The 55,801-nt window shown below is 68.0% G+C and carries 51 protein-coding genes, 1 tRNA gene and 1 pseudogene (2 of these 53 only partly in view); 26 read left to right on the top strand and 27 right to left on the bottom strand.

Going from position 1 to position 55,801, the window contains the following annotated elements:
• The 4 genes from D1610_RS00800 to D1610_RS00785 form a co-directional block, all read right to left on the bottom strand.
• Positions 1-906, bottom strand: the 5' portion of a protein-coding gene (locus tag D1610_RS00800) for a cation efflux transmembrane domain-containing protein (RefSeq protein WP_118862242.1). It extends 120 nt beyond the left edge of the window; only the first 906 of its 1,026 coding nucleotides appear in the window; it begins with the start codon at positions 904-906; its stop codon lies beyond the left edge, outside the window.
• Positions 903-1,334, bottom strand: coding sequence for a membrane-bound lytic murein transglycosylase MltF (locus tag D1610_RS00795; RefSeq protein WP_222926901.1), 432 nt, complete (start codon positions 1,332-1,334; stop codon positions 903-905). Before D1610_RS00795 ends, D1610_RS00800 begins: the two co-directional genes overlap by 4 nt.
• A gap of 43 nt (positions 1,335-1,377) precedes the next feature.
• Complete coding sequence (locus tag D1610_RS00790; RefSeq protein WP_118862240.1) at positions 1,378-2,040, bottom strand: MBL fold metallo-hydrolase; 663 nt, start codon at positions 2,038-2,040, stop codon at positions 1,378-1,380.
• A 250-nt stretch (positions 2,041-2,290) separates the two neighbouring features.
• Positions 2,291-4,249 (bottom strand): S9 family peptidase, encoded by a 1,959-nt coding sequence (locus tag D1610_RS00785; RefSeq protein ID WP_118862907.1) that lies wholly within the window; start codon positions 4,247-4,249, stop codon positions 2,291-2,293.
• 262 nt (positions 4,250-4,511) lie between these two features.
• Here D1610_RS00785 and pabB point away from each other — a divergent pair, with 262 nt between their 5' ends.
• The 4 genes from pabB (at position 4,512) to msrA (ending at position 8,457) form a co-directional block, all read left to right on the top strand.
• Positions 4,512-6,272, top strand: coding sequence for an aminodeoxychorismate synthase component I (gene pabB, locus D1610_RS00780; protein WP_118862239.1), 1,761 nt, complete (start codon positions 4,512-4,514; stop codon positions 6,270-6,272).
• A 34-nt stretch (positions 6,273-6,306) separates the two neighbouring features.
• On the top strand, positions 6,307-7,506 hold the full coding sequence (locus D1610_RS00775) for a pyridoxal phosphate-dependent aminotransferase (RefSeq protein WP_118862238.1): 1,200 nt from the start codon (positions 6,307-6,309) through the stop codon (positions 7,504-7,506).
• A 93-nt stretch (positions 7,507-7,599) separates the two neighbouring features.
• Entirely contained in the window at positions 7,600-7,725 is a 126-nt protein-coding gene (locus D1610_RS17490) for a hypothetical protein (protein WP_281268935.1), read from the top strand.
• Between the two features lie 63 nt (positions 7,726-7,788).
• Positions 7,789-8,457 carry a peptide-methionine (S)-S-oxide reductase MsrA gene (msrA, locus tag D1610_RS00770; RefSeq protein ID WP_182466649.1) on the top strand — a complete coding sequence of 223 codons (669 nt, stop codon included), beginning with the start codon at positions 7,789-7,791 and terminating at the stop codon, positions 8,455-8,457.
• Positions 8,458-8,605: 148 nt separating this feature from the next.
• Here the strand turns inward: msrA and pdeM are convergent, their stop codons facing one another.
• From pdeM to D1610_RS00735, 7 genes are read right to left on the bottom strand one after another with little or no spacing between them, the layout of a single operon-like run.
• Complete coding sequence (gene pdeM, locus D1610_RS00765) at positions 8,606-9,268, bottom strand: ligase-associated DNA damage response endonuclease PdeM (RefSeq protein WP_118862237.1); 663 nt, start codon at positions 9,266-9,268, stop codon at positions 8,606-8,608.
• Positions 9,269-9,298: 30 nt separating this feature from the next.
• Positions 9,299-9,769, bottom strand: a complete 471-nt coding sequence (locus D1610_RS00760) for an MgtC/SapB family protein (protein WP_245941896.1) — start codon at positions 9,767-9,769, stop codon at positions 9,299-9,301.
• Positions 9,766-10,989: a dipeptidase gene (locus D1610_RS00755; protein WP_118862236.1), complete on the bottom strand. Its 1,224-nt coding sequence runs from the start codon at positions 10,987-10,989 to the stop codon at positions 9,766-9,768. The genes D1610_RS00760 and D1610_RS00755 overlap by 4 nt, the downstream gene beginning before the upstream one ends.
• Before the next feature lie 36 nt (positions 10,990-11,025).
• Complete coding sequence (locus D1610_RS00750; RefSeq protein WP_118862235.1) at positions 11,026-11,949, bottom strand: aspartyl protease family protein; 924 nt, start codon at positions 11,947-11,949, stop codon at positions 11,026-11,028.
• A 45-nt stretch (positions 11,950-11,994) separates the two neighbouring features.
• Complete coding sequence (locus D1610_RS00745) at positions 11,995-14,382, bottom strand: ligase-associated DNA damage response DEXH box helicase (protein WP_281268943.1); 2,388 nt, start codon at positions 14,380-14,382, stop codon at positions 11,995-11,997.
• A 14-nt stretch (positions 14,383-14,396) separates the two neighbouring features.
• Positions 14,397-15,323: a helix-turn-helix domain-containing protein gene (locus tag D1610_RS00740; RefSeq protein ID WP_118862234.1), complete on the bottom strand. Its 927-nt coding sequence runs from the start codon at positions 15,321-15,323 to the stop codon at positions 14,397-14,399.
• Between the two features lie 49 nt (positions 15,324-15,372).
• Positions 15,373-15,558 (bottom strand): hypothetical protein, encoded by a 186-nt coding sequence (locus tag D1610_RS00735; RefSeq protein WP_147414241.1) that lies wholly within the window; start codon positions 15,556-15,558, stop codon positions 15,373-15,375.
• A gap of 94 nt (positions 15,559-15,652) precedes the next feature.
• Between D1610_RS00735 and D1610_RS00730 the strand changes: the two genes are divergently transcribed.
• From D1610_RS00730 to D1610_RS00715, 4 genes are all read left to right on the top strand, one after another.
• Positions 15,653-16,654 carry a ligase-associated DNA damage response exonuclease gene (locus D1610_RS00730; protein ID WP_118862903.1) on the top strand — a complete coding sequence of 334 codons (1,002 nt, stop codon included), beginning with the start codon at positions 15,653-15,655 and terminating at the stop codon, positions 16,652-16,654.
• 231 nt (positions 16,655-16,885) lie between these two features.
• A complete protein-coding gene (locus D1610_RS00725) occupies positions 16,886-17,980 on the top strand; it encodes an aldose epimerase family protein (RefSeq protein ID WP_118862232.1) in 1,095 nt (364 codons plus the stop codon).
• On the top strand, positions 17,977-19,164 hold the full coding sequence (locus D1610_RS00720; protein WP_118862902.1) for an alginate lyase family protein: 1,188 nt from the start codon (positions 17,977-17,979) through the stop codon (positions 19,162-19,164). Before D1610_RS00725 ends, D1610_RS00720 begins: the two co-directional genes overlap by 4 nt.
• A gap of 184 nt (positions 19,165-19,348) precedes the next feature.
• Positions 19,349-20,053 (top strand): glutathione S-transferase N-terminal domain-containing protein, encoded by a 705-nt coding sequence (locus tag D1610_RS00715; RefSeq protein ID WP_118862231.1) that lies wholly within the window; start codon positions 19,349-19,351, stop codon positions 20,051-20,053.
• A gap of 181 nt (positions 20,054-20,234) precedes the next feature.
• Here the strand turns inward: D1610_RS00715 and D1610_RS00710 are convergent, their stop codons facing one another.
• Complete coding sequence (locus D1610_RS00710; protein ID WP_118862230.1) at positions 20,235-21,104, bottom strand: 3-hydroxyacyl-CoA dehydrogenase NAD-binding domain-containing protein; 870 nt, start codon at positions 21,102-21,104, stop codon at positions 20,235-20,237.
• A gap of 60 nt (positions 21,105-21,164) precedes the next feature.
• Here D1610_RS00710 and D1610_RS00705 point away from each other — a divergent pair, with 60 nt between their 5' ends.
• Positions 21,165-22,283 carry a DUF1176 domain-containing protein gene (locus D1610_RS00705; RefSeq protein WP_118862229.1) on the top strand — a complete coding sequence of 373 codons (1,119 nt, stop codon included), beginning with the start codon at positions 21,165-21,167 and terminating at the stop codon, positions 22,281-22,283.
• On the opposite strand, the gene egtD is transcribed toward D1610_RS00705, so the two are convergent.
• The 5 genes from egtD to gluQRS form a co-directional block, all read right to left on the bottom strand.
• Entirely contained in the window at positions 22,280-23,254 is a 975-nt protein-coding gene (gene egtD / locus D1610_RS00700) for an L-histidine N(alpha)-methyltransferase (RefSeq protein ID WP_118862228.1), read from the bottom strand. The genes D1610_RS00705 and egtD overlap by 4 nt on opposite strands.
• Positions 23,254-24,516 (bottom strand): ergothioneine biosynthesis protein EgtB, encoded by a 1,263-nt coding sequence (gene egtB / locus D1610_RS00695; RefSeq protein ID WP_118862901.1) that lies wholly within the window; start codon positions 24,514-24,516, stop codon positions 23,254-23,256. Before egtB ends, egtD begins: the two co-directional genes overlap by 1 nt.
• 57 nt (positions 24,517-24,573) lie before the next feature.
• Positions 24,574-25,143 (bottom strand): cob(I)yrinic acid a,c-diamide adenosyltransferase, encoded by a 570-nt coding sequence (locus tag D1610_RS00690; protein ID WP_118862227.1) that lies wholly within the window; start codon positions 25,141-25,143, stop codon positions 24,574-24,576.
• A 1-nt stretch (position 25,144) separates the two neighbouring features.
• Positions 25,145-25,372, bottom strand: coding sequence for a twin transmembrane helix small protein (locus D1610_RS00685; protein WP_118862900.1), 228 nt, complete (start codon positions 25,370-25,372; stop codon positions 25,145-25,147).
• A gap of 101 nt (positions 25,373-25,473) precedes the next feature.
• A complete protein-coding gene (gluQRS, locus tag D1610_RS00680) occupies positions 25,474-26,346 on the bottom strand; it encodes a tRNA glutamyl-Q(34) synthetase GluQRS (RefSeq protein WP_118862226.1) in 873 nt (290 codons plus the stop codon).
• Between the two features lie 97 nt (positions 26,347-26,443).
• On the opposite strand from gluQRS, the gene D1610_RS00675 reads away from it, so the two are divergent.
• From D1610_RS00675 to D1610_RS00670, 3 genes and pseudogenes are all read left to right on the top strand, one after another.
• Positions 26,444-27,010: an HNH endonuclease gene (locus tag D1610_RS00675; protein WP_118862225.1), complete on the top strand. Its 567-nt coding sequence runs from the start codon at positions 26,444-26,446 to the stop codon at positions 27,008-27,010.
• Between the two features lie 20 nt (positions 27,011-27,030).
• Positions 27,031-27,258, top strand: a pseudogene (locus tag D1610_RS17575) (VOC family protein).
• Between the two features lie 186 nt (positions 27,259-27,444).
• Positions 27,445-30,336, top strand: a complete 2,892-nt coding sequence (locus D1610_RS00670) for a TonB-dependent receptor (protein WP_118862224.1) — start codon at positions 27,445-27,447, stop codon at positions 30,334-30,336.
• A 57-nt stretch (positions 30,337-30,393) separates the two neighbouring features.
• On the opposite strand, the gene D1610_RS00665 is transcribed toward D1610_RS00670, so the two are convergent.
• The 3 genes from D1610_RS00665 to D1610_RS00655 are packed head-to-tail and all read right to left on the bottom strand — an operon-like array spanning position 30,394 to position 33,520.
• The gene (locus D1610_RS00665) at positions 30,394-31,017 is read right to left on the bottom strand and encodes a 2-dehydro-3-deoxy-6-phosphogalactonate aldolase (protein ID WP_118862223.1); all 624 of its coding nucleotides are present in this window, start codon (positions 31,015-31,017) and stop codon (positions 30,394-30,396) included.
• Positions 31,014-31,898: a 2-dehydro-3-deoxygalactonokinase gene (locus D1610_RS00660; protein WP_118862222.1), complete on the bottom strand. Its 885-nt coding sequence runs from the start codon at positions 31,896-31,898 to the stop codon at positions 31,014-31,016. Before D1610_RS00660 ends, D1610_RS00665 begins: the two co-directional genes overlap by 4 nt.
• A complete protein-coding gene (locus D1610_RS00655) occupies positions 31,889-33,520 on the bottom strand; it encodes a sodium/sugar symporter (protein ID WP_118862221.1) in 1,632 nt (543 codons plus the stop codon). Before D1610_RS00655 ends, D1610_RS00660 begins: the two co-directional genes overlap by 10 nt.
• Before the next feature lie 173 nt (positions 33,521-33,693).
• On the opposite strand from D1610_RS00655, the gene D1610_RS00650 reads away from it, so the two are divergent.
• Positions 33,694-34,389 carry a FadR/GntR family transcriptional regulator gene (locus D1610_RS00650; RefSeq protein WP_342768299.1) on the top strand — a complete coding sequence of 232 codons (696 nt, stop codon included), beginning with the start codon at positions 33,694-33,696 and terminating at the stop codon, positions 34,387-34,389.
• On the opposite strand, the gene D1610_RS00645 is transcribed toward D1610_RS00650, so the two are convergent.
• The 4 genes from D1610_RS00645 to D1610_RS00630 are packed head-to-tail and all read right to left on the bottom strand — an operon-like array spanning position 34,379 to position 39,505.
• On the bottom strand, positions 34,379-35,323 hold the full coding sequence (locus D1610_RS00645; protein ID WP_118862219.1) for a family 43 glycosylhydrolase: 945 nt from the start codon (positions 35,321-35,323) through the stop codon (positions 34,379-34,381). The two genes, D1610_RS00650 and D1610_RS00645, sit on opposite strands and share 11 nt — an antisense overlap.
• Before the next feature lie 2 nt (positions 35,324-35,325).
• The gene (locus tag D1610_RS00640; protein ID WP_118862218.1) at positions 35,326-36,486 is read right to left on the bottom strand and encodes an endo-1,4-beta-xylanase; all 1,161 of its coding nucleotides are present in this window, start codon (positions 36,484-36,486) and stop codon (positions 35,326-35,328) included.
• A gap of 34 nt (positions 36,487-36,520) precedes the next feature.
• Positions 36,521-37,672, bottom strand: a complete 1,152-nt coding sequence (locus D1610_RS00635) for an aldose epimerase family protein (RefSeq protein WP_222926900.1) — start codon at positions 37,670-37,672, stop codon at positions 36,521-36,523.
• A gap of 21 nt (positions 37,673-37,693) precedes the next feature.
• Entirely contained in the window at positions 37,694-39,505 is a 1,812-nt protein-coding gene (locus tag D1610_RS00630) for an IlvD/Edd family dehydratase (RefSeq protein ID WP_118862217.1), read from the bottom strand.
• A 123-nt stretch (positions 39,506-39,628) separates the two neighbouring features.
• Here D1610_RS00630 and D1610_RS00625 point away from each other — a divergent pair, with 123 nt between their 5' ends.
• From D1610_RS00625 to D1610_RS00615, 3 genes are all read left to right on the top strand, one after another.
• Entirely contained in the window at positions 39,629-40,567 is a 939-nt protein-coding gene (locus D1610_RS00625) for a Gfo/Idh/MocA family protein (RefSeq protein WP_118862216.1), read from the top strand.
• Positions 40,568-40,630: 63 nt separating this feature from the next.
• Complete coding sequence (locus D1610_RS00620; RefSeq protein WP_118862215.1) at positions 40,631-41,986, top strand: MFS transporter; 1,356 nt, start codon at positions 40,631-40,633, stop codon at positions 41,984-41,986.
• Positions 41,983-42,873: a DUF4886 domain-containing protein gene (locus D1610_RS00615; RefSeq protein ID WP_245941895.1), complete on the top strand. Its 891-nt coding sequence runs from the start codon at positions 41,983-41,985 to the stop codon at positions 42,871-42,873. The genes D1610_RS00620 and D1610_RS00615 overlap by 4 nt, the downstream gene beginning before the upstream one ends.
• Positions 42,874-42,882: 9 nt before the next feature.
• Here D1610_RS00615 and D1610_RS00610 read toward each other — a convergent pair.
• Positions 42,883-42,957, bottom strand: a tRNA-Thr gene (locus D1610_RS00610).
• A 27-nt stretch (positions 42,958-42,984) separates the two neighbouring features.
• Here D1610_RS00610 and D1610_RS00605 point away from each other — a divergent pair.
• Positions 42,985-43,176 carry a hypothetical protein gene (locus D1610_RS00605; RefSeq protein WP_118862213.1) on the top strand — a complete coding sequence of 64 codons (192 nt, stop codon included), beginning with the start codon at positions 42,985-42,987 and terminating at the stop codon, positions 43,174-43,176.
• Positions 43,177-43,322: 146 nt separating this feature from the next.
• On the opposite strand, the gene D1610_RS00600 is transcribed toward D1610_RS00605, so the two are convergent.
• Positions 43,323-45,125 (bottom strand): aminopeptidase P family protein, encoded by a 1,803-nt coding sequence (locus D1610_RS00600; RefSeq protein ID WP_118862212.1) that lies wholly within the window; start codon positions 45,123-45,125, stop codon positions 43,323-43,325.
• An 85-nt stretch (positions 45,126-45,210) separates the two neighbouring features.
• Here D1610_RS00600 and D1610_RS00595 point away from each other — a divergent pair, with 85 nt between their 5' ends.
• The 3 genes from D1610_RS00595 (at position 45,211) to D1610_RS00585 (ending at position 48,470) form a co-directional block, all read left to right on the top strand.
• A complete protein-coding gene (locus D1610_RS00595) occupies positions 45,211-47,268 on the top strand; it encodes a S9 family peptidase (RefSeq protein WP_118862211.1) in 2,058 nt (685 codons plus the stop codon).
• A gap of 109 nt (positions 47,269-47,377) precedes the next feature.
• On the top strand, positions 47,378-47,770 hold the full coding sequence (locus tag D1610_RS00590; RefSeq protein ID WP_118862210.1) for an acyl-CoA thioesterase: 393 nt from the start codon (positions 47,378-47,380) through the stop codon (positions 47,768-47,770).
• 43 nt (positions 47,771-47,813) lie between these two features.
• Positions 47,814-48,470 carry a peptidylprolyl isomerase gene (locus D1610_RS00585; protein ID WP_118862209.1) on the top strand — a complete coding sequence of 219 codons (657 nt, stop codon included), beginning with the start codon at positions 47,814-47,816 and terminating at the stop codon, positions 48,468-48,470.
• Between the two features lie 149 nt (positions 48,471-48,619).
• Here D1610_RS00585 and ppc read toward each other — a convergent pair whose 3' ends face one another.
• Entirely contained in the window at positions 48,620-51,298 is a 2,679-nt protein-coding gene (gene ppc / locus D1610_RS00580; RefSeq protein WP_118862208.1) for a phosphoenolpyruvate carboxylase, read from the bottom strand.
• A 319-nt stretch (positions 51,299-51,617) separates the two neighbouring features.
• Here ppc and D1610_RS00575 point away from each other — a divergent pair, with 319 nt between their 5' ends.
• From D1610_RS00575 to D1610_RS00550, 6 genes are all read left to right on the top strand, one after another.
• Positions 51,618-52,730 (top strand): GNAT family N-acetyltransferase, encoded by a 1,113-nt coding sequence (locus D1610_RS00575; protein ID WP_147414240.1) that lies wholly within the window; start codon positions 51,618-51,620, stop codon positions 52,728-52,730.
• Positions 52,723-53,574 (top strand): cupin-like domain-containing protein, encoded by an 852-nt coding sequence (locus tag D1610_RS00570; protein WP_118862206.1) that lies wholly within the window; start codon positions 52,723-52,725, stop codon positions 53,572-53,574. The genes D1610_RS00575 and D1610_RS00570 overlap by 8 nt, the downstream gene beginning before the upstream one ends.
• Positions 53,574-54,563, top strand: coding sequence for a GNAT family N-acetyltransferase (locus tag D1610_RS00565; RefSeq protein WP_118862205.1), 990 nt, complete (start codon positions 53,574-53,576; stop codon positions 54,561-54,563). Before D1610_RS00570 ends, D1610_RS00565 begins: the two co-directional genes overlap by 1 nt.
• Before the next feature lie 36 nt (positions 54,564-54,599).
• Positions 54,600-54,884 (top strand): metal-sensitive transcriptional regulator, encoded by a 285-nt coding sequence (locus D1610_RS00560; RefSeq protein WP_118862204.1) that lies wholly within the window; start codon positions 54,600-54,602, stop codon positions 54,882-54,884.
• 12 nt (positions 54,885-54,896) lie between these two features.
• A complete protein-coding gene (locus D1610_RS00555; RefSeq protein ID WP_118862203.1) occupies positions 54,897-55,628 on the top strand; it encodes a MauE/DoxX family redox-associated membrane protein in 732 nt (243 codons plus the stop codon).
• A 64-nt stretch (positions 55,629-55,692) separates the two neighbouring features.
• On the top strand, positions 55,693-55,801 hold the start of the coding sequence (locus D1610_RS00550; RefSeq protein ID WP_222926899.1) for a helix-turn-helix domain-containing protein. The gene runs 818 nt beyond the window's last position; the window shows 109 of its 927 coding nt (coding positions 1-109); it begins with the start codon at positions 55,693-55,695; its stop codon lies beyond the right edge, outside the window.

Below are 55,801 nucleotides of genomic sequence, written 5' to 3'. Positions count from 1 at the left end.
GTCGGGCAGAAAGCTGACCTCCGCCAAGCGCCATCCCCGGTCGGGATCGCCCGGCCATAGCGCGATCAGGTCCGGAGGTTCGCCCGGGCTGGCGCCGATCACCTCTGCGCGCATGTAGCGCCCCGTATCGCGCACGCGGGCCTTGGCATCGGGATAGAAGCGCTCCAGGCGCTCCATCAGCGCAACGGCGTCCGGGTCCGGCTCGGTTGCGCCCAGCTTGCGCGGCAGCCCGTCGATCAACTCGGCGCTGGCGATCTTCAGCGCGCGCCAGCCGTCCCGGATGATGTCGATCGAGATGATCGCCGCGGCGACCGAATCCGCCCACCACCAGCCCATCCCCAGCCCGATGACCCCGCCCAGCCCCGCGACGCCGGTCATCCAGTTGGCCTTGTTCATCTTGGCGTCGGTGTACAGCACCTCGTCCTGCATGCGTTCGGCCAGCGGCAGCTCCATCCGGCCGATGATGAAGGGCGGGACGATCGAATAAAGCTGCGCCGCGATCATGATCCAGCCCAGCCAGATGTCGCGACCGAGGATGCGGATCGATCCGACCATCGCGTGCTCCCGCGCGATCAGCGTGCCCGCCGCATCCCACAGCAGCATCGCGCCGACGAGCGCCAGCGCCACCGCCGCGATCAGGAAGGCGAGCCCCTGCGCCCGGTCGAAGCCGAAGGGGAACAGCTTGCTGTGCGGCTTCGCTTCGATCTTGAGCGCGACCAGGAAGGCGATCGGCGGGATGAGGCCCAGCGTGTCCTCCACCCAGGCGGTCTTCATCGTCTGGCTGCCGCCCATCGCCAGCCCCATCACGACGATGATGCTGATCGTCCAGCCGATGTTCCAATATTCCAGCCGCCTGGCGCGGCGGACGTCGTCGCGGATCGCCTCGGGAAATGTGTCGAGGCTCACGCGCCGCCCCGCAGGTCGCGCGCCTCGGCCTCGAGCAGGCTGACCCACGCATTCTCGCCGGCGGGCGCCGCGGCGGAGAAGGGCAATGGCGGCGTGTCGCCCTCCTTGGTCAAAGGGTCGATCAGCGCCACTTCGGCCGCCCAAGGCGATTTCCGCGACAGCGGCCCCACCACCAGATCCAGTTCGCCCGCCTTCAGCGCTTCGAGCAGACGCTCGGTATCGCCGGTCCTGAGCGCGACCCGCGCGTCGAGCCGATCGGCGATCCGGCGGACGAACACGGCTTCGGCCGCACCGGTCGGCCGGTCGGCGCGCTCGATCGCGCCGACCCGCATGATCTTGTCCTCGCGGATGTGCTTCAGCGTTTCATCGGGATCGCGGGGCAGGCCGCAGCCCGCAAGCAGCAGGGCGAACACAAGGAAGAAGCGCATCATTGCGCCCTCTCAACGAGCGGCCGCCGGCCGCGTTCCTTGGTCAGGCGGCGAGCGCGGCGTCGCTTACATAAGGGTTGCTCGCGCGCTCGGCGGCGAAGCTCGACATCGGGCCGTGGCCGGGCACGAAGCGCGTCTCGCCGCCTAGCGGCCACAGCCGCGTGGTGATCGCGTCGAGCAGGTCCTGATGGTTGCCCAGCGGGAAATCGGTGCGGCCGATCGATCCGGCGAACAGCACGTCGCCCACCAGCGCCAGCTTCGATGGCGGGTGGTGGAACACCACATGCCCCGGCGTGTGGCCCGGGCAATGATAGACGTCGAACACCAGTTCACCGACGGTGACCCGATCGCCCTGCTCCAGCCAGCGATCGGGCTCGAACACGCGACCGGGAATGCCGTAGGCGCGGCCGTCATCCTCCAGCTTGGCGATCCAGTAGCGATCGGCCTCGTGCGGCCCCTCGATCGGCACGCCGAGTTCCTTGGCGAAGGTCCCGGCCTCGCCGCAATGGTCGATATGGCCGTGGGTCAGCAGGACCTTCTCGATCGTCACGCCGTGATGCGCCGCCGCCGCGCGCAGCTTGGGCAGGTCGCCGCCGGGGTCGACGAACGCCCCGCGCATCGTCTTCGTGCACCACAGAAGCGTGCAGTTCTGCTGCAGCGGCGTCACCGGCACGATCGCCGCGCGCATAGGGGGCTGTTCGGTCATGCGGGCGAGATGGCGAGCGGTGCCGCTTCCGTCAATTGGTTCACGCGAAGGCGAAGAAGAAGAAGGGTTTTCACGCGGAGGCGCAGAGACGCGGAGGAAGAGGGAGTTCGCGCGAAAGCGCGAAGAGGAAAATATAAAAGAGGTGAAGATAGGTTGCCTGCGGCGCTTAGCGCGGCAAAACTGCTCTCTTCTCCTTTTTCTCCGCGTCTCCGCGTCTCCGCGTGAAAAACATTCTTCGCGCCAACTCCTCCTACTTCGCCGCTGCCGTCTGCGCGTTGCCCTCGCCCAGCAGGTTCGCGCGCCAGAACATCAGGCTCGTCCAGAAATTGTAATCGGCATTCTCCTTCTTGGCGAAGCCGTGGCCTTCGTTGGTGCCGAGCAGGTGCCAAGCCGTGCCGCCGCCCGCGCGCACCGCCTTGACGATCTGGTCGGCCTCCGACGCCGGGACGCGCGGATCGTTGCCGCCGGTCACCACCATCAGCGGGATGTCGAGATCGGCGACGCGCGTCAGCGGGCTGATCGCCTTCAGCTTGGCGCGCTGCGCGGGATCGCGCTCATCGCCATATTCGACGCGGCGCAGGTCGCGGCGATAGCTCTGGGTGTTTTCGAGGAAGGTGACGAAATCGCTGATCGCGACGACGCAGTTCGCGCCGCGCAGCCGCCCGCCGTAGCGGATCGCCGAGGCGTAGCACATATAGCCGCCATAGCTGCCGCCGGTCACGCCGATCCGCTTGGGATCGATGCTATCGTCCTTGTCGAGCACGTCGAGGAACGCGCCGATGTCCTTGACCGAATCCTCACGCTTGTCGGGCCCGTTGTCGAGGCTGACGAATCGCTTGCCGAAGCCTGCCGAGCCGCGGACATTGGGGTAGAAGATCGCGATGCCCAACTCGTTGAGCAGATAGTTGTTGCGGCCGAGAAAGCCGGGGGTGAACTGCGCTTCGGGGCCGCCATGGATGTTGACGATCAGCGGCCGCCGGCCGGGAAACTTCTTCGCGTCCGGCCGATAGAGGAAGCCCGACACCGCCTCGCCGTCGAAGCTCTTCGTCTCGACGAACTCGGGCTCGACATTGGCGTCGGGATCGAGTCCGCCGGTCTCGCTCCTGGTCCAGCGCGTGACTTTCAAGGTCGCCGGATCGATCGTATAGGCGTCGGTCGCGCTGGTCGCCGAAGTGACCGTCAGCCCGATCGTCCCCCAGGGCGCGATCTCGATCCCGCCGAGCGATCCCGTGGGCAATCCCCCGACATTGCGCACCGCGCCCGTCCCGACGTCCATCAACCGCACCCGGCCGATGCCCGCCTCGTTCACCGCATAGACGATGAAGCTGCCGTCATCGGCTATGTCGAAGCCGTCGACATCCCACTTCTTCTCAGGGCTGCGCGGGGTGAACTTTCCGGTGCGGAGGTCGATCGTCCCCAGCCGCTGGAAGTCCGATCCCTCATCCGAGGTGACCCACAAGGTCCCGTCGGGCGCGTACTGCGCGCCGCCATAGGCGATCGGCCTCGCATGGTCGCCGATCGGCGTCATCCGGCCGGAGGCGATATCCAGCAGATGAAGGTTGGACTTGGTGATCGAGACATATTCGCTGACGACCGCGCTCTTCCCGTCGGGCGCGAAATCGGCGACGCCCCAGCCGCCGCCCTTGACCTGGGCGACCAGCCGGTCGGTCTTCGGATCGCGCGGGTCCATGACATAGATGTCGTTGTCGGCCCCCGTCCGGCGGGTGGAGGTGTAGGCGATCCAGCGCCCATCCTTGCTCCAGGTCGGGCCCGAATTTCGGCTCTTGCCGTCGGTCAGCAGCGTCAGCTTGCCGTCCGCGAGCGTGAACAGCTGATAGAATTCGCTGCCGCCGACATCCTTGTTGACCACCATCACGTCGCCTTTGGGCGACCAGCTGCCGAACACCGGCTCGGCCTCGAAGCTGATCTGCTCGCGCGCCATCATCGGACCGGCCACGCGGTGCAGCTGGTTGGTGTTGGCGAAGCGCGTCGCGACCAGCATCGATCGGTCGGCCGGGCTCCAGCCCTGAAAGATCGCGGTGCGATATTCCATATAGGGCCGCGTCGCCTCGACGATCGCCATCGGCACCGGCGGAATGCCGTCCGCGACCAACGCGGCCGGCTTCTCCGCGACCGCCGGCGAGGCCTCCTGCGCCGGAGCCGGAGCCGCTGCGATCATCGCCCCACCCGCCAGAAACAATCCGCGCATCATGCTTCCCCTGATTGCTGTATTAGTCGAGTAATGCGGTCGGGGTGCGATGGCGTCAACCGTCGAAAAATGGCCGTCGCCCCTGCCCTTCGACTGCCTGCAAGGCAGGCGCTCAGGATAAACTTCAGCCTGCGGCTGAAGGCAGGGGCCGCAGTCGGCAAGCGCGAACGTAGGATATGCCACAAACCCAGCGGCCCCCGCCTTCGCGGGGGTGACGGTGGCACGGTTGATCCAGCGGAGAACCCCACTACAGACCGTGACGATGCTGACGCCCGACGCGCCCTTCGTGCTGCTCGACGATGCCCGGGCGGCCGGCGCGGCGCCCGCGCGCCTCTATCGGTCGCCGGTCGACACCGTGGTCGCGACGACGCCGGCGCAGGTGCCGCGCTTGCTCGATGCGCTGCGCGTCGCGCGCCAGGGCGGCCTCCACGCCGCCGGCTTCCTCTCCTACGAAGCCGGTCACGCGCTCGAGCCCAGGCTGGTCCCGGCGGCGAGCGGTGAGGTGCCCTATGCCTGGTTCGGGCTGTTCGAGGCTTGCGAGACGCTCGCGCCCGAGGCCGTCCCGGCGCTGCTGCCGGAACCCGCCGGCGCCTGGGCGGGCCCTCCCCGGCCGCTGATCGACGAAGCCGCCTATATGGCCGCGTTCGACCGCGTGCAGGCGCTGATCGCGGCGGGCGACGTCTACCAGGCCAACCTCACCTTCCGCGCCGAGGTGCGCGTGCTGGGCCATCCGCTCGCGCTCTACGCCGCGATCCGGCGCCGCGCCCAGGCCGGTCATGGCGGCGTGGTGTGGACCGGGGACGACTGGCTGCTCTCCTTCTCGCCCGAGCTGTTCTTCGCATTGAAGGACGGCAAGGCGACAACGCGGCCGATGAAGGGCACCGCGCCCCGCGAATCCGATCCGGCCGATCTCGCCGCCGACCCCAAGCAGCGGGCCGAGAATCTGATGATCGTCGACCTGCTCAGGAACGACCTCTCGCGCGTCGCCGCGCCGGGCAGCGTCGAGGTGCCCGAGCTGTTCCGCGTCGAGAGCTATCCGACGGTGCACCAGATGGTCTCGACCATCACCGCGCGGCTCGACGAGGGGCGCGACGCGATCGACCTGCTGGAGGCGCTGTTTCCCTGCGGCTCGATCACCGGCGCGCCCAAGATCCGCGCGATGGAGGTGATCGGCGAGATCGAGGAGACGCCGCGCGGCATTTATTGCGGTGCGGTCGGCCGGCTCGATGCCGATGGCGATGCGGCGTTCAACGTCGCGATCCGCACGCTCGCCATGAAGGAGGGCGCGGACGCCGCCACGCTCGGCCTCGGCTCGGGCGTCGTCGCCGATTCGAAGGGCGCCGAGGAGTGGGACGAATGCCTCGCCAAGGGGTACTTCGTCGCCGCCGGCCAGCGCACGCCCGACCTGATCGAGACGATGGCGTTCGATCCGCATGACGGCATCGTGCGGCTGGATGCGCATATGGCGCGGATGAAGGCGAGCGCCGCCGCGTTCGGCGTTCCGTTCGATCGCCACGCCGCGCGCAACGATCTGCAGGCGGCGACCTTCCGCCAGCGCGAGCCGGCGCGCGTGCGGCTGCTGCTGTCGCCCAGCGGCCGCACCGCGATCCACGTCTCCGCTTTGCCTCCCTTCCCCGCCGAGCCGGTCGAGGTGGCGATCGTGCCGCTGCCGGTCGCTGCCGAGGACTGCCGCCTGCGCCACAAGACCGCGGACCGCGCCTTCTACGACGAAGCCCGCCGCGCATCCGGCGCGTTCGAGGTGCTGTTCGTTCGCCCCGACGGCCGGTTGACCGAGGGCAGCTTCACCAACCTGTTCGTCGCGCGCGCGGGCCGGCTCCTGACCCCGCCCGCGCGGCTCGGCCTGCTCCCCGGCATCCTGCGCGGCGAGCTGATCGAGCAGGGCAAGGCGATCGAGGCGAACCTCATGGCCGCCGATCTTTCGGGCGATTTCTGGATCGGCAACGCGCTGCGTGGAATGATTCGCGCGCGGACGGTTGCCGCGGTGCAACATCCGGCGCTATAGGCGCCGCGCCGCTTCCCGAAAGGTTCGCACAGCCATGAAGATCTCCGACGCGCTGGGCCGCATCCAGCCCTCCGCCACGCTCGCCATGACCAGCCGCGTGCTCGAGCTGAAGCGCGCCGGCGTCGACGTGATCGGCCTCGGCGCGGGCGAGCCCGATTTCGACACGCCCGATTTCGTCAAGGAGGCGGCGATCGCGGCGATCCGCGGCGGCCAGACCAAATACACCAATGTCGACGGCACGGCCGAGCTGAAGGCGGCGATCGCCGCCAAGTTCAGGCGCGACAACCAACTCGATTACGCGCCCGACCAGATCAGCGTGAACGTCGGCGGCAAGCACACCCTGTTCAACGCGCTGGTCGCGACGATCGACCCGGGCGACGAGGTGATCGTACCCGCGCCCTATTGGGTCAGCTATCCCGACATCGTCCAGTTCGCCGGCGGCACGCCGGTGTTCGTGAAGGGCGGCGCCGACCAGGGCTACAAGGTGACGCCAGAGCAGATCGACGGCGCGATCACCAAAAAGACTAGGTGGCTGATCCTCAATTCGCCGTCCAACCCTTCGGGAGCGGCCTATAGCCGCGCCGAGCTGGAGGGCATCGCCGAGGTGCTGCGCCGCCACCCGCATGTGTCGGTGATGGCCGACGACATGTACGAGCACATCGTCTATGACGGCTTCGAATTCACCACCATCGCCCAGGTCGCGCCCGATCTCTATGGCCGCACGCTGACGGTCAACGGCTGCTCCAAGGCCTATTCGATGACTGGGTGGCGCATCGGCTTCGCGGGGGGCCCCGCGCCCCTGATCAAGGCGATGGCCAAGCTCCAGTCGCAATCGACCAGCAACCCCTGCTCGATCGCGCAGGCCGCCGCCGTCGCCGCGCTCACCGGCGATCAGAGCTTCCTCGCCGAGCGCAACGACGCGTTCCGGCGCCGCCGCGATCTCGTGGTGTCGATGCTCAACCAGGTGAACGGCATCCACTGCCCGCGGCCCGAAGGCGCATTCTACGTCTATCCCGACGTGTCGGGCCTGATCGGCAAGAGGACGCCGGACGGCCAGGAGATCGACACCGACGAGGCGCTGGTCGGCTATCTGCTGACCGAGGCGAAGGTGGCGGCGGTGCATGGCGGCGCGTTCGGGCTCGAGCCCGCCTTCCGCGTCAGCTACGCGACCTCGGAGGAGATCCTCGAGGAAGCCTGCAACCGCATCCAGACCGCCTGCGCCGCGCTACGCTGACGAATCGGTGAACGATCGTCCAAGGCATCGTTCAGCTCGGTCCGTCTATCCAGCCTGACAGCATCTCGAAAGCGAAACCCGGGCAGGCCGATCATGCGCAAGCTTTTCACCTCGAGCTTCTTCCACCGGTTCACCGGCGGCTTCGCCCTGGGCGCGGTCGCTGTGATCGCCTTGAAGCCCGCCGAGGCGGCGAGCGCCTTCCTTCCGCTGATAGGCTGAGCCGCATCCATCGTGTAGACTGCGGCGTAGCTTGACCGAGCCCGGATCAAGGAGACGCCGCCCATGAAATCCGCCTTCATCTTCACCGCCGCGACGATGGCCGCGATCTTCATCGGTGCGCCGCTCGTCACCGGCGCCATCGCCGGCGAGAAGGCCGTGCCGATCCCGCGCGTGGCGATCGACGTGCCGCGCGGCCAGGGCATGCAGACCGCGGTGCTCGCCGGCGGCTGCTTCTGGGGCATGGAGGCGGTGTTCGAACAGGTGAAAGGCGTGCGCGACGTCGTCTCGGGTTATGCCGGAGGCACCGCCAAGTCAGCCAACTACGGCGCCGTTTCGACCGAGCGCACCGGCCATGCCGAGGCGATCCGCATCAGCTACGATCCGCGCATCGTCAGCTATGCCCAGCTGCTGCGCGTCTATTTCGCGGTCGCGCACGACCCCACGCAGTTGAACCGCCAGGGTCCGGACACCGGCCCCAGCTATCGCAGCGCGATCTTCCCCCAGACGCCCGACCAGAAACGCGTCGCCGCCGCCTATATCGCCCAGCTCGGCAAGGCCGGCGCATGGAACAAGCCGATCGTGACCAGGATCGAATCGGGCAGATTCTACCCAGCCGAGACGCACCACCAGGATTTCGCGCGAAAGAACCCGGTGCACCCCTATATCCTGCGCTGGGACAAGCCCAAGGTCGCCGCCTTCAAGGCCGCGTTTCCGGGAATGGTGAAGGGCTAAATCCTCCCCGAGCTTGCTCGGGGAGGGGGACCGCGCGACGAAGTCGCGTGGTGGAGGGGGTGTTCCGCAGGCGCAGCGCCCGGGGCGCTCCCCCTCCACCACCCTTCGGGTGGTCCCCCTCCCCCTGCTTCGCATGGGGAGGATCTCTTCAAGCCGCCAGCGGGAACCTCAACAGCCGGTCGTCCAGCGCGACCAGCGCCTCCGCCCCAGGCCCTACCGCGCGGACGATCTCGGGATGCCCCGCATCGAGCCCGCCGGTCAGCGCGCCGAAAGCGGGCAGGACCAGCTTCGCCGGGGTCGCAACGAAGCAGCGCCGCGCAACGTTGCGCCCGCGCACGTTGAGCCGAAGCTTGGGGTGGAAGTGCCCGGACATCTCGGGCCGCGTCTCGTCCGCCTCGGCCTCGTGCCGCATGACGATGCCGTCGACCACGGCCTCGACGATGATCTCGCCGCCGCAATGGTCGATCAATCCGGCGTCATGGTTGCCGGTGATCCACACCCAGCGCAGGCTCGCCGTCAGCGCCGTCAGCATTTCGCGCGCCTTGGCGGGCAGCCGCTCGCAGCCGCGCGGATCGTGGAAGCTATCGCCCAGGCACCACAGCTCGCGCGCTTCGGTCGCGGCGACCAGCGCGGTCAGGTCCGCCAGCGTCGCGATCGAATCATAGGGCGGCAGCATCTGCCCGAACCGCGCGAACCAGCTCGCCTTTTCGAAATGCAGATCGGCGACGATCAGCGCGCGCCGGCGCGGCCAGAACAGCGCGCCCGCGCGCAGCGCGATCAGTTCCTCACCAGCGAACGAAAAGCGAACCATGCGCCGCTGTACCGCGTGGCGCGGCCCCGCTCAATCCTCGTCCTTCTTCTCGGGGATCAGCCGTTCGACGAAGGGGAACAGCACCAGCAGCACCAGCGTGATGCCCGCGGCGACCGCGGCCAGCTTGAACTGCCCTGCGCCGCAGGCGATGCCCAACGCGGCCGCCATCCATAGATTGGCGGCTGTGGTCATGTTCTTCACGCTCGCCTGGCGGACGAAGATCAGCCCCGCGACCAGGAAGCCGATCGCCTGCGCCAGCCCCTGCACCGCGCGCAACGGATCGGGGTTCACCTCCTCGCTGCGCGCCGCTTCATAGAGCAGCAGCGAGGAGAGCATGATCGCCGCGGAGGACAGCGCGACCAGCGCATGCGTGCGGATGCCCGCATCATGCCCGCGCCATTCGCGATCGAGGCCGATCGCGATGCCTGCGATGGTGGCGGCGCCCAGCCGCGTCAGTATCTGCCACCAGTCGTTGGTGGCGAGCAGCAGCGTCTCGTTCACCGCCCCTTCGCCGCCTCCGCCGCGCGCAGCAGGCGGATGACGTTGCCGCCCAGGATCTTGCGGATGTCGGCTTCCGAATAGCCCTCCGCAAGCAGCCGCTCGGTGATCTTGGGCAGCGCCGCGACATCCTCCATGCCGGCGACGCCGCCGCCGCCGTCCCAGTCGGCGCCCAGCCCGACATGATCGGGGCCGACCAGCTTCAGCACGTGCAGCATCGAGGCCATGTACATCTCGAAATCGGCCTTCTCGACCGGGCTGACCTGGTTGATCGCATGGATTTTCCGGGCGATCTCCTCGCGGCGTGGGCCGACCGGGGTCTTGTCCAGCTCGGCGGACAGCTTCTCGCGCTCGGCATTGTTGGTGCGCGGGGCGAGATAGATCGAGTTGATCATGATCACCCCGCCCTTCTCCGCCAGCCGCCTGATCCGCGCGTCGTCGATGTTGCGCGGATGGTCGAACACCGCCTTCGGCCCGGAGTGCGACAGGATGATCGGCGTGGTCGAAAGCTCCAGCATCTGATCGAACACCGCGTCCGACGCGTGGCTCGCATCGGGAATCATCCCCAGCCGGTTGACCTCCGCCAGCCACTGCTTGCCGAGCGGCGAGAAGCCGCCGAACCTGCCCGGCTCGTTGGCCGAATCGGCGAGCTGGTTCTGCTTGACGTGCACCGGGGAGGCCATGCGCACACCGCGCTTGTAGAGCTCGGCCATGAAGCTGCGCATCCCGGCCGCATCGTCGCCGACGCCCAGGCTGTTCTCGACCGAGACATAGACGATGCGCTTGCCCGAGGCGGCGATCTTCTCGGCATCGTCGGCGGTCAGCGCCAGCTGCATTGCGTCCGGATTCTCGCGCACCACCCGCAGAATCGCGTCCGATCGCCTGATCATGTGCGCCTTGGCGACGGCATAGCCTTCGGCCGTCAGCGGCCCGGACGAGGTGTAGATGACGAAGAACCCGCCATCGAGCCCCCCCTCCTTCATTCGCGGGATATCGACCTCGCTGGTGTCGGTCGCGACGCTGTGCCGGTCGGTGATCTTCCAGCCGGGCAGATCGAAGAACGCCGGCGTGTCGAGATGCGTGTCGAGCACCAGCGCGCGCTCATGGATCGCCCGCGCGTCGGCGGTCGTCGCCGGCGGATCGGTCTCCGGCGGCATCGCGCAGGCGGCGAGGAGTGAAACGGTGAGCGACAGGGCGGCGAAGCGATGGGATGAACGGGTCATTCGCCCAGTGTTGCCGCTTGCGCGCGTGTGTGCAAGCTACCAGCTCGCCAAGTGGCTTTCGTTGGCGCGCAGGAAACGGGCTCGCCGCTTGCCGAAATCGATCGTCACCCGGTCGAACAGCCTCAGCGCATCCATGCCGAGCAGCATCGCCGGCCGGTCGGCCAGGTCGAGTTCGGCGAAGACATGCGCATCGGCGAAGGCGATCGGCAGGTTGTTCACCTGCATGTCCGATATGCGCAGCGATCGGGTGGTCGTGTAGATCGCGGTCAGCGTGCCGCCCGTCACGTCGCGCAATTCGAGCGACCGGGCATCGCGCCTGGGCCGTTTGGCGAACAGGCGCTTGCGCAACGCCTCGTTGCCCAGTGAGGCCTGCGACCCGGTATCGAGGATCACCGCCACCTTCTCGCCGTCCACCGCCGCGTCCATGATCACCATTCGCCCCGCCAGACTGCGGGCGCGGACGATGATGTCGTCGCTCCGAGCCTCGCGATCTCGCGTCCTTGTGGGCGCGATGGTCATCGTGCGGCGACGGAAGTTCAACGTCACGCGCTGATTTGACAGGCTATCGACGCCGATCAGCCCGGGCGCTCCCATATGGGTCTGCGCCATTGCCGGCGCGCGCAGATCGGTGGCGCTGTGACGATCGAAGGCGATGGTGTCGATGTGAAACAGGCCGACCGGACTCATGCCGGTCACGCTGTGCAGCATGGCGTTGCCGGCCGAGGGCAGGTTCAGCGCGGCGGCGAGTTCCGCGGAAATCGACGTGCGTTCGGCACCAGTATCGACGACGAAGGGAAAGGGACCCTTACCGTCGATCGTCACCGGGATGGTCATTCGGGCATGGCGGTCATGCGCCAGCGCCACGGTCAGTAATGATTCAGGGTGCGGCGCAGCAGCTTCCTGCGCGCCTGCCGCCGTCGCCAGCGCGGCCATGACCACAGCGAACCGTCCGATCCGCATCGCGCCCTTCTCCCTGGGGGATAGTACGCCTGTTGCCGTTTCGTTTCAATCGATTCGCATCGCTTCGGCGGCGAGCGTCTCGGCCTCGATCAGCAGCGCGTCGTCGGCCAGGCCCGTCGCCACGCGCTCGCGTCCGATCAGCGTCAGCACCGGCACCGCGAGCGGCGTCACGCGCTCGACATCGACGTGGAGCATCGTCTCCGCGGCGCGGTCGAGCAGGTTCGCCAGCCGCCCCACATCGGTCATCTTGGCGCGCGCATCGGCCCATGCGGCGCGCAGCAGGACATGCTCGGGCTCGTAGCGGCGCAGCACGTCGTAGATCAGGTCGGTGGAGAAGGTCACCTGCTTGCCGGTCTTGCGCTTCCCCGGATGCTGGCGCTCGACCAAGCCGCCGATCACCGCCACCTCGCGGAACGCGCGCTTCAACAGGTGCGACTGCTGTACCCAGTCGACGAATTCGTGCTCCAGGATATCGGCGGAGAACAGTCTCGCCGGATCGGTCACCTTCTCCAGGCTGTAGGTCGCGATGGAATAGTCGCTGGCGACGAAGCCCAGCGGCTTCAGCCCCATCGTCTCCATCCGCTTGGTCAGCAGCATCCCCAGCGACTGGTGCGCGTTCCACCCCTCGAAGCCGTAGGCGACCATGTAGTGCCGCCCTTCGCGCGGGAAGGTCTCGACGAGCAGCTGGCCGGGCTTGGGCAGGGCGGATCGGTAATCCTGCACCTCCAGCCATTCGCGCACATCGTCGGGGAAGCGCGCCCATTGATCGCGGTCCCACAGGAAACCGCGCACCCGGTCGGCGAGGTTGGTCGAGATCGGCATCCGCGCGCCGCCATAGGTCGGGATGCGCGCCGGGCGGCTGGTAGCGCGGACGATCAGGTCCTCGGTGTCGATCCGCACCACCTCGCAGCTCAGCCCGGCGAAGAAGAAGGTGTCGCCGGGCGAGAGCGTCGCGGCGAACGCCTCCTCGACCTTCCCCAGCGTGCGGCCGTTGTTGAAGCGGACGTTGAGCATCGTCGCCTCGACGATGATCCCGGCGTTCATCCGGTGCTGCTGGATGAAGCGCGGATGGCTGACGCGCCAGCTTCCATCGGCATTCTGCGTCAGCCGCTTGAAGCGGTCATAGGCCCTGAGCGAATAACCCCCATCGCGGATGAAGCCGAGCACGCGCGCGAACATCTCCGCGGTCAGCGCCGAATAGGTCAGCGCCGATCGCACCTCGGCCAGCATCTCGCCCTCGTCGAACGGCGCGGCGCAGGCGCAGGCCATCAGATGCTGGGCAAGCACGTCGAGGCTGCCTTCGCGGAACGCCTCATGATCGAGCGCGCCCGCCTCGACCGCGTCCAACGCCGCGCGCGCCTCGAGATATTCGAAGCGGTTGCCGGGGACGAGGATCGCCTCCGAAGGCTCGTCCAGCCGGTGGTTGGCGCGCCCGATCCGCTGGAGCAGCCGCGAAGACCCCTTGGGCGCGCCCATCTGGATGACGCAATCGACATCGCCCCAGTCGACGCCCAGGTCGAGGCTCGCCGTCGCGACCAGCCCGCGCAGCCTGCCGTCGGCCATCGCCTGCTCGACCTTGCGCCGCGCCTCGCGCGACAGGCTGCCGTGATGAATGCCGATCGGCAGCTGCAGCGCGTTCGCCTTCCACAGATCCTGGAAGATCAGCTCGGCCAGGCTTCGCGTGTTGCAGAAGATCAGCGTGGTCCTGTGCTGCTCGATCTCGGCCATCACCTGTTCGGCGGCGTAGCGCCCCGAATGGCCGGCCCAGGGCACGCGGCCCTCGGGCAGCAGGATCGCGATGTCGGGCTCGGCGCCCGCCTCTCCCTCGACCAGCGTCACCGCATCGATGTCGCCGTCGGGCGCCAGCCAGGCGCGATAGGCGTCGGCGTCGGCCACCGTCGCCGACAGCGCGACGCGCCTCATTCCCGGTGCGATCCGTTGCAGCCGCGCCATGCCGAGCGCGAGCAGGTCGCCGCGCTTGCCGGTGGCGAAGGCGTGCACCTCGTCGACCACGATCGTTCGCAGTCCCGCGAACAGCGCGAAGCTGTCGGGATAGGAGAGGAGCAGGCTCAGCGACTCTGGCGTCGTCAGCAATATGTTGGGCGGCCGCTGCCGCTGCCGCGCCTTGCGATCGCTGGGCGTGTCGCCGGTGCGCGTCTCGACGCTGATGTCGAGCCCCATCTCGCCGATCGGGGTCAACAGGTTCCGCTGCACATCGACCGCGAGCGCTTTGAGCGGCGAGACATAGAGCGTGTGCAGCCCCTCGGCCGGCCGTTCCGCCAGCTCGCTCAGCGTCGGCAGGAAGCCCGCCAGCGTCTTCCCCGCCCCCGTCGCGGCGACGAGCAAGGCGTGCCGCCCGGCCTCCGCCGCATCGAGCATCTCCAACTGGTGCCGCCGCGGCCGCCAGCCGCGCGCGGCGAACCAGCCGGCGATCGCCGGCGGCAAGGTCACGCCAGCCACGGCGCCCGCTCGCCGGGACGCAAGGTGGCGAGATCGTCCAGCTTCCGCTGCTGCCGCGATTCGAGGCCGGGCGTCAGCAGCGGCGTCGCCGATCGTTCGAAGCGCGCGGGCGTCATCCCGGTGAACAGGCGGAACTCGCGCGTCAGGTGCGACTGGTCGTAGAAGCGCAGCGCCGCGAGCTCGTCGGCGCTCGGCACCGCCAGCCCGCGCATCACCGCGGCGATGTCCAGGAAGCGGGCGCGGCGCAGCACGGTTTTGGGCGCATGGCCGAAATGGCGCCGCACCTGCCGGGCGAAATAGGTGACATCCATGTCCAGCGCATCCGCGATATCTGCGACCCGGCGCACCGGATCGTTGCGCGCGATCAGCTCGAACGCGGCCATCGCAGCATTGGCGAGGCGCGCGCTCCGCTCGCGCAAATGCGCGCGCACGCCCGCCTCGAGCGCGGCGAAGGTCGCGTCGATGGAATCGACCTCCGCGCAGGCCGCGACCATGTCGGCGGCGAAGCGCGGCGCGACTTCGGCGAGCGGCACCAGCCGATCGGCGAACACCTCCGCGACTTCGTCGAACAGGCCGAACCAGCCGCCCGGCCGGATCGCGAAGCCCGCCACCGCCATCGGCCCGGTGCAGCGAACGCGCTGCGGCCGCGCCTGCGCGCCGAACAGCACCGCGCCGGCGAAGCGCCGCCATTCGCCGGGCGAGACCTCGGCTTCCCAGGACCCGCGCGGCAGCACGCGGATGAAGGGCGTGTCGTTCAGCACGAAATCGCTGGTGGTGTGCCCTTCGGGCTGGTCGATGATCGTCACGAACAGCCGCGCGACATGCTCACGCAGATCCGCGCCCGGCTGGCGGTTGCGCGATACCGGCAGGCCCTGCCGGGTATGCCCGGTGCGCGGATCGAGCGGGGCGGTCATCACCGGCAGCGACTATCGGCAACCCGCGCGGTTGCATAGCTCGTCCGCGCTACAGCTTGCCCTCGTCGCGCGCCTTGTCCTCGGCATTCTGCTCGGCATAGTTGCGCCGCGTCGCGTCCTCGGTCCGTTCGATGCCGCGCCGGTTGCCGCGGTTGCGCAGGATCGCCCAGATCAGCACCGCGGCCAGCACGATCGGCCCCAATATGGTCAACAACCCCCATAGTCCGCCGGTCATGCCATCCTCCATTGCGTGCTTGAACACCGACAACGCGGCGCATGCGCCGAACGATCCGCCTTGGCATGGCGCGCGGCCTTCCCATATCGCAGGCATGGCGCAACTCGGCAGCTGGGTGCAGCCGCACCCGACCGGTCTCTACATCCCCTCGGCCGACGCCTGGGTCGATCCCGCCGAGCCCGCCCGCCGCGCGCTCGTCACCCACGGCCATGCCGATCACGCGCGCGGCGGTCATCGGGAGGTGTGGGCCACGCCGGAGACGATCGCCATCATGGAGGCGCGCTACGGCCCGCAGCCCGGCGGCACGCCCGTGCAATATGGCGAAAGCGTGCGGCTGGGCGAGGTGGACATCAGCTTCGTCCCCGCCGGGCATGTCCTCGGCTCGGCGCAGATCGTGCTCGAACATGCCGGCGAGCGAATCGTCGTCTCGGGCGATTACAAGCGCCGCGCCGATCCCACCTGCGCGCGCTTCGAGCCCGTCCCCTGCGACGTCTTCGTCACCGAGGCGACGTTCGGCCTCCCCGTCTTCCGCCATCCGCCGACGCATGACGAGATGGACAAGCTGCTCCAGCGCCTCCACGCCAATCCGGACCGCTGCGTGCTCGTCGGCGCCTATGCGCTGGGCAAGGCGCAGCGCGTCATCGCCGAACTGCGCGCGCTGGGCCATGCCGATCCGATCTACATCCACGGCGCGCTCGAGCGGCTGTGCAATCTCTACCGCGATTTCGGGGTCGATCTCGGCGAGCTCCGCCTCGTCGCCGATGCGGAGAAGGACGCGATGCGCGGCCACATCATCCTCTGCCCCCCATCCGCGCTCAACGACCGCTGGAGCCGCCGCCTGCCCGATCCGATCACCGCGATGGCGTCGGGCTGGATGCGCGTCCGCCAGCGCGCGGTGCAGAAGAATGTCGAGCTGCCGCTGATCCTCAGCGACCATGCCGACTGGGACGAGCTGACCGAAACCCTGACCGAGGTCGCCCCGCGCGAGGTCTGGGTCACCCACGGCCGCGATGACGCGCTGGTCCACTGGTGCATGACCCGGCAGATCAAGGCGCGGCCACTGCATCTGGTCGGCTTCGAGGACGAGGACGACTGAGGATCGCCGCGTCGGTAACCGATCCGTCCCCCCGCGCGCGAGGTTGACAGCAGAGGCTGCATCGGCACTATTGACACCGGTAGCATTGATACTTTCCGTGAGGAATCGAAGATCGCCGGTCCGTATCTCCCGTCTTGTTCCGCGCGGCCTGCGCTCCGTTCCATCGCGGCGGTGTCGGCTCGCCTGTCGCTCATCGTCGGCATTGCCGCTTTGCCGGCCTCCAGCGGGGCCATGTCGGAAGGCGCCTCGCCACCCGGTATCGAAAGCACGGCGTTCGGCGCCCTGCCCGACGGACGAGCCGTCCGGCGTCACCGCTTGACCAACGCGCGTGGAATGGTGGTCGACCTGATCGATCATGGCGCCGCGATCGCGCGCATCGCGGTTCCCGACGGCAACGGGCAATTGGCCGATGTCGTCGTCGCGCCGGCGGATCTCGGCGGTTTCGTCCGCAGCAAGCGGCGCTTCGGCGCGATCGTCGGGCGCTATGCGGGCCGGCTGCGCGGCGCGGCGCTGGTCGACGGCAAGCGCTATCCGCTCGCCACCAACGCATCGGGCGTGACGCTGCACGGCGGCGATCCAGGGTTCGACCGCGCGCTCTGGTCGGCGCGGCCGTTCGAGGCGGCGGACGCGGCCGGGGTGATCTTCACCCATGTCAGCCCGGACGGCGATCAGGGCTTTCCCGGCCGCCTGACCGTGACCGCGCGTTACGCTCTGGCCCGGAATGCGGACGTGCTGACGCTCGACATCACCGCCGCCTCAGATCGCCCGACGGTCGCGAACGTCACCAACCATGTCTATTTCAATCTCGCCGGCCGCGGCACGATCGCCTGCCATCGCCTGCGGGTCGATGCGGCGCGCCGGCTGGAGATCGACGGCCGCAAGCTGCCGACCGGCCGGCTGCTTCCGACCGATGGCGGCCCCTTCGATTTCGCCGGCGGCCGGGTGCTGGCGGATACGCTCGGTTCGTCCCATCCGGCGATCGCCGCGGCCGGCGGGATAGACGAGATGCTGGAGATGCGCCCCGGCGGCGCCGCGCAGCTCGACGATCGGCATTCCGGCCGCACGCTCACGCTGACGACCGACCAGCCCGGCCTGCAGGTCTATACCGGCAACGCCTTCGACGGCACGGACCGCGATCGACGCGGCGACGCCATTGCGCGCCATGCGGGCATCGCGCTCGAGCCCGGTCATTTCCCCGACAGCCCGTGGATCGCGCATTTCCCCAGCACCCGGGTAGAGCCCGGCCGGCCCCTGCGCTGGCGCACCCGCTGGGCCTTCGGAGCGGAACCGCAGGCGCGGCCCGCGGATGGGTGCCGGGCGGCATGATCGATCGCCGCACGCTGATCGCGCTGCCCGGCCTGCTCGCGGTTCCGCCTGCCTTCGCCGCGCTGCGGCGGCCCGATCCCGATATCGCCGCGATCGAGCGCGTCCGGGTGCTGCCGCGCGCGACCGCGCTGCTCGAGGCGCCGCCGCGCACGATCACCTCGGTGCCGGCGCCGCGCAGTCCGGCGGGCAGGCACGATTATTATTCCGAAGGCGATTACTGGTGGCCCGATCCCGCCAATCCGGACGGCCCCTATATCCGCCGCGACGGGCGGTCCAACCCGGCCAAGTTCGACGGCCACCGCGACGCGCTGATCCGCTTCGGCGCCGATATGCCGATGCTGGCGGCGGCATGGCTGCTGACGCGCCAAACGCGGTTCGCCGAGGCGGCGATCCGGCATCTCCACGCCTGGTTCGTCGATCCGGCGACGCGGATGAACCCCGATCTTCGCCATGCCCAGGCGATCATCGGCAGGAACACCGGACGTGCGATCGGCATCATCGATACGCTCCAGCTCGTGGAGGTGGCGCGCGGCGCGACGCTGCTCGCGCGGCATGACGCGCCGGGCTATGCCGCCGTGCGCGCCGGCGTGGAGCGCTGGTTCGCCGATTATCTCTCCTGGCTCATCGAATCCGAGCCCGGGCGGGAGGAGCGCGACGAGGAGAATAATCACGGCACCTGCTGGCTGCTCCAGGTCGCCGCCTTTGCCGGCGTGACCGGGCGAGACGACCTGCTGGAGGCGATGCGGCGGCGGCTGTTCGATACGATCGTGCCGGCGCAGATCGCGCTCGACGGCAGCCAGCCGCTCGAACTCGCGCGCACCAAGCCGTACGGCTATTCGCTGTTCAACCTGGACGTCCTGGCCGGCGCCGCCTGGCTGCTGTCCAAAACGCCCGGCGCGCTCATCCGCCGATCGGCCCGGGGGCGGTCGATCGCCGCCGCCATCGCCTTCATGGCGCCCTTCATCCGCGATCGGGAACGCTGGCCGTTCGCCAGGGACATCGAGTATTTCGAGGATTTTCCCGTTCGCCATCCCAGCCTGCTGTTCGGCGGCCTCGCGCTCGGCCGGTCCGACTGGCTGGAGCTCTGGCGCCGCCTCGATCCCGATCCAAGCGTCGGCGAGGTCGTGCGCAACTTCCCGATCAGGCAGCCCGTCCTCTGGCTGGTGGACCGCCATGGAGCGTAAGCAATCGACCGACCTCAACAACATGGTTGGGTGCGATCGATAGGGTCAGGCGTCATGGTTGCCGGTGATCTCCTGGACAGCTGCGTATCAACCGCGTGCATCTTGACGAGTTCCACGCGTCACCTAGCTTGGTCCAACCCAGACGACATGGCTTCACCTACCTCGTCCCAACGCAGGGCTCCCCATGACCGACCTGTCCACCTTCCCCATCGCCCAGCGCTGGCCGGCCCGGCACCCCGACCGCATCCAGCTCTATTCCCTGAACACGCCCAACGGCGTGAAGGCGTCGATCATGCTCGAGGAAACCGGGCTGCCCTATGAGGCGCATCTCGTCGACATCCTGAAGAACGAAAGCCACACGCCTGAATTCCTGTCGCTCAACCCCAACGGAAAGATCCCGGCGATCATCGATCCCAACGGGCCGGGCGGCCAGCCGATGCCGCTATGGGAATCGGGCGCGATCCTGCTCTATCTCGCCGACAAGAGCGGCAAGTTCGTGCCCGCCGACGCGGCCGGACGCTGGGAAGCGACCCAGTGGGTGATGTGGCAGATGGGCGGGCTGGGGCCGATGTTCGGGCAGGTCGGTTTCTTCAACAAGTTCGCGGGCGCGAAGTGGGAGGACAAGCGCCCGCTCGAGCGCTATGTCGCCGAGGCGAAGCGCCTGCTCGGCGTGCTCGACACGCACCTCGACGGCCGTAGCTGGATCATGGGCGCGGACTACACCATCGCCGATATCGCCTGTCTGGGCTGGGTCAGGAACCTCATCACCTTCTACGAAGCGCGCGACCTTGTCGGCTTTGACGCCCTCGTCAACGTCCCCGCCTGGCTCGACCGCGGCCTAGCCCGCCCAGCCGTGCAGCGCGGGCTGGAGATACCCAAACGGGCTTGAACCCCCACCGCGCGAAACCCGAAAAAAATGCTGTCCTACATGGGCCCGATCTGCAATCCTGCGATTCGGCTCTTTGGAAGGTGTAGGCTTGTCGTTGGCCGGATTGCGGTACACCGTCCTTCGTCCGATCGGGCTAAGGTAAAACGCACCGCGAAAAACCGTTACCTTATCGGCTCGGGCTTCACCGCGTCGGCATGGGCGTCTCGCCCGAATAATCGTAGAATCCCCTGCCCGCCTTGCGGCCGAACCAGCCGGCCTCGACATATTTGACCAGCAGCGGCGCGGGCCGGAACTTGGGATCGCCGGTGCCTTCGAACAGGACGCGGGTGATCTCCAGGCAGGTGTCGAGCCCGATGAAGTCGGCGAGAGTCAGCGGGCCCATCGGATGGTTGAGGCCAAGCCGGCAAGCGGTGTCGATGTCCTTGACGTTCGCCACGCCCTCACCCAGCGCGAAGCAGGCTTCGTTGAGCATCGGCATCAGCACGCGATTGACGATGAAGCCCGGCGCGTCGTTGGCGTGGACCACCTCCTTGCCCAGCGCCGCGGCGAAATCCTCGACCAGCTTCACCGTCGAATCCGCGGTGGCGAGGCCGCGGATCACCTCGATCAGGCCCATCAGGGGGACGGGATTGAAGAAATGCACGCCGATGAAGCGCGCCGGATCGGGCGTCGCCTGCGCCAGCCGGGTGATCGGGATCGAGGAGGTGTTGCTGGCGAGCACCGCCTGATGGCCGAGCACCTTGCCGGCCTCGGCGAAGATCTTCCGCTTGATCTCCTCGCGCTCGGTCGCCGCTTCGATGATCAGCCCGGCGGCGGCCATCGGCGCGAGATCGGCCACAGGCTCGATCCGCTCGAGCGCCTGGTCGCGCGCCTCGGCGGAGAGTTTCTCCTTCTCGACCAGCCGGCCGAGCTGCCTGGCGATCCCCGCCTTGCCGCGCTCGGCGCTCGCCAGATCGACATCCGCCAGCAGCACGCGGTAGCCCGCCTGGGCGGAGACCTGCGCTATCCCCGCGCCCATCTGCCCTGCTCCGATCACGCCGACTGCCTGCATGCCGCACCCCTTCCGTTCGTTCCGATTGACACCCGTTAGCCGTCCGTGCGTTGGGACGCCATGATGATGAAGCTGTCCGCCCTCCCCCTCCTCGCGCTCGCCGCCGCCTGCGGGCAGAACGAACCGGCCAACGGCAGCGCGGCGGAAGTCGCCAACGCCGCCGGTCCGGCCGTAAACGCTGTCGTCCCGGCGTCGGGTCCGGTCGACGACGGGGCGGTGCCAAGCGTCGCCGAGATCGAGACCTTTCGCGATTGGTCGGTCGCCTGCGACAACGGCAAGACCTGCGAGGCGGTGTCGCTCGCGCCCGGCATGGCCAATCTGCAGGATGTCGGCATGATCGTCCGCCGCCCGGCGGGAGCGGACGGCGCGGTCTCGATCTCGTTGCGCTCGCCCAGCGACCAGGCCGGCGAAGTCGATCTGGTGGTGGAGGGCAAGCGGATCGCCACCGGCACATGGGACGGCGACGGCATGGTGCTGCTCGACCGCGACGCATCGGCAGATGTGGCCGCGGCGATCGTCGATGCGCCCAGCCTTCATCTCAGAAGCGGCGGCACCGATTTCGCGACCATCTCGCTCGCCGGCGCTTCGGCCGCGCTGCGCTATATGGATGCCCAGCAAGGTCGAGCGAACACGCCGACCGCCCTCGTGGCCAAGGGCAACCAGCCCTTCACGGCCGCGCCGCCGCCGCTTCCCACCGTGGTCGCCGCGCCGATCGCGCGCGGCGATGCGGCCAGTCCCCCGGCGGCGCTGATCGCGGAGATGCGCCGCGTCTCCGAATGTCCTGCCGACGATTTCGGCCCGGCAACCGAGCAGGCGCACAAGCTGTCCGATCGCGACACGCTGGTGCTGATCTCGTGCGGGTCGGGGGCGTACAACGCCATCGCGGCGCCCTTCGTCGTCACCGACGGCAAGGCGCGCCCGGCGCCGTTCGACGAGGGCTACAGCTTCGGCGAGCCGGGCACCGAGACCCGCATCGTCAACGGCGGCTGGGACGCTGAGACGGGCCGCCTGTCGAGCGCGGCGAGGGGGCGCGGCCTCGGCGATTGCGGCGAGGCGCGCGAATGGGTGTGGGACGGCGCGCGGTTTCGCCTGGTCATCGCCGAAACCGAAGGCAATTGCCGCGGCGCGGTCAAATGGCTGCGCACCTGGACCGCGCGGGTCGAGCGGGCGGCCGGCTAAGGCGCTTCGCGGCGGGGCTTGGCTTCGGCGAGGATGATCGCGAAATTCTCGCCCCCGTCGGTCCATTCGGCGATGGGCGTCCAGCCGCCGGTGCGCAGCAACATGCGTCCGCTTTGCGGACCGTATTTGTGGCTGTTCTCCGTATGGATCGTCTCCCGCGCCGCCATGGCGAAGCGCTCACCGGCCACAGTGAAGACCACATCGCGCTGCGCCTCCAGATGCATTTCGATCCGGCTTTCCATGTCGTTCCAGATGGCGCGGTGGCGAAAAGCGTCGATCGGAATATCGCCGTCCAGCTCGCGGTTGATCCGTTCGAGCAGGTTGAGATTGAACGCCGCCGTCACGCCAGCCGCGTCGTCATAGGCGGCGATCAGGACGTCGACATCCTTGATCCGATCCATGCCGATCAGCAGCATCGCGCCTTCGCCCAGCGATTGGCGCATCGCCCGCAGGAGATCGGCGCCGGTCCGCGGAACCATGTTGCCGATCGTCGATCCGGGGAAGAAGCCCAGCTTCGGCACATCAGCCACCGCTTCGGGCAGATGGATCGGGCGCATGAAATCGGCCTCGACCGGATGCACCGGCAGCGCCGGGAACTGCGCCGCCAGCCCCTCTGCGGATTCGCGCAGGAACTCGCCGGAAATATCGATCGGCACATAGGAAGAGGGCGCGACCTGCGACAGCAGGTGCGGCGTCTTGGCCGAGGAACCCGATCCGAACTCGACCACCGCGCGCCCCGGACCAGCGATTCGGCCGACCTCGCCGCAATGCGCCTCGAGCAGCGCCGTCTCCACCCGCGTCGGATAATATTCGGGAAGCCGCGTGATCTCCTCGAACAGCTCCGATCCGCGCGTGTCGTAGAACCACCGCGCCGGGACCGCGCGCGGCCGGGCGGCGAGGCCGCGCAGCACATCGGCGCGGAATGCGGGATCGGTGCCGGTCTTCACCGGCGCTTCGTCATGCAGCAGCATCAGATGTCCTTCGCCAGCCGCACGCCGGTGAACTGCCAGCGTTGATGGGGATAGAAGAAGTTCCGATAGCTCGCCCGTGCATGGCCGCGCGGCGTGGCGCAGCTGCCGCCCTTCAAGACGAACTGACCACTCATGAACTTGCCGTTATATTCGCCGACCGCGCCCTCGGCCGCGCGGAAGCCGGGATAGGGGCGGTAAGCCGAGCCGGTCCATTCCCACACATCGCCGAACCAGCCGCCGTCCGTCGACGGGCGCGGCTCCACCGGTCCGGCGCCGACCATCTGGTTGCCGCCCGCCGGATCGGCGCCGCGCGCGGCATATTCCCACTCCGCTTCGGTCGGCAGGCGCGCGCCGGCCCAGCTCGCATAGGCGTCGGCTTCGTAGAAGCTGATATGGGTGACGGGCGCGGCGGGATCGATCTCGCGGCGGCCGTCCAGGCCGAAGCGGGTCCAAACTTCTCGATCATCGCGCTTGTGCCAATAAAGGGGGGCGGCGATGTTTGCCGCCTGGGCCCAGGCCCAGCCGTCGGAGAGCCAGTGGCGCGGGTCGGCATAGCCGCCATCGGCGATGAAGGCGGCCCATTCGCCGTTGGTGACGGTGCGGTCGGCGATGGCGTGGGGATGGAGCAGCGCCTGGTGGCGGGGGCCTTCGCAGTCGAAGGCGAAGCCGTCGCCGGCACGGCCGATCTCGACGAGGCCGCCGGGATGCCCGATCCAGCCCATCGGCGGCGGCACCGCGACGGGGACCTTGGCAGGCGCGGCGAACAGCGCCGGCTCGAGCGGGTTTTGCGAAAAGAGATGGAGGATGTCGGTGACGAGCAGCTCCTGATGCTGCTCTTCATGATGGCAGCCGAGCGCGACCAGATCGCGCGCCGCGTTCGGCAGATCGGGCAGGGCGGCGAGCAAAGCGGCGTCCACCGCCGCGCGATAGGCCAGCACCTCGTCAAGCGTCGGCCGCGTGATCATGCCGCGGCGCGCGCGGGCGTGGCGCGCGCCTTCGGCCTCGTAATAGCTGTTGAACAGGAAGGGGAAGCGCTCGTCATGGAGCGCATAGCCTGGGGCGTGGTCGCGCAGCACGAAGGTTTCGAAGAACCATGTGGTGTGCGCCAGGTGCCATTTGGCGGGGGACGCATCCTCCATCGACTGGCCGGTCGCGTCCGCATCGGACAGCGGCGCGGCCCATTCGCAGGTCAGCGCGCGCACCGCGGCATAGCGTTCCGCGAGATCATCGTGCCGGGGCTGCGGCGCGGCGGTAGTAGTCATGGCGCTCTCCCTGTCGGCCATCCGTACCACATTCGGAACGAATAGTGAACAGCCCCTTCAGCGCGACGCGCCGGGCACCCAGAGAACGTCGCCACCTGCCCGATTGTTCACGAAGCGTGCGAAAACAAAGAGATGGTCGGAGAGACGGTTGAGATAGGCCAGCACGAGCGGATTGAGACTGTGGGTACCCGCCGCCGCGACCGCCGTCCGCTCGGCCCGGCGCACCGTCGCGCGCGCAAGATGGAGCGCGGCGGCGGCGGGCGTTCCGGCGGGGAGGATGAAGCTGCGCAGCGGCTCCAGCCCCGCATTCATCGCGTCGATCTCCGCCTCAAGCCGCTCGACCTGCGCGGGAACGATGCGCAAGCTCATCTCCGAAGGGGCGAAATCCTCGCCGGGCGTGGCGAGATCGGCGCCGAGATCGAACAGGTCGTTCTGGATCACGCTCAGCCGGTCGGCGTCCTCGCCCGGCCCAAGCGCGGCGATGGCGACGCCGATCGCGCTGTTGGCCTCATCGACCTCGCCGATCGCGTGCATCCGCGGGTCGTGCTTGGCGACGCGCGAACCATCGACGAGGCCGGTCGTGCCTTCGTCGCCGGTGCGCGTGTAGATCTTGTTGAGCTTGACCAGCTCAGGTCCGCCCGGCGAGCGCGAGAATGGCGACGACGATCAAGATCGCGAGCGCCTGGAACATGATCCGCGCGCGCATCATCTGGTTCGAACGCAGCCCCGGCTGGCTGGGGCCGACGCCTTTCAGATCGGCCTCGGTCGTGCGCAGGAAGGCGATGATGCCGCGCACCAGCGCGACCACGGTGGCGATCATGGCAAGCACGAGCGCGATGACGAGGATGGTGTTCATGAGGAAGATATAGGGCGTTGCCGGCTTGATCGCCACCCATTCCTCCCCGCTGGCGGGGAGGGGACCGCGTTGCGTAGCGGCGTGGTGGAGGGGGTTCGCCGCTAAAGCAGTTCTCGCGGCAGCTGCGCATGTTCCCCCTCCCCGCGCCGGGGAGGAATGGATCGCAATTGTTCGATCAACGCCGCCGGATCGGCGCCCCCTTCTCGCAGCTCCGCCAGGCTCGGCGCGCCGGTGCGTTTGGCGAGGCGCTTGCCGTCGGGGCCGGTCAGCAGCTTGTGGTGGCGGTAGAGCGGGGTCGGCAGGCCGAGCAGCGCCTGGAGCAGGCGGTGGATATGCGTCGCGGCGAACAGGTCTTCGCCGCGGATGACATGGGTGATCCCCTGCGCGGCGTCATCCACCGTGACGGCGAGGTGATAGCTGGTCGGCGCGTCCTTGCGGGCGAGGACGACATCGCCCTGCGCCAGCGGATCGGCGGCGATCGGCCCGGCGTCGAGATCGGTCCATGCGAGCGGCCCGGCGCGATCCACGGCCGCCGCCATGTCCAGCCGCCAGGCATGCGGCTCGTGCATCCGGCCGCGCGCATCCAGCCCGCGGCAGGTGCCGGGATAGACGGGCGCGGCGTCGTGCGGCGCCTGGCCGCTTTCGGCGATCTCGCGGGCGATGTCGGCACGGGTGCAGAAGCAGGGATAGGTGAGGCCGTCCCGCTTCAGCCGGTCGAGCGCGGCCTGATAGAGCGGCAGGCGCGCGGATTGCAGCACCGGCTCGCCGTCCCAGATGAGGCCCAGCCAGCGCAGATCCTGGACGATGCCGGCGACATGCTCCGGCCGGCTGCGCGTGCCGTCGATGTCCTCGATGCGCAGCAGGAAGCGCCCGCCATGCGCGCGCGCGAAATCATGCGCCTGGAGCGCCGATAATGCATGGCCGAGGTGCAGCCGCCCGGTCGGGCTGGGCGCGAAGCGGGTGGCGAGGGTCACTTCGAACTCCGTGCTTGACGGCGAGTCGCGCCTCGTGCTGTCATGACGGCGTCACCTTGACCGGCAATCGGGGCGGCAGCTTGTTGGGGGTCGAGGTATGTTTCATCCCGATCTGATCCGCCATCCGGATAGTTGCCCGGCGCTGGTTCTCAATGCCGACTACACTCCGCTCAGCTATTACCCCCTGAGCGTGTGGCCCTGGCAGACCGCGGTCAAGGCGGTGTTCCTCGACCGCGTCGTCATCGTCGACAATTACCAGCGCGAGGTGCGAAGTCCCACCGCGAGGCTGAAGCTTCCTTCGGTCATCGCGCTCAAGCAATATGTAAAGCCTTCGCAATTCCCCGCCTTCACCCGTTTCAACCTGTTCCTGCGCGACAAGTTCGCCTGCCAATATTGCGGCACGAACAAGGATCTGACCTTCGATCACGTCATACCCCGCGCGCAGGGCGGCCGCACCACCTGGGAAAATGTCGCCACCGCCTGCGCGCCGTGCAATCTGAAAAAGGGCGGGCGAACGCCCAGGCAGGCGAAGATGCCGCTCCACGTCGAGCCGATCCGCCCGACCAACTGGCACCTGCAGGAACATGGCCGCGCCTTCCCGCCAAACTACCTCCACGACAGCTGGCACGACTGGCTGTATTGGGATGTCGAACTTGAGGCGTAAGGCGGCATGCGACGCCCAACCTGCCCGCGCGCGATTTTCAGGCGACCTCGCTTCTATAGTCGGTTGGCTTCACCGAGCTTCATCGTGACAAGGACGGATGATCCTCGAGCGCGGCGAGTTGCGGCCTGCTTGCCCGAAAGCCATGTCGGCCAGCCGCGGTTGCATCCGCCCAGTGTCGGCCCTCAGGCGGGCGCGTGGGTGGGCTGATCGACCCCGACGGCACGCTGATCCGCCTGATCCAGAACTGAGCCGGCGACCCGCGCGAGTTGCGGGCAGCGGCTGTTCCGCCGCAGATGGCCGCCGATTTCCGGTTGAAGAAATGCTTTTGTCGCATAGCAGCCATCGCCTATTGCTTTGAATAGGATTTATATGCTTTATATGCCCTGACGCTCAACGCGACCGAGATCGCGCGAGCAATTCCATGGGGAGGGTATATGGGCCGCCATTTCATCACTTTGCTTTGCGCGACCGCGTCCGCGGGCCTGTTCAACACTCAAGCGCTGGCGCAGGAGACGTCGCTTCCCGCGGAAGCAGTGGAAGCCGAGACGCAGGGCGACATCGTCGTCACCGGCATCCGCCAGAGCATCGAAACGTCGCAGGCGATCAAGCGCACGTCGGACCAGATCGTCGACGTGATCGTCGCCGAGGACATCGGCAAGCTGCCCGACGTCACCGCTTCCGCCTCGCTCGCGCGGATCACCGGCATCCAGGTCAACCGCGCGGCGGGCGAGGCGGCCGAGGTCCGCGTCCGCGGCCTGCCCAATCTGAGCACCACCTATAACGGCCGCGAGATCTTCACCGGGCAGGGCCGGTTCGTCGCGCTGCAGGATTTCCCGGCGGCGAGCGTCGCCGCGCTCGAGGTCTACAAATCGAGCACCGCCGACCTGATCGAGGGCGGCATCGCCGGCCAGATCAACGTCCGGGCGCGCAAGCCGTTCGACTTCAAGGGCTTCCGCATATTCGGCTCACTCGACGCGATCCATTTCGACCAGTCGCAGCGGATCGAATGGAACGGCAACCTGCTGGTCAGCAACCGCTGGGAAACCGGGATCGGCGACATCGGCGTGCTGGTCAACGCCAATATGGCCAATACCGACTTCCTCGATTCGACCCGCGAGCAGGGTTTCGCCATTCAGGTCGGCACGCCGGTGGCGGGCCAGCCCGGCAGGTTCCGGCCGCTCACCGTCGCGGAGTTCAACGCAGGGCGCGCGAACGACCCCGGCAACATCCGCTACCCGGACGGTCAGGCGGTGTTCTTCGGCGAGGGCAATCGCTGGCGCCCCTCGGTCAGCGCGGTGTTGCAATGGCGACCGAGCTCCGAGCTCGAATTCTATGTCGACGGCCTGTTCCAGGGCTATCGCGGCCGCGACAGCGACCGCTACCTGTTCTCGCCGGCGTTCGGCGCTGGCGTCCAGTTCAGTGACGTGGTGCTCAAGCCCGGCACCAACCAGGTCGCGAGCATGACCGTGACGGGCGGCAACCGGCCCGACGGCTATTCGGGATATCGCGACGCCAAGACCGACACCTACCAGATCGCCGGCGGCGCGATCTGGGACAAGGGCCCGCTCAAGATTTCGGCGGACGTCGCCTATACCGACAGCACGTTCACGGTGCAGGCGGGCAATATCGACTTCGCCTTCGCCAGCGTGCCTGTGCGCGACATCAGCTATGACGTGGCGCACGAGGATGGCGGGCCGGTCTTCGCCTATCGCGATTTCGACCTGACCGACCCCGACAATTTCATCTTCCGCGGGCTGTTCGACCAGCGCTCCCAGGCCAAGGGCGACGATATCCAGGCGCGGGTGGACGTGGAGTATGAAACCGGAATCGATTTCATCGACAAGGTCGAGTTCGGCGCGCGCTTCAACAACCGTACGGCCAGCCGGCGCAACGGGTCCAAATATCTCAACGTCGAGGGCCGGCGAATTCCGCTTGCCAACCTGCCCGTCGACCTGATGCTGAGTGCGCCGGGTTTCCGCGACGGCCCGTTCATGCAGCCGCGCCGCTTCGTCATAGCCGAGCGCGACAGCGTCCGTGACAATATCAGGGAACTGCGCGACCTGGTGGACTATTTCAACAGGCCGGAGTGCGTCGATCCGAACTCGCCCGAATTCGAGCTCGCGGATTGCGAAGGGCCGCCGCCGTACAACGACCTCGAAACCTTCGACGCCGATGAAAACTCCCTGGCCGGTTACGCGCAGATCAAATACAAGTTCGATGCCGGGGTTCCGATCGACGGATCGATCGGGGTGCGCGCGATCAGGACGGAAACCACGCTTGCCGGCATATCGCGCGTGGTGACGCTCGATCCTGACGGCTCCGGCAATCTTGTCGCGTTCGTTCCGATCGAGCAGACGAACACCTATACGGACTATCTCCCGAATGCGAGCGCGCGGATCAAGTTCCTCGACAACCTCCAGCTGCGCGCGGCCTATACCGAAACGCGGACGCGGCCCAATTTCGACCAGCTCAACCCGTCGCTCAATTTCGGCGACATCATTCCTACCGCCTGCGATCCGGATTCGCCCATTCCGCCGGACGGAGCCCCGCCGGGACCCGACAATCCCAACTGCGTCTACACCGCATCGGGCGGCAACCCCGATCTGCGCCCGATCATGTCGACCAACTATGATCTCAGCCTGGAATATTATTTCTCCCGGGCGGGCTCCGCGACGGTCGCGGTGTTCCGCCGCGACGTGAACGGCTTCATTTCGCGGATCAGCAATCTGGAGACCGATCCCGACCTGGGCCGGCTCAGCATCAATCGCCCATTCAACGGCGACGATGGCAGGCTGCAGGGCATCGAGGTCGCGTTCGGCACCTTCTTCGATTTCGATTTCCTGCCCGAATGGGCGCGGGGATTCGGCGTGCGCGGCAACTACACCTATATCGACGCGGGTGCCGAGCTGGCCGCGGACCAGGCCGAGGATCTGCCAGGGCAGCAGCCCGTGGTGGGCGTGTCCGAGCATAGCTACAATCTCGTCGCGCTTTACGAGAAGCCGCAATTCTCCGCGCGGCTCGCCTATAACTACCAGTCGAGCTTCGTCGACGGATATAATCGGGTGCGCGATTTCGCGCTGCCGCCGGTGGACCAGGAGGGCGGCGCGCCCTTTCTCCCCATATTCGAGGACGGGCGCGGCGTGCTGGACTTCTCCGCCTCGGTCAATCCGCTAAAGAACGTCACCATCGCCTTCAACGTGTCGAACATCCTGGGCGAACCGGTGCGGCGCTATCGCGCCTACAATGTCGCGGGTGACGTGTTCCCGCGCCAGGTGAAGTATCTGGAGCGCATCTTCTCGCTCGGCGTGCGCGTTCGCCTGCAATGACGGCGGCATCGCCGGCGGGGGCGCGCCTCCGCCGGCGTCCGGCGACGGGGTGAGGGTTTAGAGCGCCGCCGCGAACGCGCGCGCGTTGGCGCCCACCGCCGCGGCGTCCATGCCGGGCCGGTAGAGCGCGGAGCCGAGGCCGAAGCCGGCCGCGCCGGCCTCGCGCCAGGGCCGCATCCCTTCGGGCGTGATCCCGCCCACCGGGAGCACGCGCGCGGCGGCGGGCAAGACCGCGCGCATCGCCTTGAGCACGGACGGGCTGGCGGCTTCGGCGGGGAACAGCTTGAGCGCGGTCGCGCCCGCCTGGAGCGCGGCGAAGGCCTCGCTCGGCGTGGCGATTCCGGGCAGCGAGACCAGCCGCGCCTCGGCGCTCGCGGCGATGACCGCCGTGTCGGCATTGGGCGAGATGATCATCGTGCCGCCGACATCGCGCACCGCGGCGACGCTGGCGGTGTCCAGCACGGTTCCCGCGCCGACCACCGCGCGGCCGGCCAGGCGCTTCGCCAGCCGTCCGATGCTATCGAACGGATCGGGCGAGTTGAGCGGCACCTCGATCAGCGCGAAGCCGGCCTCGACCAGCGCCTCGCCGATCGCCTCCACCTCGTCGGGCTTCACCCCGCGCAGGATCGCGACCAGCGGCAGGCGGGCGAAGGCGGCGTCGAATTCGGCGACATGGCTCATGCGATCAATTCTCCGATGCGGATGATCCCGGCGGCGAAGGCGGCGTGGCTGTCGACCAGCCGCGCGGCGCGGCCATGCGCCTCGACCGCCAGCGCGTAAAGCCCGCCGAGCCCGGGATCGGCGAGGATATGGACGGTGTCGTGGGCGCTTCCCGCCAGCCGTGCGCCGACATCGCCGCCGATCAGCAGGCCGCTGGCGAAGGCGGCGGCATCGGCATCGTCGCGCAAGCCCAGCAGTCCCGCCGCGCGGATGCCGAACAGCGACGCGGCCAGATCGCGCCGCTTGCCCTCCTCGACGCCCGCAAGGAACGCGTCGCCGGGCGTCACCTCGCCGCCGAGCTGCGCCGCAAGCAGGCCGTGCTTGCGCAGCAGCGCGAACAGCTCGCCGGTCATGGCGGTGGTGAAGCACGCGACTTCGCCCCCCGCCATCTCGGCCCATTTGCAGTGCGTGCCGGGCTGGCAGAGCAGCGCGTCCGCGGGCGCCAGCCCGGCGGCGACCGCGCCGAGCAGCTGCACCTCTTCGCCGCGCATCACATCGCCGCGCCCATCCGCGACCACCGAGAGGCCGGGGACGATGCCGGTGCGCGGATCGAGCCACAGCACGGCTTCGGCGAGCGCGCCGAAGCCGGCTGGCGCCGCGACATAGGGTGCGGCGCGCCAGCCGATGTTCGATCCGACCATGCCGGCGAGCAGCATCGGCAGATCGCCGAAGCGTTCGCGGACCGCCGCCGCCTCGGCCTCGAACCCGCCCTTCGCCACCGCGGTCACGCCGCGATCGTCGCGTTCGGTGCGGGCGACCGCGCCGTCCTCGATCAGATAGACCCGCCGGTTGGTCGTGCCCCAGTCGATGGCGAGGAAGCGTGGCCCCAAGCTCACCACCAGGTCGCGTAGAGCGCAATCAGGATCGCGATGATCACCACCGAGGCGATGTTGAAGCCCGTCCTGGTGTGGAACGACACGCCCTGCATGGTGATCAGGTTGTTCTCCGCCGGGGCGGGACGCGCGAGCGACACGACCACCGCGAGCGCCAGGCTGGCGAAGAACACGATCATCATGCGGTTCATGAAGGGCACGGCGTTGAGCGCGGCGACGCCGCCATAATCGGCCGGGAACCAGAAGATGAAGCTCAGCACGACGGATGCGATCGCGCCGACCAGCGCGCCTGCCTCGGTCGCGCGCGACCAGAACAGGCCGAGCAGGAAGATCACCGTGATGCCCGGCGTGACGAAGCCGGAGAACTCCTGGATATACTGGAACGCCTGATCGAGGCTGCCGAGCAGCGGCCGCGCGGTCAGCATCGCAAGCACGATGGAGACCACCGCGGCGATCCGGCCGACGCGCACCAGCTCCCGCTCATGCCCCGAGATCGCTTCGGGATTGTCGCCGGCGTCTTCGGCGCGGCTCTGGAAGCCCTTCATCTTGGCGTAGAGATCGAGGGTGAAGATCGTCGCGATCGAATTGATCTTGGACGCGGTGGAGGCGATGATCGCGGCGATCAGCGCCGCGAAGACGAGGCCGAGCAGGCCGACCGGAAGCAGGCTCATCATCGCCGGATAGGCCTGGTCGGGCTTTTCGAGATCGGGGGCGAGCAGCACCGCCGCGATTCCCGGCAGCACGATGATCACCGGCATCAGCAGCTTCAGGAAGGCGGCGAACACCACGCCCTTCTGCGCTTCGGGCAGGCTCTTCGCTGCCAGTGCGCGCTGGATGATATACTGGTTGAACCCCCAATAGGAGAGGTTGGCGATCCACATGCCGCCGATCAGCACCGAAAGCCCCGGCAGATCCTTGTAGAAGGGATTGTCGGGCGAAAGGATCATGTCGAACTTGCCCGGCAGTTCGGTCGTCAGGCGGGTGAAGCCGCCGATGATGCCGGCGTCGCCGCCGATCCGGCTGAGCGTGAGATAGGCGATGACCAGCCCGCCGAAGACGAGCAAGGTCACCTGGACGATGTCGGTCAGCGCCACCGCCTTCAACCCGCCCTTGAGCTGATAGAGCAGCGCGAAGATGCCGAGCCCGAACAGCGCGACGTCCTGGTTGACGCCCGCCACCTGCGTGACCGCGATCGACCCCAGCCAGAGGATCGATGTCAGGTTCACGAATATGTAGAGGACCAGCCAGAATATCGCCATCACCGTGCGGATGGTCGGCCCGAAACGCTGCTGCAGGAACTGCGGCATCGTATAGATCTTGTTGGCGAGGAAGATCGGCAGGAAATATTTGCCGACGATGAGCAGCGTCAGCGCCGCCATCCATTCATAGGACGCGATGGCGAGGCCGATCGCGTAGCCCGAGCCGGACATGCCGACGATCTGTTCGGCGGAAATGTTCGCCGCGATCAGCGAGGCGCCGATCGCCCACCAGGGCAGGTTCTTCGAGGCGAGGAAATAATCGCTCGAATCCTTGGTGTGTCCCGCCTTCTCGCGCGACACGTATTGCGCCAGCCCGAAAATGCCGATCGCGTAGGCGATCACCACCACGATATCGATCGTCGAGAGCCCCATGCTCGTCCTCCCCTTGCGGCCAAGTCCGGCACGGCTCGGCATTTCACATTTGTCTATTTATCCGATCTATAGGACTTGTCCAGCGATCACATTGGTGATTAGATGACATTATCGAACGGATACGCCAGATCGGGGGGATGGTGAATATCGTGAAGACAATCGACCCGGCAGAGATGCGGACCCAGCTGGGCCGCAACCTGACCTATGGCATGCTCGATTCGCTGGGACGCGCGATCGTCACTGGGCGCTATGACGGGCAGAGCTTCCCGACCGAGGCCGAACTTGCCAAGCAGCACGGCGTCAGCCGGTCGGTCACGCGCGAGGCGGTCAAGATGCTGACCGCCAAGGGGCTGCTCAGCGCGCGGCCGCGCCAGGGCACCATCGTCCAGCCGGCAAGCTCGTGGAACCTGTTCGACACCGACGTGCTCGACTGGCTGCTCGAACGGCAATTCTCGGTCGATCTGCTGCGGCAATTCACCCAGCTGCGCATCGCAATCGAACCCGAGGCGGCGGCGCTCGCCGCGCGCTTCGCCGAGCAGAGCGACCTTGTCAGCATCGATGCCGGTCTCGAACGGATGCAGGCGGCCGAACAGGGCATGGACGACACGCTGGACGCCGACATCGCCTTCCATGTCGCCATCCTGCGCGCCTCGCAAAACCCGTTCTACGCGCAGTTCCGCGATGTCGTGGCGACGGCGCTGAGGAGTTCGATCCGCTTCACCAACCGGATCAAAGGCCGTTCGGCGAGCGTCGCCGATCACGCCGCGGTGCGCGATGCGATCGCCGCGCGCGACGCCGACGCCGCGCGGCGGGCGATGGCCGGGCTGATCGGCGATGTGCTGGTCCTGATCGATAACGTTAAGGACTGACGTCCGTCATCCTCACCGGCAGGATCGCGCCGTCGGAGCCATAGGCGATCCGCTCCACCGCGATCCGCCGCGCGCCCTTGTAGGGGCCGGGGCCGGGCGGGCGTTCCCAGCGGTGATAGACGATCAGCCAGTCGCCCGACGCCGGATCGCGCACGAAGCTGTGATGCCCCGGTCCCTGGCGGCGCGCGTCGCCTTCGAGGATCACGCCGCGATAGCGCCACGGGCCGGTGGGCGATGGAGCGGTCGCGTAATGCACCGAATAGCTCGGCCCGTTCCACTTGCCGTGGCTGTAGGACAGATAATAGGTGCCGTTCCGCTCGTGCATGAACGCGCCCTCGGTGAAGTTGGGCGGCTGATCGACCGCCACTTCGCGCGCGATCGTCACCATGTCCGGCTTGAGCACGAACACCCGGAGCGTCGATCCGTCGCTGCCGCCGGCATAGAGATAATGGGTGCCGTCGCGCGGATCGCGATACACCATCGGATCGATCGCCTCGAAGCCGTTCCCGCCGGTCAGCAGCGGCCGCCCGCTATCGATGAACGGTCCCTCCGGCCGGTCCGCCACGGCGACGCCGATCCGGCTCGGCGTCGGGTTCTGCGGGCCGACCGAATAATAAAGATACCAGTGCCCGCCCGCTGTGATCACCGCCGGCGCCCAGAGATGGTGCCTTGGCGCGCCGTCGTCGTCGATCCAGCCGATCCGGTCCTGATGGATCAGCTCGCCGCGCTTCACCCAATGGGTGCGGTCGGCAGTCGACCAGGCCGACAGGCTGAGGCCGCCCTTCCCGCCGGTGGGATAGATCCACAGCTGGCCATCGATAACGGTGGCATGAGGATCGGCGGCGGCCAGCCCGGTGGACGGCGGCGGCCCGCTCGCGCAGGCCGCCGTCATTCCGGCAAGGATGAGCGCCGCGGCGCGGGCCGCGTGGTTCATCGTCAGCGCAGCGCCGGCGTGGGCGGCACGACCCCCTTGGGCGCGGCCGACAGCCGCTTGATGAGGTCGGTCTCGGCCTTGCGATAGGGCCTGCCGTCGGCACGGAACACCTCGTGGAACCAGATGGTCGGCTCCTCATAGGTGTAGGGCTTCTTCCAGCTGTCCCAGGGGAAGCGGGTCTGCGACTTGCCGTCGACGAAGCCCCAGTTGATCATCGCGATGTTCTTGCGCTTGCCGATCGGCAGCGATCCATCGAAGGTCGATCCGTTGCCGCGCGCCATATATTCGGTGCACAGCACCGGCCGGCCATAGCTCAGCATCTGGTTGGCCCGCTCCTCGAACTTCTCCGGCCAGTTATAATCGTGGAAGCTCATCACCTCCGAGCGCGCGACCTGGATCTTCTCGACCGCGTCGAGCTTCGTCTTGTCGTCCCAATGATCGCCGATCCACAGGCCACTGGTGAGCGGCTGGGTCGGATCGACGCTGTACGCCCAGTCGAACACCTGGCCGAGCAGCCCGGCGACGAGCTTCTTCTTGTTCGGCGTCGGTTCGTAGGAGCCGCCCCCGCCGCCTTCGTTGTTGGGCTCGTTCCACACGTCCCAGGCGACGATGCGGCGGTCGTTCTTGAAGTGGCCGACCACGTCCTTCACATAGGCCTCGAGCTTGTCATACTGGCTCTTGTCGGCCAGCCGCGCGGCGCCCGGCGCCTGCATCCAGCCCGAATTGTGGACGCCCGGGATAGGCGGGTGCTGCGGACCCGACACGGGATCTGGATCCCAGCAGCTGTCGAACAGCACGAACATGATGCGGATCTTGTGCTTGTCCGCGATCTGCAGGAACTGGTCCATGCGCTGCTTGAGGCCGGCGGCATCGTCTTCCCACAGCATGTTGTGCAGATAGACGCGCATCGTGTTCATGCCGATGCCGGCGGCCCAGCCGAGCTCCTGGTCGATCGTCCTGGGATCGAAGGTGTCGGCCTGCCACATCTCGAACTGGTTGATCGCGGTGCGCGGGTTGTAGTTGGCGCCGACCATCCAGGGCTGCTTATCGTACCATTCGTTGGCTGCGGCCTTGGTCCACATCTCGCGCGCGGCGGCGGGGCTCGCCGCCATGATGGCGACCGCGACGCCTGCGGTCGCGGCCAGAAATGTTCGACGAAGCATGTGTTTCCTCCCTTATGTCCTGATCGTTGGCGCGTCAGCGCGCTGGCGGGGCCGCGGTGAAGCGGTAGGTCATGACGTTGTAATAGGTCTGTCCGGGGACCAGCCGCGCCGATCCGAATTCCGGCTGGTTGGGCGTATCGGGGAAGATCTGCGGTTCGAGCACGATCGCGTCGCCCATCCGGTAGATGCGCTTGGCCTTGCCGATCGAGGTGCCGTCGAAGAAATTGCCCGAATAGAATTGCAGCCCCGGCTGGTTGGACCAGAGCTCGAAGCCGCGGCCCGAGGCGGGATCGCTCACCCGCGCCATCAGATGCTGGTCGCGCGTCACCTCGCGGCCGATCACCCAATTATGGTCATAGCCGCGGCCGAAGACGATCTGCTCGTCGGTCGCGTCGCGGACGCGGTCGCCGACGGCGTGCGGCTGGCGGAAATCGAACACGGTGCCTTCGACCTTGCGGAACTCGCCGGTCGGGATCGCGCCGGCGTCGGTCGGCAGATAGGTGTCGGCGGGGATGGTGAGCACATGCCCCATCGCCCCGTTCGACGAGCCCTCGCCCGACAGGTTCCAATAGGCGTGGTTGGTGATGTTGACGATCGTCGGCGCGTCGGTGGTCGCCTTATATTCGATCTTGAGCGCGTTCTTGTCGTCGAGCGTATAGGTCGCAAAGACGGTGAGCGTGCCGGGATAGCCCATCTCGCCATTGCGGCTGACATGGCGCAGCGTCACATGCGCGCTGTCGGCGCCGGACTTCGCCTCGACCACCTCCCACAGCACCTTGTCGAAGCCCTTGTCGCCGCCGTGGAGCGAGTTCTCGCCGTTGTTGACCGGCGTCTGATAGGCCTTGCCGTCGAGCGTGAACTTGCCCTTGGCGATGCGGTTGGCGAAGCGGCCGACGGTGCTGCCGTAATATTGCGGGTTCTTGATGTAATCCTCGATATTGTCGTGGCCGAGCGCGACATCGACCGTCTTGCCGGCGGCGTCGGGCAGCTTCACCGATTGCAGCGTCGCGCCATAGGCGATGATCGTCGCCGACAGGCCGTTGTCGTTGGTCAGCGTCACCGCCGGCACCGCGCGCCCATCGGCGAGCTTGCCGAAGGTCGAGCGCTTTGCCTCGCCCGCCAGCGCCGGGCTGGCCGTCAGCGCCAGCGCCGCCGTCAGCATGCAGAGCCTTTTCGTGATCGTCATCTTGCTCTCCCTCATTCGTTTTCAGTGGCTGTCGCGGGGCAGGCCGCGCGTCTGCGCGATCCGCTGAAAGCGCACAGCATCTTCCAATACCGCCCCCGTGTCGAACTGGCCGACCAGCTGGCGGTGGATTTCCTGCCACGGCGTCTGCGATTCGGGCGCCGCTACGCCGCCGGTCCCGGCGAGCGCGGCGCGGCGGCGATCGATCTCGGCGTCGTCGACCAGCATGTCGACGCGGCGGCGCTTGAGGTCGATGCGCACCCGGTCGCCGGTCCGGAGCAGCGCCAGTCCGCCGCCGACCGCCGCCTCGGGCGCGGCGTTCAGGATCGACGGGCTGCCGCTGGTGCCCGACTGCCGGCCGTCGCCGAGGCACGGCAGCGCGTGGATTCCGGCGCGGATCAGCGCGGCGGGCGGGCGCATGTTGACCACCTCCGCCCCGCCCGGATAGCCGATCGGCCCCGCGCCGCGCATCACCAGGATCGAGCGCGCGTCGAGCCCAAGCGCCGGATCGTCGATCCGCGCATGATAATCCTCCGGCCCGTCGAACACCGCCGCCACGCCTTCGAACGCGTCGGGATCGTCGGGATCGGAGAGATAGGTTCGGCGAAAATCGTCGGAGATCACGCTCAGCTTCATCACCGCATTGTCGAACAGATTGCCCGACAGCACCGAAAGCCCGGCGGCATGGCGCAGCGGTCGTTCGAGCGGCAGGATGACGTCGGCATCCTCGCTTTCCGCCTCGCCGACATTGTCCGCGACGGTGCGGCCGTTGGCGGTGAGCGCCGATCCGTCGATCATCCCGGCGCGCAGCAGCTGCCCCATCACCGCGGGCACGCCCCCGGCGCGGTAGAAATCCTCGCCGAGATACTTGCCGGCAGGCTGGAGATTGACCACCAGCGGCACGTCCGCGCCGTGCGCTTCCCAATCGGCCAGATCGAGCTCGACGCCCATGTGCCGCGCGGTGGCATTGAGGTGGATCGGCGCGTTGGTCGATCCGCCGATCGCCGAGTTGACCCGGATGGCGTTGAGGAATGCGGTGCGCGTCATGATGTCGGACGGCTTGCGGTCGGCCAGCACCATCTCGACGATCTGCTTGCCGGTGAGGTACGCGCATTCCTGCCGGTCGCGATAGGGCGCCGGGATCGCCGCCGAACCGGGCAGCGACATGCCCAGCGCCTCGGTCAGCGAGTTCATCGTCGTCGCCGTGCCCATCGTGTTGCAGAAGCCGGTCGAGGGCGCGGACGAGGCGACGAGCTCGATGAAGCCCTTATAGTCGATCTCGCCCGCCGCCAGCATCTCGCGCGCCTTCCAGACGATGGTGCCCGATCCGGTCCGCTCGCCCTTGTGCCAGCCGTTGAGCATCGGCCCAACCGACAGCGCGATCGCCGGGATGTTGACTGTCGCCGCGGCCATCAGGCAGGCGGGCGTGGTCTTGTCGCAGCCGATGGTGAGCACCGTGCCGTCGATCGGATAGCCGTAGAGCGTCTCGACCAGGCTCAGATAGGTGAGATTGCGATCGAGCCCCGCGGTCGGCCGCTTGCCGGTCTCTTGTATAGGATGCGTCGGAAACTCGATGGCGATCCCGCCCGCTTCGCGGATGCCCTCGCGCAAGCGTTCGGCGAGCACGATATGGTGGCGGTTGCACGGCACGAGATCGCTGCCGGTCTGGGCGATGCCGATGATCGGCTTGCCCGATTGCAGCTCTTCCAGGCTGATGCCGTAGTTCAGGTAGCGCTCCACATAGAGCGCGGTCATGTCGGGATTGTCGGGATTGTCGAACCACGCGCGCGAACGCAGGCCTACGCGTTTCGCCGCCGCGTCCCCAGCCTCACTCATCGCCCCAAGGCCCTTGCTCCCTCGCGCGCCGACATCGCTTCATCGACTCTCTTAGACGCTTGATAGCCAAGGTCGAAGCGAATAGAAAGCATATATATCATATAAACAATAGGCGAGATAAGAATGGCGGAGAGGGATGGGCAGGCGATGCGCCTGGGGCTGGTCGGCATCGGCAAGATCGCGCGCGACCAGCATATTCCGGCGATCACCGCCGACCCGCGCTTCACCCTGGTCGCGACCGCGAGCCGCAATGCCGAACTGGAAGGCGTGCCCGGCCATACCGACATCGCCGGGCTGATCGCCGGCGGTCACGATCTCGACGCGGTTTCTCTCTGCACCCCGCCCGCCGGCCGCCACGCCATCGCCTGTGCGGCAATCGATGCGGGCCTGCATGTCATGCTCGAAAAGCCGCCCGCCGCGACGCTCAGCGAGATCGAGGATCTCGCCGGCCGCGCGCGGGATCGCGGCGTCACGCTGTTCGCCACCTGGCATTCGCGCGAGGCGGCCGGGGTCGAACCCGCGCGCGCCTGGCTCGCCGGCCGACGGATCGACCGCGTGCGGATCACCTGGAAGGAGGATATCCGCCGCTGGCATCCGGGCCAGGAATGGATCCTCGCGGCGGGCGGCTTCGGCGTGTTCGATCCCGGCATCAACGCGCTTTCGATCCTCACCCGGATCATGCCGCGCCCGGTGATGCTGGAGGCGGCGCGCATGTCGATGCCGCGCGGCCGCCAGTCGCCGATCGCCGCCAGCCTGACGATGCGATCGGGCGACACGCCGGTCGAGGCCGAGTTCGATTTCCTCCAGACCGGCCCGCAAAGCTGGGATATCGAGATCGAAACCGATCAGGGGACATTGCTGCTGGCTATGGGCGGGAGCATCATCACGCTGCCCGGCGGCGCGCCGATCGAGGCGCCCGACGCCGAATATCCCCGGCTCTACGCGCGCTTCGCCGAGCTGGTCGCAAGCGGGCAATCGGATGTCGACGTCGCGCCCCTGCGCCTGATCGCCGATGCCGCGCTGGTCGCCGAGCGCGCCGAGGCCGAGGCCTTCGCCTTCTGACGCCTTGCGTCCGGCCCCGGCGTGGCCGACACTTGCTCCAACGAGAAAGACGGGGAGCAAGGCATGGAGCATGAACACAGCGCCGACCGGCCCTATCTGAAGAAGGTCGTCGGCGCCTCCATGGCCGGCACCGTCGTCGAATGGTACGAGTTCTTCCTCTACGGCACCGCCGCGACCCTGGTGTTCGGCAAGCTGTTCTTCCCCGCCACCGGCAACGAACTGGACGGCATCATCGCCGCCTTTGCGACCTATGCCGTGGGCTTCATCGCCCGGCCGCTGGGCGGGATCGTGTTCGGCCATGTCGGCGACCGGATCGGTCGCAAGTCGCTGCTGCAGTTCAGCCTGGTGCTGATCGGCGTATCGACCTTCCTGATGGGTTGCCTGCCGGGTTTCGCCTCGATCGGCTATTGGGCCCCGGCGATGCTGGTCGCGCTCCGCTTCATCCAGGGCTTCGCGCTGGGCGGCGAATGGGGCGGCGCGGTGCTGCTGGTGACCGAGCACAGCCCCAACGACAGCCGCGGCTTCTGGGGCAGCTTCCCGCAGGCGGGCGTGCCGCTCGGCAACCTGCTCGCCACCATCGTGCTGCTGATCCTCTCCGCCAGCCTGTCGGAGGAGGACTTCCTGTCATGGGGCTGGCGGATCGGCTTCTGGCTGTCGGTCGTGATCGTCGGCATCGGCTATTATATCCGCACCCAGGTGACCGATTCGCCGACCTTCGCAGCGGCGCGCGAGCGGATCGAGGCCGAGGCCGACTCCGGCTATGGACTGGTCGAGGTGTTCCGCCGCTACCCGCGCGGGGTGTTCACCGCGATGGGCCTGCGCTTCGGCGAGAACATCCTCTATTACATGGTGGTCACCTTCTCGATCACCTATCTCGCGCATCGCGGGGTCGACACCACGCGGATCCTGGCGCTGCTGCTGTTCGCCCATATCCTGCACGTCGTCGTCATCCCCTTCGTCGGCCGGGCGACCGACCGGGTGGGGCGCAAGCCGGTCTATATCGCCGGCGCGGCGCTCACCATGGCCTGGCCGTTCGCCGCCTTTCCGATGTTCGACACCGGCGGCACCGCGACGATCCTCGCCGCGATCATGCTCGGCCTCGCCATCCATGCGCTGATGTACGCCGCGCAGCCCGCGGTGATGGCCGAGATGTTCCCGACGCGGATGCGCTATTCGGGTGTCTCGCTCGGCTATCAGGTGACAGCGATCGTCGCCGGCTCCTGGGCGCCGCTGATCGGCGCCGCGCTGCTGCGCGAATATGACAGCTGGACGCCGATCGCCGCCTATATCCTCGTCGCCGGCGCGGTCAGCCTTGGCGCGGCGCTCGTCATGCGCGAAACGAGGGGCGCGTCGCTGCTGGCGATCGACGAAGAAGACATGCGCCGCCTGGCGCGCGAGAGAAGCGAGAAGGATTCATGAGAAGACCATTGCGGGCGATGCTGGCGCTGGCCGCCGCGGCGACGCTGATCGGCGCGCATCCAGCGCCCGCGCCGACCATCCTGTTCGTCGGCAACAGCTTCACCTTCGGCGCGCTCTCGGCGGTGTGGAAATACCGCGCGGACACGGTGACCGATCTGAACGGCCATGGCGTCGGCGGCGTCCCCGCGCTGTTCAAGCTGTTCGCCGAGCAGGCGGGGCTCGACTATCAGGTCAGCCTGGAAACCTCGCCGGGCGCGGGGCTCGAATGGCATTGGCGCAACAAGGCGGCGCTGGTCGATCGCCCTTGGGATCACGTCGTGCTGCAGAGCTACAGCACGCTAGACCCCGAAAAGCCCGGCGACCCCGCCAGCCTGATCACCTATTCCGGCCGCTTCGCCACCCTGTTCGCGGCGCGCAATCCGAAGGTCGACATCAGTCTCACCGCCACCTGGTCGCGTCCCGACCAGACCTATAAGGCGACCGGCGCGTGGCACGGCAAGCCGATCCAGCGCATGGCGCTCGACCTGCGCCAGGCCTATGACCGCGCCGCCGCGCAAAGCCGGCCCAGGGCCGAGGTCAATCCGGTGGGCCAGGCGTTCAACTGCGCGATCGCGGGCGGGATCGCCGATCCCAATCCCTATGACGGCACCAGCTACGGCCAGGTCGATCTCTGGGCCTACGACCATTACCACGCCAGCAAGTTCGGATCGTATCTCGCCGCCCTGACGGTGTTCGCCCGCGTCACCGGCAAGGACCCCCGCCAGCTCGGCCGCGACGAGCGCGCCGCATCCGAACTGGGCATCGCGCCCGAGACGGCCGCGCGGCTGCAGACCGCCGCATGGCAGGCGGTGCAGGGTCAGGATTGCGGGGGTGGAGCCAAAGGGTGAGGAAAAAAATGGTGCTGCCGGTGAGGATTGAACTCACGACCTCAGCCTTACCAAGGATGCGCTCTACCACTGAGCTACGGCAGCACTGCCCGTGTTCGGGGAGGCGCGCCTATGGGCGAAGGGGTGCGATATTGTCAAGGCGCGCGCGGCGCGGCACAGCGCATCGCGATGGAAGCGAAGGACGAGCGCACGAAACGGCTGGCGGAGGCGCTGCGCGCCAATCTGCGGCGCAGGAAGGCGCAGGCGCGGGATGGTGCGGAGCCGGTTGCGGACGGCGAAAAGCCTGAACCCAAGACCCGATAGCTCCGTTCGTCATGCCGGACCCTTCGACAGGCTCAGGACAGGCTTGTCCGGCATCCATCGTGCCACGAACGACGAAGGCGCGCGGGGGGAGATGGACCGCGGAACACGTCCGGGGTGACGGTTCATGTGGAAGAAGCTTTGGCGAATCAGACAGAGATCGGCGCGCACTTGGCCTCCAGCCACGCCTTGTCCTCGCCCGCCAGCTGCGGGCCGACGATCGCCAGCACCTGCGCGTGATAGGTATCGAGCCAGGCGCGCTCCTCGGGCGAGAGCATCTCGGCGACGATCAGGTCGCGCTCTATGGGCGCGAAGGTGAGCGTTTCGAAGCCGAGCATCGGCTGTTCCTGGCCGGGGACGTCGCGGTCCTCGACCAGCACCAGATTCTCGATGCGGATGCCGTATTCGCCGGCCTTGTAATAGCCGGGCTCGTTCGAGCAGATCATGCCGGCGCGCAGCGGCTCCGAAGGGCCGCCGCCGGGATAGCTCGGCTTGGCGATGCGCTGCGGGCCTTCATGGACCGAGAGATAGGCGCCGACGCCGTGGCCGGTGCCGTGCGCGAAATCGAGCCCCGCCTCCCATAGCGGCAGCCGCGCCAGCGTATCGAGCTGGCCGCCGGTGGTGCCGTGCGGAAACACCGCGCGGGCGAGCGCGATATGGCCCTTGAGGACGCGGGTGAAGCGGTCCTTCATCTCGTCGGTCGGCGCGCCAACGGGGACGACGCGGGTGACGTCGGTCGTGCCGCCGTCGCGGTACTGGCCGCCCGAATCGACCAGATAGAGCTGGCCGGGCTCGATCGGGGCGTTGGACGCCTCGTCGACCTTGTAATGCGGGCTGGCGCCGTGCGCGCCGGTCGCCGAGATGGTGTCGAACGACAGATCGTCCAGCGCGCCGGTCTCGCGGCGGAAGGCTTCGAGCTTTGCCGCGGCGGTGAGCTCGGTCTGGCCGCCCTTGGGGGCTTCCTCCCCGATCCAGCGGAGGAAGCGGGTGAGCGCCGCGCCGTCGCGCGCCTGCGCGGCCTTGTGCCCCGCGACCTCGGCGGGGTTCTTGATCGCCTTGGCCAGCACCGCTGGATCGCGGACGGACAGGATCTTCGCGCCGCCCGCCTCCAGCCCCTCGAAGATCGCCGCCACCGCGCGTTCGGGATCGGCGGCGACGCGCTTGCCGGCAAAGCCGTTGAGCGCGCCTTCGAAGGCGGTCCGGTCATGCACGCGCACGGCGTTGCCGAGCGCCTGCTTCACCTCGTCCCCGATCTTGTCGGGCGCGACGTAGAGATCGGCGGTGGCGTCGGCATTGACCACGACATAGGCGAGCGCGACGGGCGTGTGCGCCACATCGGCGCCGCGTATGTTGAGCACCCAGGCGATCGAATCGAGCGCGGAGAGCACCACCGCATCGGCCTTGCGCTCGGCCAGCCAGTCGGCGATCTCCTGCCGCTTCTCGGCCGAGGACTTGCCCGCGCGGCCATTGTCGTACGCCACCAGCCGTGCATTCGACGGCTGCGGGCGATCGGTCCAGATCTTGTCGATCGGGTTCCGCCCGACGGCGACCAGCTCCGCGCCGCGTTCGGCGAGCGCCGCCGTCGCCGCCTTCACCCAGTCGCGCGTGTGGAGCCACGGGTCGTAGCCGATCCGCGCGCCTTCCTTGGCATTCTCGCGCAGCCAGTCGGTCATGCTGACATCGGGCACCGGGACGTACTGCCAGTGTTTGCCGTCGACCTGCTCGCGCACCTGCAGCGTGTAGCGGCCGTCGGTGAACATCGCCGCGGCCTCGGGCAGCACAATCGCCGATCCGGCCGAGCCCTTGAAGCCCGTCAGCCACTCCAGCCGCTGGGCATAGTCGCCGACATATTCGCTCATATGCTCGTCGGTCAGCGGCACGACGAAACCGTCGAGCCGGTCGGCCTTCAATTGCTCGCGCAGCGCCTTGAGGCGCGCTTCATGGGTGGACATTGGGTGAGGCTCGTTTCTAGGACTGTCTGATGTCGATATACGACGCGCACCCGCCCGAGGCCAGCGCGCCAGCCAGAAAGCCGATATGTCAGAGATCAAGCCGCCCGTCGCCGAACAGCGCCCGCACAGCTACGAACGCCACGGCGTCACCATCGAAGACCCCTATTTCTGGCTGAAGGACCCGGGCTATCCCGAGGTCACCGATCCCGATGTGCTGGCCTATCTGAAGGCCGAGAACGCCTATTTCGAGGCGCAGATGAAGCCGCGCGAGCCGCTGGTCGAAACCTTGTTCCAGGAGATGAAGGGGCGGATCAAGGAGGATGACGCGAGCGTGCCGGCGAAGGACGGCGCCTATGTCTATTGGCGCAGCTTCGATGTGGGCGCGCAGTACCGCAAATGGTGGCGGCGGCCGGTGGCGGGCGGGCCCGACGAGTTGATCCTCGACGAGACCGCGCTCGCCGAGGGCAAGGAATATTTCCGGCTGGGGGCGATGGACATCAGCCCGGACGACCGGCTGATGGCCTATTCGATCGACGACAACGGCTCCGAGCGCTTCACCGTGCGCATCCGCGATCTGACCACCGGCGAAGACCTGCCCGACACCATCCCATCGACGCTGGGCGCCCTGGTGTGGGCGGGGGATTCGAAGACGCTGCTCTACGGGCTGGTCAACGCCAATTGGCGGGTCGATCGGGTCAAGCTGCACCGTCTTGGCACCGACGCCAAGGCTGATGTCGAACTATATCGTGAGGCGGACGAGGGGTTTCAGACCGGTGTGGGGCTGACCCAGTCGCGCAAGTACATCGTCATCGCGACCGGCGACAACGAGACCAGCGAGGTGCGGCTGGCGCCGACCGACGATCCCACCGCCGATCCCATCCTGGTGCGCCCGCGCAAGAAGGGGCTGGAATATTCGGTGGAGGAGCATGACGGCACGCTCTTCATCCACACCAACGACACCGACACCAATTTCCGGCTGGTCACCGCGCCGATCAGTGCGCCCGGCGAGTGGACCGAGCGGATCGCGCCGGCGAAGCGCTTCTACATGACCGGGGTGACCACCTTCGCCGACTTCTTCGTGGTGGAGGGCCGCGAGGACGGGCTCGATCAGATCGAGATCCATCCCTACGACGGCGGCGCGCCCAGGCGGATCGCCTTCGACGAGGCGAGCTATGTCGCGGGGCTGGACGAGAATCCGGAATATGCCGTCGACACGCTCAGGCTCTCGTACGAATCGATGGTCACGCCCGATACGGTGCTCGACTATAAACTCGCCGACGGCAGCCGGACGATCCTGAAGGTAGAGGAGATTCCGTCGGGCTATGACGCCGGCCAATATGCCACCGAACGGCTGCTGATCACCGCGCGCGACGGGGTGAAGGTGCCGGTGTCGGTGGTCTACAAGAAGGGCCTGGTGAAGAACGGCGGCGCGCCGCTGCATCTCTATGCGTACGGCGCCTACGGCCACGCGATTCCGCCGGGATTCTCGACAACGCGGCTGTCGCTGCTCGATCGCGGCTTCGCCTATGCGATCGCGCATATCCGCGGCGGCGACGATCTGGGCCAGCAATGGCAGCTGGACGGCAAGCTGACCAAGCGGACCAACACGTTCAACGACTTCGTCGATGTCGCGAAGGGACTGATCGCGGCGGGCTTTACCTCCAAGGGCCGCATCTCCGCTTCGGGCGGCTCCGCCGGCGGCGAGCTGATGGGCGCGGTGGTCAATTCCAACCCCGAACTGTGGGGCGCGGTCGCGGCGCATGTGCCCTTCGTCGACGTGCTCAACACGATGCAGGACGAGAGCCTGCCGCTGACGCCCGGCGAATGGCCCGAATGGGGCAACCCGATCACCGACAAGGCGGCGTTCGAGCTGATCCGCAGCTACAGCCCCTATGACAACGTCACCGCGCAGGATTACCCGCCGCTCCTCATCACCGGCGGCCTCAACGATCCGCGCGTGACCTATTGGGAGCCGGCCAAATGGGCGGCGAAGCTGCGCGCGACCAAGACCGACGACAATGTGCTGCTCTTGAAGACCAATATGGGCGCGGGGCATGGCGGTAAGTCGGGGCGTTTCGACAGCTTGCGCGAGGATGCCGAGGAGCAGGCCTTCATCCTGTGGCAGATGGGAATGGCGAATTGATGATGGGTCGTCGCCCCTGCGCAGGCAGGGGCCTCAGTCGGCAAGCGCGATGTCGGATGTGCCACAAACCCGGAGGCCCCTGCCTGCGCAGGGGCGACGGATATTGGCGATGACCCCCTTCACCCTCGCCATCACCGCCACGCCCGACGACATCGACGAGCTTGGCCATGTCAACAACGCCGCCTGGGTGCGCTGGATGCAGGATGTGGCGGTGGCGCACTGGAGCGCGATCGCGCCGGCCGAGCATGTCGCCGCCTATATTTGGGTCGTGACGCGGCACGAGATCGATTATCGCGGCAATGTGGCGGCGGGCGAGACGGTGACCGCCGAGACCTGGGTCGAGGACCCGCCCAGGGGCGCGCGGTTCGACCGGATGATGCGCTTCACCGGCGAGGACGGCCGGGTGAAGGTGGAGGCGCGCACCACCTGGGCGCTGATCGACCGCGCGAGCGGCCGGCTGCTGCGCGTGCCGCAGGACGTGGCGGCGAACTTCCTGCCCTGACGACCTTGCGCGCAGGCTAGCCACGCTTTAGCTCCCGCGACCCATGTTGCGTTTGCTCGTTTCGGTCGTCGCCGCCTTCCTGTTCCTCGCCGGTCCGGCCGCCGCGCAAGGCGCCAAGCCGGGGATCGTCCGCGTGCGGATGACGACGTCCGAGGGCGCGATCGTGCTGGCGCTGGACACCAGGCGCGCGCCCGAGACTACCCGGAACTTCCTTGCCTATGTCGACGACCGGCGGTTCGACGGCACGACCTTCTATCGCGCCGCCCGGCGCAAATCCGCGCCCAAGCTGGGCTTCGTCCAGGGCGGCATATCGAGCGACGTGCGCCGGCTGCTGCCGCCCTTCGCGCACGAGCGCACCGACAAGACCGGCATCCGCCACCTCGACGCGACGATATCGATGGCGCGGCACAGCCGGCCGGGATCGGCGGGCGGCAATTTCTTCATCACCGTCGGGCCGATGCCGAGCATGGACGCCAAGGGCGATTATGCCGGCTATGCCGCGTTCGGCCGGGTGATCGGCGGGATGGAGGTGGTGCGCCGCATCCTGGCCAAGCCCACCGGCGGCGGATCGGGCGCGATGCGCGGCCAGCGGATCGCGAAGCCGGTGCGGATCATCTCGATGCGGCGGATCGACGGGAAGGCGAAGCCGACGGGGCGGGTGAAGCCGTGGAAGCTCGATACGGGTAAGGCGAAGGGGTGAAAATCCTCCCCGAGCTTGCTCGGGGAGGGGGACCGCCGCTCGCAGAGCGGGGGTGGAGGGGGAGTGCCATCTACGCTGCGCTCGCGGCAACCCCCCTCCACCGTCCTTCGGACGGTCCCCCTCCCCCGCTCCCGCGGGGGAGGACTTGATCAACCGCTGTTTCTGAGCGCCGTCGCGATGGCGTTGATTGACAGCAATATTCCCTCGCCGATGCGCGGATCGTCCTCGCCGGCGCGGTGGCGTTTCATCAGTTCGATCTGGAGGAGGTTGAGCGGTTCGATATAGGGCAGCCGGAGCCGGATCGAGGCATCGAGCTTGGGATTGGCCTCGAGCAGGCGCGATTGGCCGGTGATGTCGAGCAGCCCGTCATGCGTCGCCTGCCAGCCGTCGCGGATGCGGCCGAACACGGCGTCGCGCAAGCCTTCATCCTCGACCAGCGCGGCATAGCGGCGGGCGATGCCCATATCGGACTTGGCCAGCACCTGCTCCATATTGGCGAGGGTCGAGGCGAACAGCGGCCAGCCCTGCGCCATGTCCCTCAGCAGCGCCTTGTCGGCGAAACCCTCGATCGCCTGGCCGACGCCGTACCAGCCGGGGAGCATCACCCGCGCCTGCGCCCAGCTGAACACCCAGGGGATCGCGCGCAGATCCTCGATCGCGTCGGATTTCTTGCGGGATGCGGGGCGCGAGCCGATCTTGAGGCCTGAAATCTCGGCGATCGGCGTCATCTGGCGGAAGAAGGTGCGGAAGCCTTCGGTGCCGTAGACCAGATCGCGATACGTCTTGAACGCGGTGGCGGAGAGTTCGTCCATCGCCGCGACGAAGCGCGCCTCGTCCTTGCCCGACAGTTCCGAGGGCGCGAGGCTGGCGAGCAAAGTGGCCGAGGCGATCGCCTCCAGATTGACCGCGGCGCTTTCGCGCGTGCCGTATTTGGCGGCGATCACCTCGCCCTGTTCGGTGATGCGGATGCGGCCCTGGACGGTGCCCGGCGGCTGCGCCTGGATCGCGGCGAAGGCGCTGCCGCCGCCGCGCCCGACCGCGCCGCCGCGCCCATGGAACAGCTGCATGCCGACCCCGGCCTCGGCAAACACCGGCGCGAGCGCGTTGGACGCGCGCGACAGCTGCCAGGTCGAGGTGAGATAGCCGCCGTCCTTGTTCGAATCCGAATAGCCGATCATCACCTCCTGATGCCCGCGCCCGGCGGCGATCGCGGCGACCTCGGGCAGGGCGAACCATTCGGCCATGATGCCGGGCGCGGCCTCGAGATCGCCGACGGTCTCGAACAGCGGGACGGCCATGATCGCGGCGGACGGCTCGTCGCCCGGGCGATAGAGGCCGGCCTCCTTGAGCAGCAGATGCACCTCGAGCAGATCGGACACCGATTGCGCCATCGAGACGATATAGTTGACGATGCACGCCGAGCCGTATCTGGCATGGCTCGCCGCCGCCTCGCGGACGATGGCGAGTTCGGTCGCGGTCTCCTCCGAATAGTCGGCGAAGGGGCTGGACAGCGGCCGCGCGCTGGCGAGCTCGCGGCGCAGCAGCGCGACTCGCGACGCTTCGTCGAGCGCCGCGTAATCGGCCTCTACCCCGCCGACCCTGAGCAGCTCCGCCACGACGCGTTCATGCACCGCGGAATTCTGCCGCATGTCGAGCGTGGCGAGATGGAAGCCGAAGGTCTCGACCGCGCGGATCAGCCGGCCCAGCGCGCCGCCCGAGGCGAGCGGGCCGTGATCGGCGCCGGCGACGGCATGGGCGATGGTGGCGAGGTCGCGGCGCAGCTCCCGGGGATGGCCGTAGGCTTCGCCCTTCAGCGAGGAGGCACGCGGCGCGGGCTTGCCCGCGAGCTTGGCGTGGGTCGCCGCGACACGCGCGTAGATTCCCGAGATGGCGCGGCGATAGGGCTCGTCGGCGCGGCTGGCGGCGGTGTCGCCGGCTGCATCGGCGAGCGCGACGAGGTCGGCGGGCGCCTCCCCCAGCTCGGACGAGATCGACAGCTCCGCGCCCAGCGCGTGAAGCTGGTCCATGTACCAGACCAGCACCGTCTCGCAGGCGCGGGCGAGGGCATAGCGCATCGATTCGGCGACGACGAAGGGATTGCCGTCGCGGTCGCCGCCGATCCATGTTCCGGGCTTCAAAAAGCTCGGGCTGCGCGCGCCGAGCGCGCGGTCCCAACGGGCGTAGAGCGCGGGGATGGTCGGCAGGAACACCTCACCCAGATAGGCGAGCGCGGTCTCCACCTCGTCCTTGACGAACAGCCGCTCGCGGCGGAGCACGCGCGTCTGCCACAAGAGCGCGACCTGGCGCAGGATCGCCTCGTCGACGCGGTCGCCCTCGGGCGTTTCCTCCGCGCCCGCATCGCGCAGCTTCATCAGCGCGGCGATGCGGTTCTTGTGGTCGATCTGGCTCTTGCGCCGCACCTCGGTCGGGTGCGCGGTCAGCACCGGCGCGACCAGCGCATGGCCGAGCAGCTCGGCCACCTGCTCGCCGCCGATTCCTTCGGCCTTCAGCCGGGCAAGCGCATGCGCCATGTCGGCATCGGTGTCGGCGGTGACGCCCTGCCGGTCCTCGGCGAGGTTGGCGAGCATCGAGAACAGCATGAAGCCGCGGACGAAGTCGAGCGTCTCGTCGAGGCTCAGCGTCTCCAGCCCGAGATCGGCCACGGGCACCTCGCCGCCGCCGCGGTGGCGCTCGACGCTGGTCGAGCGGATATGCTCGGTCCGCTCGAACAGCCGCTCGCCGCCATAGGCGCGGATGACGTCGCCCAGCGCCTTGCCGAGAAAACGGATGTCGGGATTCTGGGTGATGCTGGGAAGGGAGGAAGCCATGCGCGCCTACTGCACCGCAGCAAAGACAGGGTCAATCGCGGGGAAGCGGTTTCGCGCAATGATCGTGCGCGGAGAATATCAACCACGTCTCGTCACCCCGGACTTGTTCCGGGGTCCATCGGGCGGCAGGCGCGGGTTTAGAGGCTCAGGCGCTGGACCTCGCGGCAACATGGACCCCGGAACAAGTCCGGGGTGACGGTGGTGGGTTAGGTTCGACCCAAGATAGCATGCCGACCAGCTTTTCTTAACCGCGTGCCTGTATCGCGGGCGCGTGGCCAGCAGTGCGGACAGGGTGATCGATCGCGGGACTGCGAGGCCCGTGGCTGTGCTGCGCCCGCTTGCCGAGGCGCATTTCGGCGCCGCGTGGGACGACCTTGCCGCCCATGCCGCCGAGCCCAATTGCTTCGCCGAGGGGTGGTTTCTCGACGCCTCGCGCGCGTTGCCACACGGGCGGGGCGATGTGCGATTGCTGACGGTCGAACGCGACGGCCGCCTGATCGGCGCGCTGCCGCTCCACATCGATCCCGAATATGGCCGGTTGCCGATCGCGCATGTCGAAACCTGGCTGCATTATCACAGCTTTCTGGGCGCCCCGCTGCTGCGCAGGGGGCATGAGGTCGCTGCCTGGCGCGCGATGCTGGAGACGCTCGACACGCGTCCCTGGGCCAGGGGGCTGATCCATCTGACCGGCCTTGTCGAGGGCGGCCCGGCGCATCGCGCGCTGATCGCGGCGGCGAAGGCGATGCGCCGCCCCTGCCCGACCGTTCACCGCATCGAGCGCGCGGCGCTGGCGAGCGATATGTCCCCGGACGCCTATTATGAAGCGCATGTCCGCAAGAAGAAGCGCAAGGAGCTGAAGCGGCTGGCCGCACGGCTCGGCGAGCTCGGCGTGGTCGCCTGGCGGCGGTTCGCCGCGGGCGACGACGTCGCCGAATGGGCCGACGCCTATCTGACGCTGGAGGCGAAGGGGTGGAAGGGCGAGGCGGGATCGGCGCTGGCTGACACACCGGCTACACGCGCCTTCTTCCATGCGGCGCTGGCGGGCGCGGGCGCGGCGGGCAAGCTCGACATGCTGCGCATGGAGCTGGAGGGGCGGCCTATCGCGATGCTGGTCAATTTCCTGAGCCCGCCCGGCGGCTTCGCCTTCAAGACCGCGTTCGACGAGGATTTCGCCCGCTTCTCCCCCGGCGTGCTGCTGCAGATCGAGAATCTCGCGCTGCTCGATCGGCCGGACCTCGACTGGATCGACAGCTGCGCGGTCGAGAAGCACAGTATGATCGATTCGGTCTGGGCGGAGCGGCGCGCGATCATCCGCGTCACGCTGCCGCTCGCCGGGGCGCGCGGCGCCGCCACCTATGCGCTCGCCCGCGCCGCCGAGACCGCCGCCGCGCGGCTGCGCGCGCTGCGTTCGAGGGAGTCCGCCCATGGCTGAGTTCTTTCCCGCATCCGCGCGCGAGACCTTCGCGGCGCTCTATCCCGAGACCGCGGGCAAGCTGACGCACGGCCTGCCCGGCCATCCGATGCTGGAGCTGGACGCCCTGGTGGCGCTGTCCGAGCGGATGCGGCCGGTGGACGTCGAGCGCAACCTGGCGGACATCCCGATCGGGATCGATCCGGCGGCGCTGGCGGACAACGGGCTGTCGGCCGCCGACACGCTGCGCTCGATCGAACGCAACGGATCGTGGATGGTGCTGAAATTCGTCGAGCAGGACACCGCGTATCGCGCGCTGCTGCACGACATCCTCGGCGAGCTGGAGCCGATCGTCGAGGCGGCGACGGGGCCGATGATCAAGCTGGAGGCGTTCATCTTCGTCTCCTCGCCGAACGCGGTGACGCCGTTCCACTTCGATCCGGAACACAATATTCTGATGCAGGTGCGCGGGACCAAGACGATGACGGTGTTCCCCGCGGGCGACGAAAGCATCGTCGCGGCCAGCGAGCATGAGCGCTTCCACGCCGGCGGCCACCGCAACCTGCCCTATGACGAGCGCTTCCTCGCCAAGGGCGAGCCCATCGCCATCGGTCCCGGCGAGGGCATCTACGTGCCGGTCAAGGCGCCGCATTTCGTGCGGAACGGGCCCGAGCCATCGGTCTCGCTGTCGGTCACCTGGCGCAGCGAATGGAGCTACCGCGAGGAGCAGGCGCACGGGCTGAACGCGGTGCTGCGCAAGGCGGGGCTCGACCCGGCGATGCCGCGCCGCTTCCCGCACCAGAATCTTGCCAAGTCGGTCGCCTATCGCGCGCTCGCCAGGGCCGGGCGCATGATCGGCCGCTGATGGCGACGCGCGCCGCCCTTCCGGGAGTCGAGGTCGCGCTGTTCGACGATCTCGACGCGCTGGCGGCAGACGCGGCGGGCGCGATGGACGCGCAGGTTTCGCCCTATCACCGGCTTGGCTGGTATCGGATGACGCGCGACCATGTGCTGGGGGCGACGCCGCTCGTGGCGGCGCGCGCCCGCGACGGGGACGATGCCGCCTGGCTGCTGCTGACCGCAGCGGGCGAAGCCTATGCCAGCTGGTACTCGCTGCGCGTGGGGCCGGTGTTCAGCGGCGCGCCCCGGCCCGATCTGCTGACCGCGATCGTGCGCGCGCTCAAGCCGCGCTTCGCCCATGTCGCGCTCGCGCCGATGGAGCCGGCTGACGCGGTGCTGACGCTCGGCGCCTTCCGCGCCGCCGGCTGGTGGACGCGCGAAAGTGAGGCGACGGCCAACTGGGTTGCCCATGTTGGTGGGCTTTCGTTCGACGATTATTGGGCCGCGCGACCGTCTCGCCTGCGCAACACGGTCAAGCGCAAAGCGAAGGCGGCGGCGCTCGACATCGCTATCCATGCGCGCTTCGATCCCGCCGCCTGGGCGGATTACGAAGCGATCTACGCGGCGAGCTGGAAGCCCGAGGAGGGATCGCCCGCCTTCCTGCGTGCGATGGTGGAGGGCGCGGGCGCTCTCCGGCTCGGCATCGCCCGGCACGCGGGCCAACCGATCGCCGCACAGCTCTGGACGATCGACGGCGGCACCGCGACGATCCACAAGCTCGCCTATCGCGAGGATGCGAAGGCGCTGTCGGCCGGCTCGATTCTGGGCCATGCGATGTTCCGCCATGTCCTGACCCATGATCGCCCCGCCACCATCGATTACGGCACCGGCGACGACGCCTACAAGGCCGACTGGATGGACGAACGGCGCATGCTGATGCGCGTCGAGGCGTGGAATCCGCGCACCGTCGGCGGTGTCGCGCGCGCGGCGAAGGCGCGGCTCTTGAAAGGCTGATCGTAGGGGCCAATATATACTCCCCAGGAGTATGATATGCCCGTTCGCGACGAAGAACGCCGCAAGGCCAAGGTCAACCGTTTCAACCGCATCGCCGGCCAGGTGCGCGGCATCGCGCAGATGGTCGAGGACGACCGCTACTGCATCGACATATTGCAGCAGGTGCAGGCGGTGCGCGCCGCGCTCGCCCGCGCCGAGGCGGAGGTGCTGCGCGACCATGCCGGCAGCTGCGTCGCAGGTGCGATCGCCGCGGGCGACGCCGCCGAGCAGCGGGCCAAGGTGGACGAACTCGTCCAGCTGTTCGTCAAATCCAGCCGCTGAAGGGAATCCATCATGGCGAAGCACGCCACCATCCACCGCATGGTAATGGACAAGCATGTCTGCCCCTGGGGGCTGAAGGCGCTCGACCTGCTGAAGCGGGAGGGTTTCGCGATCGAGGACAAATGGCTGACGACGCGCGCCGAGACGGACGCGTTCAAGGCCGAGCACGGCGTCGAAACCACGCCCCAGGTCTTCATCGATGGCAAGCGGATCGGCGGCTATGACGATCTGCGCGAGTTTCTCGACAAGCCCCCGCGCAATCCCGATGCTGTGACCTACAAGCCCGTCATCGCGATCTTCGCCATGGCGGCGCTGATGGCGGTCGCGGCGCACTGGGCGGCGTTCGGCAGCCTGTTCTCGGTGATGACGGCCGAATGGTTCGTCGCCTTCTCGATGAGCCTGCTCGCGCTCCAGAAGCTGCGCGACGTCGACGGCTTCGCGACGATGTTCCTCGGCTACGACCTGCTCGCCCAAAGGTGGGTGCCCTATGCGAAAATCTATCCCTTCGCCGAGGGGCTGGCGGGGGTGCTGATGATCGCGGGCGCGCTCACCTGGCTGTCGATCCCCGTCGCGCTCATCATCGGCTCGGTCGGCGCGGTATCGGTGTTCAAGGCGGTCTATATCGACAAGCGCGAGCTCAAATGCGCGTGCGTCGGCGGCGACAGCAACGTGCCCCTGGGTTTCGTCTCGCTGACCGAGAACGTCATGATGGTGGCGATGGCGTTGTGGATGCTCGCCAAATAGCCTGAGCGCCCCCTTTACCTTTGCGGCCGTTGCCGCCATCCCCAAAATTACGGCAACGGAATGAATGGGGCATTCTGGGATGATCGAGAGCGGGACGCACACGCCCGGCGTGTCGGCGGCGGACTTCGGTTTGCCGCCCGACACCGCGCTGCGCGTCGAGCGGCCCGATCCGC

It is taken from the genome of Sphingomonas gilva (genome assembly GCF_003515075.1).
GTDB classification, from domain to species: domain Bacteria; phylum Pseudomonadota; class Alphaproteobacteria; order Sphingomonadales; family Sphingomonadaceae; genus Sphingomonas; species Sphingomonas gilva.
The sequence above is the reverse complement of the archived record's forward strand: the minus strand, read 5'-3'. Positions and strand labels throughout refer to the sequence as shown.

What these genes read in the sequence shown, in the direction of transcription:
- ppc (WP_118862208.1), bottom strand. Translation starts at nt 51,298, where the DNA reads ATGGCTTCCTCCCTTCCCAGCATCACCCAGAATCCCGACATCCGTTTT.
- D1610_RS00785 (WP_118862907.1), bottom strand. Translation starts at nt 4,249, where the DNA reads ATGCGCGGATTGTTTCTGGCGGGTGGGGCGATGATCGCAGCGGCTCCG.
- D1610_RS00560 (WP_118862204.1), top strand. Translation starts at nt 54,600, where the DNA reads ATGCCCGTTCGCGACGAAGAACGCCGCAAGGCCAAGGTCAACCGTTTC.
- D1610_RS00640 (WP_118862218.1), bottom strand. Translation starts at nt 36,486, where the DNA reads ATGCTTCGTCGAACATTTCTGGCCGCGACCGCAGGCGTCGCGGTCGCC.
- D1610_RS00720 (WP_118862902.1), top strand. Translation starts at nt 17,977, where the DNA reads ATGATCGATCGCCGCACGCTGATCGCGCTGCCCGGCCTGCTCGCGGTT.
- D1610_RS17490 (WP_281268935.1), top strand. Translation starts at nt 7,600, where the DNA reads ATGCGCAAGCTTTTCACCTCGAGCTTCTTCCACCGGTTCACCGGCGGC.
- D1610_RS00585 (WP_118862209.1), top strand. Translation starts at nt 47,814, where the DNA reads ATGTTGCGTTTGCTCGTTTCGGTCGTCGCCGCCTTCCTGTTCCTCGCC.
- D1610_RS00630 (WP_118862217.1), bottom strand. Translation starts at nt 39,505, where the DNA reads ATGAGTGAGGCTGGGGACGCGGCGGCGAAACGCGTAGGCCTGCGTTCG.
- D1610_RS00605 (WP_118862213.1), top strand. Translation starts at nt 42,985, where the DNA reads ATGGGCGAAGGGGTGCGATATTGTCAAGGCGCGCGCGGCGCGGCACAG.
- D1610_RS00715 (WP_118862231.1), top strand. Translation starts at nt 19,349, where the DNA reads ATGACCGACCTGTCCACCTTCCCCATCGCCCAGCGCTGGCCGGCCCGG.
- D1610_RS00685 (WP_118862900.1), bottom strand. Translation starts at nt 25,372, where the DNA reads ATGAACACCATCCTCGTCATCGCGCTCGTGCTTGCCATGATCGCCACC.
- D1610_RS00620 (WP_118862215.1), top strand. Translation starts at nt 40,631, where the DNA reads ATGGAGCATGAACACAGCGCCGACCGGCCCTATCTGAAGAAGGTCGTC.
- D1610_RS00795 (WP_222926901.1), bottom strand. Translation starts at nt 1,334, where the DNA reads ATGCGCTTCTTCCTTGTGTTCGCCCTGCTGCTTGCGGGCTGCGGCCTG.
- D1610_RS00730 (WP_118862903.1), top strand. Translation starts at nt 15,653, where the DNA reads ATGGCGCAACTCGGCAGCTGGGTGCAGCCGCACCCGACCGGTCTCTAC.
- egtB (WP_118862901.1), bottom strand. Translation starts at nt 24,516, where the DNA reads ATGACTACTACCGCCGCGCCGCAGCCCCGGCACGATGATCTCGCGGAA.
- D1610_RS00725 (WP_118862232.1), top strand. Translation starts at nt 16,886, where the DNA reads ATGTCGGAAGGCGCCTCGCCACCCGGTATCGAAAGCACGGCGTTCGGC.
- D1610_RS00645 (WP_118862219.1), bottom strand. Translation starts at nt 35,323, where the DNA reads ATGAACCACGCGGCCCGCGCCGCGGCGCTCATCCTTGCCGGAATGACG.
- D1610_RS00755 (WP_118862236.1), bottom strand. Translation starts at nt 10,989, where the DNA reads ATGACCCGTTCATCCCATCGCTTCGCCGCCCTGTCGCTCACCGTTTCA.
- D1610_RS00635 (WP_222926900.1), bottom strand. Translation starts at nt 37,672, where the DNA reads ATGACGATCACGAAAAGGCTCTGCATGCTGACGGCGGCGCTGGCGCTG.
- msrA (WP_182466649.1), top strand. Translation starts at nt 7,789, where the DNA reads ATGAAATCCGCCTTCATCTTCACCGCCGCGACGATGGCCGCGATCTTC.
- D1610_RS00590 (WP_118862210.1), top strand. Translation starts at nt 47,378, where the DNA reads ATGACCCCCTTCACCCTCGCCATCACCGCCACGCCCGACGACATCGAC.
- D1610_RS00740 (WP_118862234.1), bottom strand. Translation starts at nt 15,323, where the DNA reads ATGACCGCCCCGCTCGATCCGCGCACCGGGCATACCCGGCAGGGCCTG.
- D1610_RS00675 (WP_118862225.1), top strand. Translation starts at nt 26,444, where the DNA reads ATGTTTCATCCCGATCTGATCCGCCATCCGGATAGTTGCCCGGCGCTG.
- D1610_RS00565 (WP_118862205.1), top strand. Translation starts at nt 53,574, where the DNA reads ATGGCGACGCGCGCCGCCCTTCCGGGAGTCGAGGTCGCGCTGTTCGAC.
- D1610_RS00710 (WP_118862230.1), bottom strand. Translation starts at nt 21,104, where the DNA reads ATGCAGGCAGTCGGCGTGATCGGAGCAGGGCAGATGGGCGCGGGGATA.
- D1610_RS00790 (WP_118862240.1), bottom strand. Translation starts at nt 2,040, where the DNA reads ATGACCGAACAGCCCCCTATGCGCGCGGCGATCGTGCCGGTGACGCCG.
- D1610_RS00665 (WP_118862223.1), bottom strand. Translation starts at nt 31,017, where the DNA reads ATGAGCCATGTCGCCGAATTCGACGCCGCCTTCGCCCGCCTGCCGCTG.
- egtD (WP_118862228.1), bottom strand. Translation starts at nt 23,254, where the DNA reads ATGCTGCTGCATGACGAAGCGCCGGTGAAGACCGGCACCGATCCCGCA.
- D1610_RS00735 (WP_147414241.1), bottom strand. Translation starts at nt 15,558, where the DNA reads ATGACCGGCGGACTATGGGGGTTGTTGACCATATTGGGGCCGATCGTG.
- D1610_RS00750 (WP_118862235.1), bottom strand. Translation starts at nt 11,949, where the DNA reads ATGCGGATCGGACGGTTCGCTGTGGTCATGGCCGCGCTGGCGACGGCG.
- D1610_RS00625 (WP_118862216.1), top strand. Translation starts at nt 39,629, where the DNA reads ATGGCGGAGAGGGATGGGCAGGCGATGCGCCTGGGGCTGGTCGGCATC.
- D1610_RS00705 (WP_118862229.1), top strand. Translation starts at nt 21,165, where the DNA reads ATGATGATGAAGCTGTCCGCCCTCCCCCTCCTCGCGCTCGCCGCCGCC.
- D1610_RS00555 (WP_118862203.1), top strand. Translation starts at nt 54,897, where the DNA reads ATGGCGAAGCACGCCACCATCCACCGCATGGTAATGGACAAGCATGTC.
- D1610_RS00595 (WP_118862211.1), top strand. Translation starts at nt 45,211, where the DNA reads ATGTCAGAGATCAAGCCGCCCGTCGCCGAACAGCGCCCGCACAGCTAC.
- pdeM (WP_118862237.1), bottom strand. Translation starts at nt 9,268, where the DNA reads ATGGTTCGCTTTTCGTTCGCTGGTGAGGAACTGATCGCGCTGCGCGCG.
- D1610_RS00775 (WP_118862238.1), top strand. Translation starts at nt 6,307, where the DNA reads ATGAAGATCTCCGACGCGCTGGGCCGCATCCAGCCCTCCGCCACGCTC.
- D1610_RS00570 (WP_118862206.1), top strand. Translation starts at nt 52,723, where the DNA reads ATGGCTGAGTTCTTTCCCGCATCCGCGCGCGAGACCTTCGCGGCGCTC.
- D1610_RS00670 (WP_118862224.1), top strand. Translation starts at nt 27,445, where the DNA reads ATGGGCCGCCATTTCATCACTTTGCTTTGCGCGACCGCGTCCGCGGGC.
- D1610_RS00615 (WP_245941895.1), top strand. Translation starts at nt 41,983, where the DNA reads ATGAGAAGACCATTGCGGGCGATGCTGGCGCTGGCCGCCGCGGCGACG.
- D1610_RS00650 (WP_342768299.1), top strand. Translation starts at nt 33,694, where the DNA reads ATGCGGACCCAGCTGGGCCGCAACCTGACCTATGGCATGCTCGATTCG.
- D1610_RS00655 (WP_118862221.1), bottom strand. Translation starts at nt 33,520, where the DNA reads ATGGGGCTCTCGACGATCGATATCGTGGTGGTGATCGCCTACGCGATC.
- pabB (WP_118862239.1), top strand. Translation starts at nt 4,512, where the DNA reads ATGCTGACGCCCGACGCGCCCTTCGTGCTGCTCGACGATGCCCGGGCG.
- D1610_RS00600 (WP_118862212.1), bottom strand. Translation starts at nt 45,125, where the DNA reads ATGTCCACCCATGAAGCGCGCCTCAAGGCGCTGCGCGAGCAATTGAAG.